This window comes from Acinetobacter sp. V104_13, from assembly GCF_031798995.1.
In the GTDB taxonomy this organism is placed as follows: Bacteria; Pseudomonadota; Gammaproteobacteria; order Pseudomonadales; family Moraxellaceae; genus Acinetobacter; species Acinetobacter pittii.
Genome location: NZ_JAVQNP010000010.1, coordinates 1 through 57,671, shown reverse-complemented (window position 1 = coordinate 57,671; position 57,671 = coordinate 1). Strand labels below are relative to the sequence as shown.

Genomic DNA, 57,671 nt, shown 5'->3' with positions numbered 1-57,671 from the left:
CACGAATTCTTTGAAGAGTTAGGTATTAAAGACAAGCTTGTTTACTACCCTACTGTTACTCGTGAACCTTTCCACACTCAAGGCCGTGTAACAACTGCAATTGAAACTGGCGCTTTATTTGAAAAAATCGGTTTACCACGCTTCAACCGTGAAACTGACCGTGCAATGCTTTGCGGTAGCCCTGCATTCTTAAAAGATGTGGCTGCATTACTTGACCAACACGGTTTAGTTGAATCACCTCGTATGGGTGAAATGGGCGACTACGTCATTGAACGTGCGTTCGTAGAAAAATAATTTTTTCTAGAAATAAAAAAACCGAGGCAAAGTCCTCGGTTTTTTATTTCTGTTTTTATAACTTAATTGTGCCATCGATACAGGTGACAGCGGTTCCACCCACCAAAATTTTATCTTGATACAATTCAAGTTGAAGTTGTCCGTCTCGACCTACCGCCCCACCTTGTGAAGAAAGTACGACATCATTTTGTGCAGGAAGAATCCCATAATAACGAATAAATGAAGCTACACTACCATTACCACTACCACAAACAGGATCTTCATTTATTCCACATGAAGGGGCAAATGAACGAACTTCTATGTGTTTTTGTTCATCATTATTTTCATGAAAACCAAAAACTGTCGCACCCGTAACTTTCATTTCTAAGTCATGTTCTTTTAAAGCGGCAAAGTCTGGTTGGCTATCTAAAACAGCGTCAGCATTAACAGCTTGTAATACAATCCAGCGCGCCCCTACATCTACCAATGCAGCGTTCCATTGAGTATTAATTTCACATTTTAAAATTTCTGCTAATTTCTCAGTATGCATAGCAACTAGTGGAGTAATTTTAGGCTTAGGTAGTTCAAATGAAATATGACTTGATTCACTCACAGTCAGATTCACCAAACCAGCACCACACTGCTGTACCAGCTTACCTCCTTTCGCTTTAATTAGACCCGCCTCAAGCAAAGCATAGGCAGTACCAATTGTAGGATGGCCTGCAAATGGCAATTCATTTTGCGGAGTAAAGATTCGAACCTGATAGTCAGCTTGTGAATCGGTCGCAGGGAGCACAAATGTGGTTTCAGAAAGATTGGTCCAGTTCGCAATGGCTTGCATCTGCTCAGACGTTAAGGTGCTGGCGTCCATAATGACCGCAACAGGATTTCCTTTAAATGCTTGTGAAGTAAAAACATCAACTTGTTTAAATGCAACAACAGACATAGACCTCTCCTACTGATTTTAATATTAAAAAATATGGCTTTAAATCCTCACCATTTCTTGATCTTACTGATTTATTTTTAATGGTCACAGTATCAGTTAATATTAAAAATAATAGACACAGTTGTTAAAAATAGATTCAGATTAAATGGATAAATCTATAAAACTAACAATATTTGAGATAATTAAGAGATCACTATAAAGTGTATCCATTGCTTTGGCTTTTTAATGAATTGACATGTACAAATATAAAAAAGTGAGTGATGACCTCACCCTGCAAATTCAAAATGGCAGGCAGCCTATTGGTTCTCGGTTGCCATCAATTCGAGATTGTGCCCAGCATTATCAGGTTAGTATTAATACCGTAAAAGAAGCTTATCGCCAGCTTGAAGACCAAGGTTTAATTTCAGTTCGTCCACAGTCTGGTTACTATGTTTGTCATGCACCTTCAAACTTACTAGAACTCGAAGAGCGTTATGTCAGTGAAGAAAAAGTATCTCTTTCAGGAATTAGCTGTTTTCTCGCACAAATTGTTAAAAAGCAAATGGACCCCGACTATGTCAATTTAGCCCTAGCTTGCCCTTCTGGTGAAAATTTCTATCCAATTGAACGTTTAAAACGCTTAACTGCTCAAGTTTTACGGACACAACCAGACATTTTTAAAAACTATACTTTACCGCCTGGTTCTATACGTTTACGCACTCAAATTGCGAGGCGAGGCTTACAGCTTGGTATGTTTCTTTCAGCAGATGATATTGTACTCACTCATGGCACGATGGAGGCTTTAAGTCTCGCGATTATGGCAACAACTCAAGCAGGTGACAGCATAGCGCTTGAGATTCCTACATTTCACAACCTGTACCCACTCCTTCATAATTTAGGTCGAAAAATTGTAGAAGTACCGACCTCGCCACATACAGGTATGTGCCTTGATGCACTTGAAGAACTCTTAAAATCTCAAAGTGTACAAGCCATTTTAACCATTCCGACAGGACACAATCCTCTCGGTTTTAGCATGCCTGAGAGCAGCCGCCGTCGCTTGGCAGAGTTAGCTAATCAGTTTCAGATTCCTGTTATTGAAGATGCGATGTATGCCGAATTGCAACTCACCGAGCCTCTCTTGCCCAACATCAAAGCGTTTGACCAAAATGGATGGGTTTTGGTGTGTGGCAGCTATACCAAAACTGTGGCGCCCGACTATCGAATTGGTTGGCTAGAAGCTGGACGTTTCCGTAATATTGTGCAGCAGCTTAAATTTACAACCACTGTTGCTGAGCCTGCTTTACTCACAGAAACTTTAGGACTTTTCTTAGAGAATGGCGGATATGATCTACATTTACGTCAACTCAAAAAACGCTATCAACAACAAATTGACACCATCAAATCTTATATTTGCCGCTATTTTCCAGTCGGTACTCGAGTCAGTCGTCCACAAGCGGGATTTATTTTATGGTTAGAACTACCCGAATCAATTGATACCCTAGAACTGTTTCATCAGGCCATGGATGAAAAAATCTTATGTATGCCCGGAATTTTGTGTTCGGCTGATAAACGTTTTAGTCATTGTTTACGTATAGCAGCTTGTTTTGAGTTAAATCCCAAAATGTTAAATGCTTTGATGCGCTTAGGAGAGCTAGCAAAAAATATGCTGCCCGTACAAAAGGGTAATGATCAAATCCCTACTAATTCAGTAGGTTGAATCCCAAATCTGGAGTTAATAAAATAAAACCATATATTTTTTATGCCTTTTATTTTATGAAAACTGAGCTTCTCTCTCCCGCAGGTTCACTTAAAAACATGCGCTATGCTTTTGCCTATGGTGCAGATGCCGTATATGCAGGCCAACCACGTTACAGTTTACGTGTGCGTAATAATGCTTTTGATCATGACAACCTAAAAATCGGAATTGATGAAGCCCACGCTTTGGGCAAAAAGTTTTATGTTGTGGTGAACATTCAACCGCATAACAGCAAATTAAAAAACTTTATTCGTGATCTTGAACCAATTGTAGCGATGCAACCAGATGCTCTGATTATGTCTGATCCTGGCTTAATCATGATGGTGAGAGAGCATTTTCCTGATGTGCAAATTCATCTATCTGTTCAAGCCAACGCTATTAATTGGGCCACTGTTAAGTTTTGGAAAGATTACGGTTTAAGCCGAGTCATTTTATCTCGTGAGTTATCATTAGAAGAAATAGAAGAAATCCAGCAACACGTCCCAGATATTGAACTCGAAGTTTTTGTACATGGTGCACTATGCATGGCCTATTCAGGCCGCTGCTTACTTTCCGGATATATGAACAAGCGTGATGCCAACCAAGGTGCTTGTACCAATGCTTGCCGTTGGGACTATAAGTTGCATGAAGCCCAAGAAGATGCAAACGGCGATGTAATTCCAGTTACTCAACTCAACGCGTCAGAAAAGTCTTGCTGCTCATCAGCACAATTAGAAACAACCTCGGCTCAAACGCTGCTGGTACAACGCAATGATGAAGAAATGTTTGCTGCCGAAGAAGATGAACACGGCACCTATTTTATGAACTCTAAAGATTTACGTGCGGTACAACATGTAGATCGTTTAACCAAAATGGGGATTGCCTCACTGAAAATTGAAGGCCGTACTAAATCCTATTTTTACTGTGCCCGTACCGCCCAAATTTATCGAAAAGCTATTGATGATGCTTTAGCAGGCAAACCCTTTGACCCAAGCTTAATGAACCAACTCGAAGGTTTGGCAAACCGTGGTTATACCGAAGGCTTTTTGAGACGTCATGTGCATAGCGAATATCAAAACTATGCTGATGGTTCATCGCATTTCGACTACCAACAATTTTGTGGAGAGGTTTTAGAACGTCACGGCGATTATATTCGCATTGAAGTTAAAAACCGTTTTGTGGTGGGCGACTCACTTGAGCTGATGACGCCTCAAGGTAATATCACCTTTACTTTAACCGAAATGCGCGATTTAAAAGGTAACCCAATTACCGATGCTAAAGGTTCGGGGCATTTTGTTGAGATTCCACTTTCACAAGATGTTGATGTTAGTTATGCCCTACTCATACGCAATTTGCCGCATGCTAAGGAAAACATTACTGCCTCTACCTTAGCTTATTCAGCGAGTTAAATATGGCGCTTTTGATTACAAGTGACTGCATCAATTGTGATATGTGCTTACCAGAATGCCCGAACATCGCCATTTTTGAAGGCAACAAAGTTTATGAAATTGATCCACACCGTTGTACCGAATGTGTAGGCTTTTATGATGCACCCACATGTAAGGCGGTTTGCCCTATCGATTGCATAAAACCAGACCCTGCACATATTGAAAATAAAGAGCAACTGCTAGAGAAATTTAAGGATTTAAATATACTCGGCGAATCTATCTCTTAAAAAGTCTATCGAGGATCAGGCTAAGGTGGCTGATCCTCTTAAATGACTATACAGATCAATGATTAAATAAATGAATAAATAGCTTAAGCCACTTTGCTAATGATAAAATCAAATGATCAGTTCAGTTTGTTTTACTGGTATTTTTGTACCCCAAAAATTGCACAATCGTTAAAACTGGTCTAACCATTTCAACATTTCATATAGATTGATTAAAACTCTTTCTGGCGTAGCTCCCCATGTCTTATCTTTATTTAGCAATTGCGATTGCTTGTGAAGTCGTTGCAACTTCAGCCTTAAAAGCATCTCAAGGTTTTACTGTTCCCATTCCGTCCATCGTTACTGTTGTGGGCTATGCAATTGCTTTTTATTTATTATCCCTGACGCTAAAAACAATTCCGATCGGGATTGCATATGCCATTTGGTCGGGCGCGGGTATTATTTTAATTTCTGCAATTGGCTGGATCTTTTACAAACAGCATTTAGACTTGGCGGCCTGTATTGGTCTTACTTTAATGATTGCAGGTATTGTGATTATTAATGTGTTTTCTAAAAATACCCATTTATAAAAATATAATTAAAAAGCAACCGAGTAAGATGCAAATCCTTGTTTAAAAAATTTCACCTTACTCGGTATAAACAGCTTATTTCAAACTGCCCGTCAAAAATTGCTTTAAACGCTCACTTTTCGGGTTATTGAGTACTTCATCAGGATGGCCCTGTTCCTCAATTTTCCCTTGATGCAAGAAAATCACTTGATTAGATACATGACGCGCGAAGCCCATTTCATGTGTCACCACAATCATAGTACGTCCTTCTTCAGCCAAGCCCTGCATTACTTTTAGTACTTCACCCACCAGCTCTGGATCAAGCGCGCTGGTTGGTTCGTCAAACAACATAACTTCTGGTTCCATAGCCAAAGCACGAGCAATCGCTACACGTTGCTGCTGACCACCAGATAAAAATGCCGGATATTTACTTTCAACACTTTCAGGTAATCCAACTTTGCGTAGATATTTCCTTGCACGCTCTTCAGCTTCAGCACGTTTTATCCCAAGTACGTGAATGGGCCCTTCAATGACATTTTCTAGCACTGTCATGTGAGACCACAAATTAAAATGCTGAAACACCATCATGAGCTGCGTACGCATTTTTTGTAGTTGCTTTGGTTCAACTACTTTTAAATTGCCTTTTTTATCAAAGACTGTGCGTAGTTTTTCACCATTGAGCTTAATCGTGCCATTGCTCGGTTGTTCCAAAAAGTTAATGCAGCGGAGTAAAGTACTTTTACCTGAACCCGATGAACCAATAATACTAATCACATCACCGGCATTTGCATCAAGTGATATTCCTTTAAGCACTTCATGATCGCCGAATTTCTTATGTAAATCGCGAATCACTAGTTTTGCAACTTGTTCCATTTATGTCTCCTAATGATTCGATGGCTTTAAAAATGCCAACCAACGTTTTTCAAGCTTACGAAATAACCCAATCAAAATAAAAGCCAACACTGCATATAACACCGCGGCAATTCCAAAAGCATTGAAGGTGTCATAGGTTGCCGCATTCACATCACGCGCAATTTTTAAAATGTCAGGAACAGTTGCTGTAAATGCAATGGTTGTCGCATGCAACATTAAAATGACTTCATTGCCGTAAAATGGTAAAGCACGGCGTAACATCGACGGAATGATAATGCGAGTGTATCGTTTCCATTTTGACATACCGAAAGCTTGTGCAGCTTCAATCTCGCCATGGGGAATAGAACGAATCGCCCCAGCGAAGATTTCAGTAGTATATGCACCAGTATTGAGCGAGAATGCCAAAATGGTGCAATTTATGCCCTCTCGAAAAAAAGCATCAAGAGTCTGATGTTCATGGATATAATCAAAGCTGTAAATACCTGAGTAAATAATCAGCAATTGAATATAAAGTGGTGTGCCACGGAAAACATAGGTATATAACCAAACTGGGCCACGCAACCAAAGATTTTCTGATACTCGTGCAAGTGATAAAGGCACAGCAAGCACAAAACCAATGCCAATAGAAAGCACCAACAACCAAGTCGTCATCGCGACACCGGTCATCTGTAGGCCATCCGTCCAAAGGTATGCCTGCCAATATTGTTGAAGGATTTCAATCATAATTGTCCCTTTTTCACACCGACGGAATAACGACGTTCAAGCCACATTAAAATCAGGTTCGACACGGTGGTAATCGCTAAATAAATGGCAGCAGCCACGATGCTGAAAAAGAACAACTGCATGGTACTTCTACCCGCATCTTGCGTAATTTTTACAATGTCAGTCAGGCCAATAATAGAAACTAGTGCGGTCGCCTTAATCAAAACTTGCCAGTTATTACCAATACCAGGCAGCGCAAAACGCATCATTTGAGGGAATAATACACGGTGAAAAACCTGCCACGGAGTCATTCCATAGGCCATTGCTGCTTCAATTTGGCCTTTTGGAACCGATTGAAATGCACCACGAAAGGTCTCGGTAAAATATGCACCATAAATGAACGCTAAAGTAATCACACCCGCCACAAATGGGTTGATATCAATTTGGTCCATTTGCAGTGCTTCAGTAATTTGGTTGAGACCCAACTGCAAGCTATAAAATAACAGCAGCATAATCACCAAGTCAGGCACACTTCGAATGAGCGTAGTATAAGCTGTTGCTATATAACGTAAAATTTTAATACTAGAGAGTTTTGAGCTCGCACCAATTAAGCCAATAATCACAGAAAGTAAAAGTGACAACAACGCAAGCTGTATGGTCATCCATGTCCCGCTGAGCAGGAGTGGCCCAAAGCCAGAAAAAAACATGACTCATCTTCTCCTTAAAAACAATATCTAATATTGATGAGATGAGAATAGATTTAAAAATGTCGGCACTAAGCCGACATTTTTCACATCATTAGTAAATGCTAAAGGAGAAATATTTTTTCTCGAGTTTTTTGTATGTACCATCTGCAATGATTGCAGCGAGTGCTTTATTAATATTGGCTTTTAAATCCGCATCTTCTTTGCGTAAACCAATAGCTGCACCTACACCTAGTGTTTTTGCATCAACCACATTGCCACCAGCAAAACTGAAGTTTTTGCCTTTTGCTTGTTTTAAGAAAGCACCGTCAACCATAATTGCATCTTGTAAAGTCGCATCTAAACGACCTGACATCATGTCTTGATAAATCAAATCTTGGACTGGATAAGGTACAACCGTTACACCTTTTGGCGCCCAATAGGTTTTAGCATAAGTTTCTTGAATTGTGCCCTGTTGTACACCGACACGTTTACCTTTCAAAGAGGCAGCGGTAGGCAATAACGGTGAGCCTTTTTTTGCAACCATACGGGTTGGTGTATTGTAGATTTTGCTACTAAATGCAATTTGTTTTGCACGCTCATCAGTAACGGTCATTGATGAAAGAATGCCATCAAATTTTTTCGCTTTAAGGGCTGGAATCATCCCATCAAAAGAGTTTTCAACCCAAACACATTTGGCTTTGAGTTTTGCACAAATTGCATTACCTAAATCCACATCAAAACCAGTTAACTTGCCATCTGGTGTTTTATATTCAAACGGCGCATAAGACGACTCAGTACCAAAACGAATCACCTTCCAATCCTTTGCTTGAACATTCGTTGCAACAGCAGCCAAAACCAAGGTTGTTGAAACGAACATTTTTTTCATAAAGCTTGCCATCTTGAAGCTTCTCCTTAAAATCCTAATAAGGTGATAAAAACTTGAGCAATTTCTAAATTACTCTTCTGCCGAAAGAATTGCAATTTCTATACCAGTAAATTAAGGATTTATGAAGGTGTCTGAACAATGGATTGTATTAACTGTTTAAATGTTGAAAAATCACTCAAATTTTAAGTTAGTTTTTGAGTGTATAAGCTTCCGCCATATTTTCATTTTCGACCAATGTCCGAATGGTATATTCATGGTTATGTTCTTTGGCACTGGCAAATTCACATTTTTGATCCAATGACATTGAACAACCACTCAACAATGGACAACCTGCAAATAATTCAGCCACCCAATCTACGAAGACTCGAACTTTAGGCGATAAATGACGATTTTGTAGATAAACGACTGATATTGGCATAGGTGCAGGTAACCATTCAGTCAATACTTCCCTAAGCGCTCCAGATTCTAAATGTTTTGCCACCATGTAATATGGGCATTGAATTAAGCCAAAACCTTGCACTGCCAAATCAATATATGAATCACCATCGTTGACAGAAACACGCCCTTTCACACCAACGCTATGAATCTCACCATCGACCATAAAATCCCAGTCGATATTGCGTCCTGTACGGCTGTTAAAGTAATGCACGACCTGATGTTTTTGTAAGTCTTCAATGGTTTTGGGTTCCCCATGCTCCATCAAATAACGTGGTGCAGCAACCGTCACACATTGAATTGTTCCGATACGGCGGGCAACTAAACTCGAATCTTTCAGTTGACCAATACGAATGACACAGTCCACCGCATCTTGAACCAAATCGACCGGACGATCACTCATTCCAATCACCAAATCAATATCAGGATACTTGGAATGAAAATCACAAAGCATCGGAATCAGAATCAGCCGCCCAATTGAAGCTTTAACATCAATACGCAGTCGCCCTCGTGGCCCACGTTCCGAATCATGAAAAGTTGATTCTACATCTTCCACATCAGCTAAAATTCGTGAAGTACGCTCATAATAAACCGCGCCATCCGGTGTCAAACTAAGTTTACGGGTTGTTCGATTAAGCAATCGAACTTGTAAATGTTTCTCTAAAGCCTGAATGGTTGTCGTCACTGAAGCACGCGGTAGGCCTAAACTGTCAGCCGCTAAACTGAAACTATTTGTTTCGACAACTTTGTTAAATACTTTCATGGCATGAAATAGATCCACACGCACACTCCTATCAATCAATGCATTTTTTAATCAAATGCACCAATTGTTATAAAAATACGAATAGTGTTATCGAATTTAATATATTTATTCGTGATTGACAAACTTTTATGCTCCGTCCATCCCATAAACCCTGTTTCTCCCATACGGACCAAAACTAAAAGTCTGAAAACAGGTATCCAAATAACTAGGAGCACCTCATGTCATTTTCCCGCAAACAGTTCGCACTGTCTGCCATCTTTGTTGCCCTTTTAGCAACAGGAGGCAGTTTTATGTTTTTACATGAAAATGCCGATGCAAAAGCTGCACCGACCTCTGCCCAACAAGCTGCAACTGTTGATATTTCTAATGTCATCAGCAAAACCATTACTGACTGGCAAGAATACTCCGGTCGTTTAGAAGCCATTGATCAAGTCGATATTCGACCCCAAGTTTCCGGCAAACTCATTGCCGTTCACTTCAAAGATGGCAGTCTCGTAAAAAAAGGCGACTTACTTTTTACCATTGATCCACGGCCTTTCGAGGCAGAACTGAATCGTGCCCAAGCTCAACTCGCTTCAGCTGAAGCACAAGTCACTTATACGGGTTCTAATCTTTCTCGTATTCAACGTTTAATTCAAAGTAATGCTGTCTCACGTCAAGAGCTAGATTTAGCTCAAAATGATGCACGCTCAGCCAGTGCCAACCTACAAGCCGCTAGAGCAGCAGTTCAATCTGCCCGCTTAAATCTAGAGTACACCCGTATTACTGCACCTGTCAGCGGTCGAATTTCCCGTGCCGAGGTGACCGTCGGCAATGTAGTTTCTGCGGGTAATGGAGCACAAGTCTTAACGAGTTTAGTATCTGTCTCTCGTCTCTATGCATCTTTCGATGTTGATGAACAAACTTATCTGAAATACATCAGTAATCAGCGTAATTCTGCACAAGTTCCTGTTTATATGGGACTTGCCAACGAAACTGGTTTCTCTCGCGAAGGGACCATCAACTCAATTGACAATAACCTAGATGCAACCTCAGGCACGATTCGTGTTCGTGCGACTTTTGATAATCCAAACGGAGTTTTATTACCGGGCCTATATGCACGAATCCGTTTAGGCGGTGGTCAACCTCGTTCAGCAATTCTGATTAGCCCAACCGCAGTTGGGGTCGATCAAGATAAACGCTTTGTCGTAGTAGTTGATGCTAAAAATCAGACAGCCTACCGTGAAGTAAAACTCGGTGCACAACAAGATGGTTTGCAAATCGTGAATAGCGGATTACAAGCGGGTGATCGTATTGTAGTGAACGGTTTACAACGGATTCGTCCGGGTGACCCTGTGACCCCGCACCTCGTTCCAATGCCAAATTCACAAATCACTGCTAGCAGTACTACCTCTCAACCTCAGCCAACAGATAAAACATCAACTCCGGCAAAAGGTTAATCACATATGAATATTTCTAAATTTTTTATTGATCGGCCGATCTTTGCTGGTGTGTTATCAGTACTGATTTTACTCGCCGGTCTGCTTTCGGTATTCCAGTTACCGATTTCTGAATATCCAGAAGTTGTTCCGCCATCTGTGGTGGTACGTGCTCAATATCCGGGTGCAAACCCGAAAGTAATTGCTGAAACTGTTGCTTCTCCGCTTGAAGAGTCGATCAACGGCGTCGAAGACATGCTGTACATGCAATCTCAGGCTAACAGCGACGGCAACTTAACCATTACGGTGAACTTTAAACTTGGTATTGATCCAGACAAAGCGCAACAACTGGTTCAAAACCGTGTGTCTCAGGCCATGCCTCGTTTACCGGAAGACGTACAGCGTTTAGGTGTCACTACTTTAAAAAGCTCACCAACTTTAACCATGGTAGTGCATCTGACCTCACCAGATAGTCGCTATGACATGACCTACTTACGTAACTATGCGGTACTCAACGTGAAAGACCGTTTAGCGCGTTTACAAGGAGTTGGTGAAGTCGGATTATTTGGTTCTGGTGACTACGCGATGCGCGTATGGCTCGACCCGCAAAAAGTAGCACAGCGTAACCTCACCGCGACCGAAATTGTGAATGCAATCCGTGAACAAAATATTCAGGTTGCAGCGGGTACAATCGGTGCATCACCAAGTAATTCACCTTTACAGCTTTCAGTCAATGCTCAAGGCCGCTTAACGACTGAACAAGAATTCGCAGATATCATTTTAAAAACTGCACCAGATGGTGCGGTCACCCGATTGGGTGATGTTGCTCGTGTTGAACTTGCAGCTTCACAATATGGCTTGCGTTCATTACTCGATAATAAACAAGCAGTCGCAATTCCAATTTTCCAAGCACCAGGTGCTAATGCTTTACAAGTTTCCGATCAAGTGCGCAGCACGATGAAGGAGCTTTCAAAAGATTTCCCATCTTCAATTAAATACGACATTGTGTACGACCCGACTCAATTCGTACGTGCCAGTATTAAAGCGGTCGTTCATACCTTACTTGAAGCAATTGCACTGGTTGTTGTGGTTGTTATTTTATTCTTACAAACATGGCGTGCCTCAATCATTCCATTGCTTGCTGTACCGGTTTCAATTATTGGTACATTTGCGCTCATGCTCGCTTTTGGTTACTCAATCAATGCGCTATCACTGTTCGGGATGGTACTTGCCATCGGCATTGTGGTCGATGATGCCATTGTGGTCGTTGAAAATGTCGAGAGGAATATTGAAGCAGGCTTAAGCCCAAGAGACGCAACTTATCGCGCCATGAGAGAAGTGAGCGGACCGATTATTGCGATTGCTTTAACGCTTGTTGCCGTGTTCGTACCACTTGCATTTATGACAGGCTTAACAGGGCAGTTTTATAAACAATTTGCCATGACCATCGCCATTTCAACAGTTATTTCGGCATTTAACTCCCTTACCCTATCTCCTGCTTTGGCTGCCATGTTACTTAAAGGACATGATGCTAAACCTGATGCATTAACACGTATTATGAATCGTGTATTCGGACGTTTCTTTGCATTGTTTAACCGCGTATTTACACGTGCGTCAGATAACTATGGTAAAGGCGTAAGTCGTGTCATCTCCCATAAAGCATCAGCAATGGGTGTCTATGCAGCACTTTTAGGCTTAACCGTTGGGATTTCTTATATTGTTCCGGGTGGCTTCGTTCCTGCTCAAGACAAACAATATTTGATTAGCTTTGCTCAATTACCAAACGGCGCGTCTTTAGATCGTACTGAAGCGGTCATCCGTAAAATGAGTGACACCGCACTTAAACAGCCTGGTGTAGAAAGTGCTGTTGCCTTCCCTGGCCTCTCAATTAACGGTTTTACCAACAGCTCAAGCGCCGGTATTGTCTTTGTGACCTTAAAGCCATTCGATGAACGTAAGGCTAAAGACTTATCTGCAAATGCAATTGCTGGTGCTCTTAATCAGAAATATTCAGCCATTCAAGATGCCTATATTGCGGTTTTCCCACCACCACCCGTGATGGGTTTAGGCACCATGGGCGGCTTTAAACTCCAACTCGAAGACCGAGGTGCCTTAGGCTATTCAGCCTTGAACGATGCTGCACAAAACTTTATGAAAGCAGCACAATCAGCCCCTGAACTGGGTCCTATGTTCTCAAGTTATCAAATTAACGTACCTCAACTAAATGTAGATCTGGACCGTGTAAAAGCCAAACAACAAGGTGTTGCTGTAACAGATGTTTTCAACACTATGCAGATTTATTTAGGCTCTCAGTACGTTAACGACTTTAACCGCTTTGGTCGTGTTTATCAGGTTCGAGCACAGGCAGATGCTCCTTTCCGTGCTAATCCTGAAGATATTTTACAGCTTAAAACACGAAACAGTGCCGGACAAATGGTACCGTTATCTTCATTGGTAAATGTAACTCAAACCTATGGTCCTGAAATGGTCGTTCGTTATAACGGCTATACCTCAGCAGATATTAACGGCGGACCTGCACCGGGTTATTCATCTAGCCAAGCAGAAGCTGCGGTTGAACGTATTGCTGCTCAAACTCTACCACGTGGTATCAAGTTTGAATGGACAGATTTAACTTACCAAAAAATCTTGGCTGGTAATGCAGGACTTTGGGTATTCCCAATTAGCGTATTACTGGTGTTCTTGGTTTTAGCCGCTCAATATGAAAGTCTAACTTTGCCTTTGGCTGTAATCTTAATTGTACCAATGGGAATTTTGGCAGCTCTGACAGGTGTTTGGCTAACAGGCGGAGATAACAACATCTTTACCCAAATTGGTCTGATGGTACTAGTCGGGCTGGCTTGTAAAAATGCCATCTTAATTGTTGAATTTGCACGAGAACTTGAAATGCAAGGTGCAACTGCATTTAAAGCGGCCGTTGAAGCAAGTCGTCTACGTTTACGCCCAATTTTAATGACTTCTATTGCATTCATTATGGGTGTCGTACCACTGGTTACCTCAACTGGTGCAGGCTCTGAAATGCGTCATGCCATGGGTATAGCGGTGTTCTTCGGCATGATTGGTGTAACGTTGTTTGGTTTGTTCCTGACCCCTGCCTTTTATGTCCTGATTCGTACACTGAACAGCAAACATAAATTACATTCGGCAGCAGTTCATGAAGCACTTTTATCTACCCCACATGATCATTAAGGAGGACATTTGATGGCTACAGCAAAACAAAGCTTATTATTGTCCTCACTCATGGGAAGCCTGCTGCTTGCAGGCTGCTCTTTGGCTCCTGAATATCAACCTGCAAAGGTCATAGTTCCCGTCAAATTTAAAGAGTCGGACGCTAAACTTGAGGATAATAACTGGAAAATTGCCCAACCCGCTGATCAGCAGCTTCGAGGTGAATGGTGGCGTGTTTTTAATGATGCTCAATTGAATGAGCTTGAACAACAGGCCATTTCTGGCAATCAAAGTCTAAAAGCCGCAGCGGCCAATATTCAGGCTTCACGTGCGTTACGTTCAGCAGCACAAGCTGAACGCTTGCCAAGTATTGGTGCTGGCTTTGGCCCAACTCGGCAAAAACCTTCTCCCGCTTCATTGGGTCTAGATGACAATGCTCATACGTCTGCACAGACCTTATGGCGTGCTCAAGCCAATGTTTCATATGAGCTCGATTTATTTGGCCGTATTGCCAGTAGTGTCAATGCAGCAACAGCTGATGTACAGCAACAGGAAGCTCTATATCAATCGGCGCTTCTAGCTTTACAAGCAGATGTTGCCCAAGGCTACTTTCTCATTCGTCAGCTTGATGCTGAACAAGCAATTTATAATCGCACCATTAAGTTACTTGGCGAGACGCGCGACTTGGTTCAAACACGTTTTAGAAATGGTTTAGTCAGTGAATTAGATGTTTCTCGCGCACAGACCGAACTTGCTACAGCACAAACGAGCGCATTAAATATTGCTCGCAACAGAGCCAATGCAGAGCATGCACTTGCAGTATTGTTAGGCAAAACACCAGCTGAGTTTAGCTTGGCAGTTCAACCTTTAACTGCAAACAGCATTCGTCTTCCAGCAGGTTTACCTTCGGCTTTACTTGAAAGACGACCTGACATTGCGGCTGCCGAGCGTGCTATGGCAGCAGATAATGCGCGTATTGGAATTGCGCGTGCTGCTTTCTTCCCAAAACTGGACCTAACTGGTGCCCTCGGTTATGAATCATCAAGTTTAGGTGAGTTGGGTAAATGGTCGAGCCGTACATTCTTGCTTGGTCCTGTGGCAGGTACTATTTTGTCTTTGCCATTATTTGACGGCGGGCAACGTAAGGCTGGAATTGCTCAAGCACGAGCTGCCTATGAAGAAAGCGTTGCAAACTATCGCCAAACTGTATTGAATGCATTTCGCGAAGTTGAAAATGGTTTATCAGATCAAAGAATACTTGATCAGCAAATTCAAGCTCAAAATCAAGCACTCTCCTCTTCTCGTCATGCAAATCAACTGTCTCATTTACGTTATCGAGAAGGTGCTATCAGTTATCTTGATGTGATTGACTCAGATCGGACTATTTTGCAACAAGAACAACTTTCTGCACAGCTTAACGGCACTAGAATGATGGCTAGTGTAAATTTAATCCGTGCATTAGGTGGTGGCTGGCATAATGCCGAGTCATCGGTAAAATCTAAAAGTTAATTCTTATCTAATTAACTTGATAAAAAAAAGCGCCATACGGCGCTTTTTTTATATTTACAACTTATTGTGCGTATACAGGGAATTTTGCACAAACAGTTTCAACTTTCGCTTTTACGTCAGCAATAACTTTTTCGTCACCTTTGCTGTCAATCACGTCAGCGATCCAACCAGCAAGTTCACGAACTTCAGCTTCACCGAAACCACGAGTTGTTACCGCTGGAGTACCGATACGGATACCAGAAGTCACGAATGGAGAACGTGGGTCATTTGGAACTGAGTTTTTGTTCACAGTAATGTGAGCAGCACCTAACCAAGCATCTGCATCTTTACCAGTTACATCTTGCTTGATTAAAGATAACAAGAACAAGTGGTTGTCTGTACCGCCAGAAACAACATCATAACCACGAGCGATGAATACTTCAGCCATAGCTTGAGCATTTTTCACAACTTGTTGTTGGTAAGCTTTGAAGTCATCAGACATAGCTTCTTTGAAGCAGATTGCTTTAGCAGCAATCGCATGCATTAATGGACCACCTTGGTTACCAGGGAATACAGCTGATTGAAGTTTTTTCTCGATTTCTTCATTCGCTTTCGCAAGGATTAAACCAGAACGTGGACCACGAAGTGTTTTGTGAGTCGTCGTCGTTGTTACGTCAGCAATTTGAACTGGGTTTGGATATACACCAGCAGCAACAAGACCTGCAACGTGAGCCATATCAACAAAAAGGTAAGCGCCAACTTTGTCCGCGATGTCGCGGAAACGTTGCCAATCTACAACACGGCTATAAGCAGAGAAACCAGCAACGATCATACGTGGCTTGTGCTCTAACGCTAAACGTTCAACTTCTTCGTAATCGATCTCGCCAGTTTCAGCGTTTAGACCGTATTGAACTGCATTATAAGTTTTACCAGAGAAGCTTACTTTTGCACCGTGAGTCAAGTGACCACCGTGAGCCAAGCTCATACCTAAAACTGTATCGCCCGGGTTCAAAAGCGCTAAATAAACAGCAGAGTTAGCTTGTGAACCAGCGTGTGGTTGAACGTTTGCGTAATCTGCACCAAAAAGTTCTTTAGCACGATCAATCGCCATTTGCTCGATGATATCCACATACTCGCAACCGCCATAATAGCGTTTGCCTGGATAACCTTCTGCATATTTGTTCGTAAGTTTTGATCCTTGCGCTTCCATCACAGCAGGAGAGCAATAGTTTTCAGATGCAATTAACTCGATATGTGCTTCTTGACGCTCACCTTCAGAAGCAATTGCTTGAGCTAATTCTGGATCAAATTCAGAAATGGAAATATTGGCAAACATTAGCGGGGGTCCTATAAATTAGGGCTTTTAAGCCGTGCTAAGATTGCGGCATATTGTAGCATGAACTTTATAATTAAACAGAATGAAGTTAGCTCAGTTTTAAATAAAAATGGCTCAAGTTTTATAAAAAATGAGCCATTGTTTATAAATCAATTAAAAAGCTCGTTTAAAGCTTATATTTTAAATTTCTCTATCATTAATTTTAGCTCTCGCTAATATTAAAAAAGTATTAAATATCAATGACTCTATTGAGCTGACAGTAAGGTCTGAACATTTCCAACAATATTATCTACATTACTGCTCATCACCGTGCCATGATCCCAGTTACCCGTCACATAGCTATTAATTTTAGTGCCTACGACAGTGGCATTAGATATCAAAATATCAGTAGCTACTTTTGGAACAGTTGTATCAGCTACCCCCTGATAAATAATAATCGGTGTCGTGACTTTTACTTGTAAGGGCTGCGAATCTTTATCTAAAAATGTTTTAACTAGCTGAACAGCCATAAAGTTAGGTTGTGTGCGTGTATACCCGTCCAGTGTTCCATTATGATCTGTAGCATACTTAGTCATACCTGCCCCAAAGGCTTGGCCCAACGGTCCAGAACAAATCGTTTCTGCTTGTGCGGCAATACTTGACACTTGCGAAGTAAAGACTTGTGAATAATTAAAGGCAGGTTGAGTGTTACGAATTCCCGCAGTAACTAAAGCCGTATAAGTATCAAGTTGAGCATACATTGATATCTTTTTATCTAGAGTAGCATTAGCAACAGATTGCTCTCCAGCCACTAGAATAAAGCCTAAATTAGAAGCAGGTGCTACCGCTACTGTACCTTTATAGTCTAGTTGTGCACGGCTCGCATATTGTGCAGCACCTAATGCAGCATGCCCACCCTGAGAATGTCCTACTGTTAACCATTTTTTTGAGGTTAATAAATTACGTTGTGATAAATAGTTACGTGCTGCAACCACGGCATCTGTAATTGAGAAAGCCTCACTTTTAACATTTAAAAATGGATGTATGCCTGGTGTACCTAAACCTTCATAGTCAGGTGCGACCACAACATAACCTGCGGTTAGTAATTTACTAATTAAATCTTTTGTACTTTCTGCTAAAGCTGCTTTACTTGGTGCGCAAGCATCTGCCACACCCGTAGTGCCATGGGCCCAAACCACAATTGGCCAACCGTCTACTGGCGGTGGATTATTTGGTGTAAATACCAAACTGGTTGCCTGTACCTCTTGGCCACTTTGACCTAACATTTTATAAGTCAAAATACTACTTTCTGCAGCAACTGTTCCTAAATTGGTGCTTGTGTAAGCCTCGACCTTAACCACTGGATTTTGAATATTATTGGTTGGTGTCTCTGATGGATTAGTAGGAGCTGGGCCATCATCACTACTCCCTCCTCCACAAGCGACTAAAAATAAACTCGTGCTAAGAACGCTCGTCATTAATAGGTTCATTTTCATTGGTATAGCTTCCCTTAAATTCCATTTTTGTTTTGCTTTAGTTTTTTAATCAACATTTCCTAATGTCTTAAAAATATTTACGCCTAATCTTTATTTTCCGCAAGTTCTATTGGATGAAATTAATCTCTGAAAACTCTATTTTTAATATAAATTAACGTTCTCGCTACTCTCAGGCCTCACTTCATGTTTTAAAGTGGGTAGCCAACTGTTAACATTCTTGATTACTCGTGATTGATTAAAGGGCCTTTTATGCAAACCATTATTTTAGATACAGAAACACATACACTAAATGGTTTGCCTATTGAAATTGCGTATGCCCCGATTGAAATTAATGAAGGCAAGCTCACCTTAGATAAAAGCAAATTATTTGATCAACTTTATCAGGTTGGTACACCTATCTCTTACGCGGCTATGGCAGTACACCATATATTAGAGTCAGATTTAGAAAACCAGCCCCACTATAAAACTTTTAAATTGCCAGAGACTACAACTTATATTATTGGTCACAATATTGATTACGATATTGCCGCGATTGCTCGTTGTGGCGTGGATGTATCGAATATCAAACCGATTTGTACTCTAGCTTTAGCGCGTAAAACTTGGCCTGAAGCAGAAGCGCATAATATTTCTGCACTCATCTATATGATTTCTCAAGGCAGCGGTAAAGCGCGAGAATTGCTCAAAGGCGCGCACCGAGCCGATGCGGATATTATTTTGACTGCTAATATTTTGATGCATATTGTCTATCATTTAAATATTCAAGACATTGAAGAGCTTTACCGAGTTTCTGAAGAAGCACGTATCCCTACGACTATTAATTTTGGTAAGCATAAAGGCACAGCAATTGCTGAACTTCCTAAAGACTATATTCAATGGTTATTACGTCAAGATGAACTTGACGTCTATTTACGTAAAGCGTTAGAAGGCGCATTTTAAAGACTTAAATAGATGATATTCATCAATTCTTCATCATATTGTCATTTTTGAGTTTTATCGTTAACCCCATTTATATTTTATTAAAAACAGTACTGTTCAACCAAGAAAATTGGACAGTCTGATTTATTTTTTATTTGGGGAAGAATGATGGCTGGTTTTTATCGAACCAATTTAGGAAGAGTCGCGCTTCAACAACGCAACATTACTTTAAATGCAAAACAAAGACGTTTACTACTATTAATAGATCACGAAGATTTTCAAAATTTAAATAGCGAATTTAAAAAACGTATTGCATCTCCAGAGCTTATTCAACAGCTTATCGACTTAAAACTCATTGCTCCTTCTGGCGAAAATTATTCAGAATTAAATGAACAAATATCTTTCTCACAATCATCCGTAACTACAATAGAAGCTCATCAAAAAAATAATATAGATGATAATAAAAGTGATGATACAGTTAGTGAAATTCAGGTTACTCAATCATCATCTTTTCAACTTTCACCTACTGAAATTACCCAGCCATCAATTCCAGTTCAACAGCTCTCTTTTGAAGAGATACAACAGTTGATGAAGCAAAGCTTGAGTCAATATTGTGGGCTTATGGCAAAACCACTTATTCAGAAAATAGAGCAAATAAAAACGCTTCAAGAGCTTAAAATGTGCCAAATGCAATGGATTACCAGCTTACAGGAGTCGCGTATTCCCCCTAATGAACTAGCACATACGCTTCATTCTATTAATTATTCAATTCAACTTATTCAACAACGCATCTAAAAAAAACAACAAGCTGCTGTTTAATTAAGCATTAAACTCACTTGTTACCTATTTCGTGCTTTACCTATGGGTGTTTTTTTCCTATGATGTGGCCCACACATGTGCGCTCGTAGCTCAGTTGGATAGAGTACAGGTTTCCGAAGCCTGGGGTCGTGGGTTCGATCCCCGCCGGGCGCACCAGTTTATATATAATAACTTCATAAATTTATCTCAATTTTATAAAATTCCGACTATTTTACTTGGTTTATTAATCATTATCGCTCAAAATATACCCCTCTTTCATAATGTGAGAATTTCATGACTGATGCTTTGGTTTTAAGAGATTTGTCCAAAACATATCGTAATGGTTTTCAGGCGTTAAAAGGTATTAACCTCACTGTGCCTGAAGGTGAATTTTATGCGTTGTTAGGCCCAAATGGTGCCGGCAAATCAACAACCATTGGTATTATCAGTTCCCTCACGAAAAAAACCGAAGGAACAGTTGAGATTTTTGGACACAATCTCGACACTCATCCATCCTTAGCAAAACAACAACTTGGCGTTGTCCCTCAAGAATTTAACTTTGGACAGTTTGAAAAAGCGTTCGATATTTTAGTCACCCAAGCTGGCTATTACGGCATTCATAAAAAGATTGCAGAAAAACGTGCCGAACATTATTTAGAAAAGCTAGGCCTCTGGGAAAAACGTAATATACAAGCACGCATGTTATCTGGTGGTATGAAACGCCGCCTTATGATTGCACGTGCCATGATGCATGAACCTAAACTTCTTATTTTAGATGAGCCTACTGCGGGTGTTGATATTGAATTACGCCGCTCTATGTGGGATTTTCTAACCGAAATGAACGAAAGCGGTACTTCTATTATTTTGACTACACATTATCTCGAAGAAGCAGAAATGTTGTGTCGTCAAATTGCTATCATTGACCGCGGTGTCATTAAAGAAGACACCAGCATGAAAAGTTTCTTAAACCAGCTGAGTGAAGAATCTTTTATTTTTGATTTGGCAGAACCTATTGCCCCACTCCAATTAAATATTATTGGTGTGAAGTTCAACTTAATTGATAGCAGCACTTTAGAAGTGACGATGGATAAGGCCCATACATTAAATGACTTATTCCAACTTTTAGAATCACAAGGTATTCGTGTTCGTAGTATGCGAAACAAATCGAACCGTCTAGAAGAACTATTCGTCAAAATGGTTGAGAAAAATCTTGAAGGAGAGGCAAAATGAATTTTAGCCAACTGCAAATTGCCCTCTGGACTCTAGTTCGTAAAGAAGTACGCCGATTTCTACGTATTTGGCCACAAACCTTATTACCACCTGCGATCACGATGAGTTTGTACTTTGTCATTTTTGGTAATTTGGTTGGTTCGCGCATTGGACAAATGGGCGGCGTGAGCTACATGCAGTTTATCGTACCCGGCCTCATCATGATGGCGGTTATTACCAATAGTTATGCTAACGTATCTTCAAGTTTCTTTAGTGTGAAATTCCAAAAGAGCATTGAAGAACTGATTATGAGTCCTGTGCCACTACATATTATTTTGTGGGGCTATGTCATTGGTGGTATTTGCCGTGGTGTATTGGTCGGAGCAATTGTGACAACAATGAGCATGTTCTTTACAGACCTTTTTATACATAACTGGTTTGTGACTATATATACAGTCTTAATTACATCTGTTTTATTTTCCTTAGGCGGCTTCATTAATGCAGTCTATGCAAAATCATTTGATGATATTTCTATTATTCCAACTTTTGTCCTTACACCTTTAACCTATTTAGGTGGTGTGTTCTATGCCATTAGTGCACTTGGCCCTTTTTGGCAAAAACTTTCTTTAATTAATCCTATTGTGTATATGGTTAACGCTTTCCGTTTCGGCATTTTAGGTCATAGTGACGTGAACGTTACGTTTTCTTTAATCATTGTGACATTGTGCTGTGCTGTACTTTACGGAATTGCTTACTATTTACTTGCTCGTGGTTCAGGAATGCGTGAATGAGTGTCGAACAGTCTTTATTGGGTAAAGAAACTCAATATCCAACTAACTATCAACCTGATGTTTTATTTCCAATTGCTCGTGCTCAGTCTCGTGAAGCCTACTCGCATATTGAAGGTATTACACAAGGTAAAGATTGGTGGCATGTTTTTGAAATTTCATGGTTAAACGCTCATGCTATCCCGCAAGTTGCTATTGGCAGAATTACACTGCCAGCTTCTTCACCAAATTTGATTGAATCAAAGTCATTAAAACTTTACTTTAATAGCCTTAACTTCACTCAGTTTGACTCTAAACAGTCATTTATTGAAACAGTTGAAAAAGATCTATCTGCTGCTGCAGGTGCAAAAGTTGAGTTAACGTTATTTCAAGTAGATGATTTAGAGATTTCTAAGCCTCAAGGCATTTGTATTGATGACTTAGATCCAGAGCGTTTAGAGCAACATCCTGATGCAACTCTTTTAAAACGAGATGTGTCTGATGAAGAAGTCGAAATTGAACTGTATTCTCATCTTTTAAGAAGTAACTGCCCAGTCACGGGACAACCGGATTGGGGTACAGTTTTTATCCGTTTTAAGGGCAAAAAACCTTGTTATCGTAGTGTTTTAGCTTATATTATCTCGTACCGTCAGCATAACGGCTTTCACGAACAGTGTGTCGAGCAGATTTTTGCTGATATTTGGCAAAATTTGCAGCCTGAAAAGCTGATGGTTTATGCAACTTATACTCGTCGCGGCGGACTTGATATTAACCCTTGCCGAGTATCGGATCTTTCATGGATGCCAAAACCGATTCGATTGGCACGACAATAAAACGAATAATTTGAGGATACACCATGCCGTTTTTTGGTTTTACCCCTTCTGAAGGCTTATTGAACGATATACAAACTGGAATTGCGAACAAAAATTCTAGTGAGCCTTTATATCCACTTCGCGATAAGATTGCTTTACAACTTAATGAAGAGATTATTGATAATGTCTTAATTCAGTTAGTTCAGCACTTCCCTGCAAGTGAAAAGCGCGATACTGCCGAAAAACTCGCAGGCTATGTCAAATCAACAGTCGCTGTTCTTTTAAAACAATTGTTAAGCAAAGCGCCAAACGATGTTGTTAAACAGTCAGTAGAGTTCTCTGAAAAAAGCTTATTTAAAGATCCACAAGGTCAATATAAAGTAGGTGTAACTCTAGATCCTAGCTTAGTCACTAATCTTCAGCATAACTTCACTGAGCTTAAGGCGGGTAACGATATCAATAAAGCTGCATTGGCTGAACTGTATAAACAGTTTGGAGATGCTATGGTTAAACATTTTATGTCTGATTTTAATAAGACATTAGACCTTGGCATGATCAAGCGTAAAGCAGCTGATATTGGTGCGGCAGCTGTAACAAAAGCAGTCCATATTGCAATCGACAAACTCATCCCTAGCTTAAATCGCACTGAACTAAAAGCGATGGCTGAATATCACGAAAGTCTATTCTTTAACTAATAAGAAATAGCCTATCGGAAACCTAGCGAGAGCTAGGTTTTTTTATTGCAAAATATTGATATACATTGCCATTAATCAGGTTTATGTTAGCATGCGCCAAGCACTGATTGACCTAGTTAACGCCGCATGTCTCCTAGCCCACAATATAAGTTTTTACGCCAAGCTCCTCGAGATGGTCTTAGCACCGCTATGCAACCATCAAGGTGGCAACAACTCCACATTGACCCGTGGTTATGTCTATTTTTGCTGTTAAATGCGCTATTAGGCTTAACGGTACTATATAGTGCTTCGGCACAGGATGTAGGTCTGGTTAGTAAGCAAGCCATGAGTTTTGGTATTGGCTTTTTAGTGATGTTTGGTCTAGCCCAAATTCCGCCTAAGGTCTATCAAGCGTTTTCCCCCTACTTTTATTTGTTTGGCCTATTTTCGCTTGTGGCAGTTATGGTATTCGGTGAAGTCCGAATGGGTGCTCAGCGCTGGATTGATATTCCGGGTTTCGGAAGTGTCCAACCCAGTGAGTTCATGAAAATTGGCATGCCGATGATGATTGCATGGTTTTTAGCACGAAAACCTCTTCCCCCTAGTTTTTCACAAGTTATTTTATCATTAATGTTAATTGGTATTCCCTTTTTACTAATTGCAGAACAACCTGATTTAGGGACATCACTTTTAGTATTAGCAAGCGGTATATTTGTCTTATTTTTAAGTGGACTATCATGGCGAATGATTGGTGCAGCTGCCGCATGTGCAGCAATCGTAATTCCAATTGCGTGGGAATTTCTTTTACACGACTATCAACGCCAAAGGGTTTTAACTTTACTTGACCCCGAGGCAGACGCACTCGGTACGGGTTGGAATATTATTCAATCTAAAACTGCAATTGGTTCTGGTGGTTTTTCAGGTAAAGGCTTCCTTGAAGGTACCCAATCACATTTACACTTTTTACCCGAAGGACATACTGACTTTATTATTGCTGCATATTCCGAAGAATTTGGACTCATCGGTGTACTTATTTTAGTAATTCTTTATTTTGCCATTATTTTTAGAACATTCCAGATCGGTTTACAAAGCTTCCATAACTATGGACGTTTAGTTGCTGGCGCCTTTGGTTTGTCTTTTTTTGTTTATGTATTTGTAAATGCGGGAATGGTCAGTGGTATTTTACCTGTAGTAGGTGTTCCTTTACCTTTTATGAGTTATGGCGGAACAGCTATTATTACTTTAATGGCCACCTTTGGTTTAGTCATGTCCATTCATACACATCGATAATCTGGAATTTTAAAACGATATGTTGTCTCAACACTTAAATAAAACTTTAAAAATGCTCGCTTTGTGTACTGGCTTAATCAGTACAAGTCATTTCGCTCAGGCCAACGATTTTGCAACACATCCTGATTATTTGAATTTTAAACAAAAAACGATGAATACTTATGGCTTAAGTAGCGATCAAGTCGATGCAGCCATGAGTGGCGCAAAAAATTTACCAAACATTCTAAATATTATGACTCGTCCGGGTGAAAGTAAGCCTTGGTATGATTATCGCTCTATGTTCTTGGTTGAAGGCACAATTCAACGTGGTGTCCGTTTTAAAAATCAATATGCAGATGCGTTAAATCGTGCAGAACAACAATATGGCGTATCTCAAGCTGTCATTTTAGGTATTTTGGGTGTTGAAACAGGTTATGGTGCAAATAAAGGTTCTTTTATTACACGTGATGCTTTAGCTACGCTTGCTTTTGGCTACCCTCGCCGTGCTGAATATTTTGGTGATGAGCTAGCTGCTCTTATTGCATGGACTTATAAAGAAGGCTACCCAACAAATAGTATTGTTGGTTCCTATGCAGGTGCGATTGGCTATCCACAATTTATGCCAAGCAATATTAGTAAATATGGAGTGGATTATGATGGTAATGGACATATCGACTTAAGAAACTCAGCAGAAGATGCCATTGGATCAATTGCAAACTACTTAGCAAAACAAGGTTGGCAACGCGATCAACCGATCGGGTTTATGGCTCGTTACACTGGGTCAAATCCAGAAAGTATTGTTGCTAAAGATTTAACGCAACCTTTCCCATATGGTGCATTAAAGACACTCGGTATTTCTCCATTGAATCCTGTAGTTAAAATTGATGATCTCGATATGGTGAATGTTATTCAATTACAAGACTATAATGGACCAATTTACTATTTAACTTACCCGAATTTTCAAGTGATTACGACTTATAATAAGAGCCGTATGTACGCTACTGCTGTATGGTTATTAGGCACCGAAGTAGCTAGCCGATAGGCTAGCTTTTTTATACTTTATGTAAAAGTCAATAAATATTTTTGTTAAATAGATCACAATATATACATTTTTAATAACTTGTTACATTGTTGATTATTTTTTAACCTAAAACTGTAAGTTTTTGCCCTTTTTGTAAAGATTTCTCGTTAAAGACTAGACACTCTCCGTAACCGATGAATATTATCCACCCCAATATAGCAATTGCAAAAGTGAATAATAAGGCATGTTCACTTTAAATTTCAGTCAATAGCTGAAAGAAAAAAGTACATGTTCTCAGGAGTTTATACAAATGCAGTTATCGCTGAAATACGTTCTTGCACTGACGGCTAGTTTAAGTATGGCCCCACTGCACGCTGAAATGGTGCAGTCATCATCATTAAACAGTGATGTAGATGGTCCCAATCTAGCAGCACGTGTATTGAGTAAAGATACTCAAAACTTTAATTCTCGTTTTTCTAACATTAACAGTCTTTCAATCACTGAACGTTCTGGCGATCAAATCCGTCGTCAAGCTATCGCAGCAAAAATTGAAATCCCTGAAGATGAGCCTTCAGTGATTGAAAAACTTAACACAGTAGCTTCAAACACTGTTCGTAAGTTTAGCCAAACTGGTATGGCGTCTTGGTATGGCCGCCAATTCCATGGTCGTAAAACTGCAAGTGGTGAAACATTCGACATGAATGCTTTAACTGCTGCTCACCGTAGCCTACCGTTGAACTGTTACATTCGAGTAACGAATAAAGACAATGGTAAAAGTGTGGTTGTAAAAGTAAATGACCGTGGTCCTTTCCATGGCAACCGTGTACTTGACCTATCATACGGTGCAGCTAAACGTCTTGGTATTACCAATGCTGGTACAGCTAAAGTAAATATTGAGCGTGTTGATGGCCCAACTTCATAAGTTATAGCCTCTCGAGTTCATGTAAAAAGCCGCAATTTTTTCTGCGGCTTTTTTATATTTTAAGTTATCAAAATAATTCCTAACGTAAAGTTAAAAAATCCTCTTTTTTTGACCCTTATCCAGCTCTGAATTTGAATATTTTTTAAACAAAAAACTATGTTTATTTAATACCAGTTAATTTTACGTCTAATTTGCGTTTAGAGCGTCTTTTTTAAATTTGCGCTACCCTAGTACCATTTCCCCAAAATAAAGGCTATTTATGGCGTTTTTAGAGTAGATGAGTAGAGCTTTTTCATACAATTTTCCCATCAATCTCAAAATTACGCTTTTTTAGATGATTTCATCATCTAGCAACACAGAAAAAATATTATGAAAAATCGCCCCATTCTTGTGGTCGAATTGTCCACCTTGTCAATTACACTCGCATTATTTTTTCATTTGCCCTTTCTTAGTTTTTTTAATACAACGCTCCCTATAGTTGAATAGTGTTAGTTTCTTGTCGAGATCCTCAAGAACAGGCTAAAATATACTCACAAAAAATAAATCAAAGTTAAAACAAGGAGTGTGCTACTAATGAAATCCATTACTGAATGGTTTGATGAATATAGCGAAAGTCATCAAAATCCAACCAATAAACAAATTCACTGGCTTTGCGTTCCCGCCATTTTATTTTCTATTATTGGAATCATTGCACATTTCAGCACATTGCTTACTGCTTTATTACTTGTGTTGACCTTAGTATTTTATGCACGTTTAGATCTTGTACTTGCTGTGGCAATGGCTGCTTTACTTGTTGTTATGGCATGGCTCATTTATACCCTACCTGTAGGAGTCGGGTTTTATATCGCTATTTTTGTGATTGCTTGGGTTGGACAATTTTATGGACATAAAGTGGAAGGCAAAAAGCCCTCGTTCTTTAAAGATTTACAATTTTTACTCATTGGACCAGTTTGGTGTATGGATGCTTATCTCTCAAAAATCTTACCAAAATGGAAAAGCAGACAAAAACAAGCTCTTGCTTAAAGATGAATTTAAAGCTGAATCCTTTCGATTCAGCTTTTGCATGTTAGTAATTTATTAGAAAATTTATAAAATAAAAAAATCCTAAACTTGCTATCACACTTAAAAGAACTTTTTTTAGGTACATAGCAATCACAATACAAAAAATTGCTGCATAAATATAAGGATTATTTATCACGCCTCTTAAATGATTACCATCGAAAAAAATAACTGGAATACAAATTGCAGTTAACAAACAAGGTGCAGAATAGTTAAGCATCTTATTCAGAATAAGCGGCAGTTTAATTTTTACGTGAGGTTCTAAAAAATAATAGCGATTAAAAAAGACGATTGCTGCCAAGCCTAAAATCATAAACCAAGACATATTATTGCTCCTTACCTATTTCTTCAGTTAAAACAGCAATCAACATTCCCATCAATCCTGAAAGTAAAATCGCACCCTCAATTTGATAAAATTTAAATAAAAACCCACTTAAACAAGTTGTTAGCACCCCAGCTATGACCGAAAATCCTTTACATAACGGCACAATCATAGCAATAAAAATAGCAACGATCGAAAAATCCAAATGGTAATTTAAAAGATCAGGTATCACTGTCGCCAGCAGTATTCCCACCAAACTAAAAGCAACCCAAAATAAATAAAAACATAGTCCAGCTCCCAACAGATATTCCGAACTTCTTTTTTCAAATGGAGCACTCACCGCAAACAATTCATCTGTTAATAAAAAACCTAAACTCAATCGTTTAGGTAGAGACAAGATAGAAATGTCATTTCTTAAAGTTAATGCATAAATAAAATGCTGAGCCGTTAAAAAGAAAATAGTCAAATAAATTGTAAAAACAGAAGCACCTTCCATAGCCATGCTTAAACTAACCAACTGAGCAGCTCCAGCAAAGACGAGCCCAGACATTGCTAGTGCTTTATAGAAAGATAATCCTGCATGAATTGCCATAGATCCCGCTAAGATTGCCCACGGAATAACAGAAATTGATAAGGGCAAAATATCCATTGCGCCACGTAAAAATAAATAGGATGGCTTATTTTTTGAAAACCCAACTGGCTGATTAAGCTGAATATTCATATATAAAATCCAATATAAGAAACATCTCTATACCATGCTTGATGAGTGCCGACTTATATTGGATAAAATTGCTTTAAAACTAATTTATTTATATATTCAAACTTGCTACATATTGAGTGGGTGTGACGCCCATTGCTTTTTTAAAGTGACGGTTAAAATGGCTTTGGTCAGAAAAGCCACATTGTTGTGCCACCATGGCAATTTGGTCCCCCTGTTTTAATAACTGTCTTGCTTTTTGTAAACGTGCTTGTACAAGCCAAGCGTGAGGTGGCAGACCTACATATTTTTTAAATTGTCTTAAGAAATGCCAAGCGCTCAAGCCGACCATGTCAGCCAAGTCTTGTAAAGAAAAGTTTGTTTCAGGCATTTCTACGAGCAATTCTTTAACTCTTAATATTTTTGAATATGCTTCTGGTAACTCACAAAAAGTATGATTTGATTTACCATGTCTCTTCATAAGACAAGCTAACGTTGTTAAATACATCGTTTCTTTGAGTAGGAAATTATCTTTTTGTTCTAATAAATCAAAAAGTAAGCAAAGCTGTTGAGCCAAACCTAGGTCGCGAATCACGGCTTGAGGAAACCATGGTGCTCCATGTGGATTTTCAAAAAAAACTTGGCTAACTTCTGCTAACATTTCAGGTGTTGGATAGATCGCTCGATAACGCCACCCTGATTCAACAGCTGATGAACCAGTATGGATCTCGTCAGCATTGACTAGAATAATATCGCCTTTAGGAGCTACATGTAGCTGTCCCGTCCTAAAAAAAGACTGTGCTCCCTCTTCAATCACACCAATACAGTACCCTTCATGAGTATGCTTTGAAAACTGTGTTTGGTGATAATGTGCTTTTAATAACTCTAAACCGCCCAACTCTCGCACATGCAGATAATCGGCTTGCTCCCGCTGCATAAATACGTCTCATCTATTCAATAAAAAAACCATAGCATGTTTTAATAAACTGAATAGAACAAAATTGCTCTATGAAAATAATCTGATTAAACGTTCACGTGAGCTTTATTGATAGATCTGTCCGTCATGTTTAAGCCAACCACTTTCATGACGACCTTGTGGATCGTGATGAGTCCAATGTAGTACACCACCTTTTGGGTTGTATTCATATTCGCCATAAAACTCAACGATGTCACCTTTATTTAGATTAGAAATTTTAGGTGCCAAATCGATATTATGTGCAACCAAAATTGAAAGACCATTTTTTAATACTAGAATGAATTTCTGGTGCCTTGACCCATCATTATCATCTCTTAAAATTGCTTTGACTCGACCACTTCCCTGCACTTGAACATTACTTTGTCTCTGCTCATAAGCAGCTTTTACAGTGTCCACCCCATTATTTGAAAGTGTAGTTTCATTACGCTGAGCTGCGGGTATAGTTGATGATGGTGATTGACTTTGCTTATGCCCAGATAAATCTAGACCAAAATACGCAGCAATCAATAAAATAATCACACCAGCAATACTGAGATTTTTTTTATTTGTCATTGTATACCCTTATTTTAACTGAGATAAAAAAAGCCCCAATGGGGCTTTTTTTATTGTGATACGAATTACTTCGCAGCAGCTTGAGCAGCAGCAACTTCTTCAGCGAAGCTAAGTTCTGCTTTCTTCTCAATACCTTCACCAACTTCGAAACGTACGAATTCAGCAACAGTAGTACCAGTTGCTTTTAATACATCAGCAACTTTCTTGTCGTTGTCGATTACATACATTTGACGATCAAGAGCAACTTCGTTCAAGTATTTATCAACTGAACCAGTTACCATTTTCTCAACGATGTTAGCTGGCTTACCAGATTCTAACGCTTTCGCTTCAGCAATTTCTTTTTCTTTAGCGATAAGGTCAGCAGGAACAGCTTCAGCATTTACAGCTACTGGGTTGAATGCAGCAACGTGCATTGCAATACCTTTACCAGTATCAGCATCACCAGTATAAGAAACTACAACACCGATTTTTAAACCGTGTTTGTAGATAGCCAAGTTTTCGCCTTCAACGATTTTCGCGCGACGAACTTGGATGTTTTCACCGATTTTTTGAACAAGTGCAATACGAGCTTCTTCAACTGATTGACCGTCTGCTAATTTTAATTCAGCGATTTTAGCAGCATCAGTTTCACCAGCAGCTAAAGCAGCAGTAGCAACAGCTTTAGAGAAGTTAGAGAAGTTTTCGTCTTTAGCAACGAAGTCAGTTTGACAGTTAACTTCAACTAAAATTGCTTTGTTGCCTTCTTGAACGATTGTGATTGCACCGTCAGCAGCAATGTTACCAGCTTTTTTAGCAGCTTTAGCTTGACCAGATTTACGAAGGTTATCAATAGCAAGCTCGATGTCACCGTTCGCTTCTGTTAATGCTTTTTTGCATTCCATCATTGCAAGACCAGTACGGTCACGTAATTCTTTTACCATGCTTGCAGTAATTGCAGTCATGTTGATCTCCTAAAATCGGTAGAAAATAAATCTTTTCAACAAAAACGGCCCAAAGAAACTCTGGGCCGTTTGCACTCTCGACGCTTAATTTGCCACCATTACATGTCGCAAAAATGACAAGCCTGCGTCAAAACGCATTAAGCCTCAGAAGCGTCTTTCGCAGCGTCATCGCCTTTTGCTTGAGCGTTCGCTTGAGATTGAGCGTATTCTTTACCAGCAAGAATTGCGTCAGCCATAGCTGAAGCATATAGAGTTACTGCACGGATCGCATCGTCGTTACCAGGAATAACGTAATCAACGTTGTCTGGGTTAGAGTTTGTATCAACGATACCGATAACAGGAATACCTAAGTTCTTCGCTTCTTTGATTGCAATCGCTTCGTGATCAACGTCGATTACAAATAATGCGTCAGGTAAACCACCCATGTTTTTAACGCCGCCTAAAGAGCGCTCAAGTTTTTCCATCTCACGAGCACGTTCTAAAGCTTCACGTTTAGTAAGCTTAGCAAAAGTACCATCTTGAGATTGAGTTTGAAGATCTTTTAAACGGTTGATAGATTGGCGAAGTGTTTTCCAGTTCGTCAACATACCACCTAACCAACGGTGATCTACATATGGTTGACCAGCGCGTTGAGCTTGTTCACGGATGATGTTAGAAGCAGCACGTTTTGTACCAACGAACAAAACTTTGTTCTTTTTGCTTGCTAATTGGTTAGCGAAGTTCAAAGCATCATTTAACGCAGGAACAGTGTGCTCAAGGTTGATGATGTGAATTTTGTTGCGCGCGCCAAAAATGTATTGACGCATTTTTGGGTTCCAGAAACGAGTTTGGTGACCAAAGTGCGCACCTGCTTGAAGAAGGTCGCGCATGCTTACGTTGTAATCTGCCATTTTCTTTACCTTAAAAGTTGGGTTAGGCCTCCATATATCCGCATTCTCCACCTTTTTACGGGCACCCAGAGTAATGTGACGATATATGTGCGGATTTTTTACTCCATCTATCAAAATTGTTCGTAAAAGATATTCACGAAAAGCATTTGATAAAATGGGCGGCTATTTATACCATAGACACTTGTAAATTACCAAAAGTTTTTAGAGATCATGAACAGTACTTATACAGCTCCACGTCGATTAATCAAAACTCCAGATGAAATTGAAAAAATGCGCATTGCAGGACGACTGGCGGCTGAAGTTCTAGAGATGATCAAGCCCCATATTAAGGCAGGTGTAAGTACACTTGAACTTGATACCATTTGTCGTAATCACATTGAAAATGTGCAGCATGCTATTCCTGCATGTGTAGGCTATGGTGGAGCTCCTGGGCGCCCTGCTTTTCAACACTCTATTTGTACTTCGGTTAACCATGTTGTCTGTCATGGTATTCCCTCTGAAAATAAAATTTTAAAAAATGGTGACATCCTTAATATTGACGTTACTGTCATTAAAGATGGTTATCACGGCGATACCAACATGATGTATGTTGTTGGTGGTGAAACTTCTATTTTAGCCAACCGTCTATGCAAAGTTGCTCAAGAAGCGATGTATCGTGGAATGGCAACTGTTAGAGATGGTTCATATTTAGGTGATATCGGCCACGCAATCCAAAAGTATGTCGAATCAGAACGTTTTAGTGTAGTACGTGAATATTGTGGTCACGGTATTGGAACTGTTTTCCATGATGAACCTCAAGTACTCCATTATGGTCAAGCTGGTACAGGTATGCGTCTAGAAGCAGGTATGACTTTTACAATTGAACCAATGGTAAATGCTGGCGTATGGCAAACTAAATTGTTAGGTGACAAATGGACTGTCGTAACCAAAGACCATAAACTTTCAGCTCAGTATGAACATACTATTTTAGTCACCCAAACAGGCATTGAAGTTTTAACTGCTCGTCCTGAAGAAGACTTATCCCGTTTCAACTAATAATTTAAAAATCTTAAATAAAAGGCTACTTTATGTAGCCTTTTATTATTTATTATGTATTTTTTATTAATAAATCTTTCTAAATATAAACAAATATTTCAAAAAAATTACAATTATTAATTTTTAATACACAATCTATTCAATAAAACAAGGTATGGTGGGCTCAATAAAAATCAGTAAACAAATGTCGGACATGGAGTCCTTTTATGATGAAAAAGTCATTATTTTGTATGACAGCTGCCTTTTTTGCTCTGCCAACATTCACTTATGCCGCTTCACCATATTTTAGTTTTAAAGATGGCGATGGCTTCAAACGTTTTTCTGTCTCTGCGGGTCCTTTATATGTCAAACCAACAGGAAAAGCTCAGCCTTTTAGGATTAATACTTCTGTTAAAGAAAATGAGCAATCTAAGGTCGGAGATATTAAAGTAAAAACTATTCAAGACAATATTTCTGATAGTAATAGTAATGTCGTTCTTGAAAAACTCATTGATGTTATTGGTTTAGGTACTGATACTATTCCCGCATGGTTAAGTGGAACAGCTGAAATTCGCGGTTTGAGTCAATGGGAAGCGGAGAATACAGGCTTAGAAGCTGATGATGTAACTACCCTCGGTCTTATGACAAATTACTTTTTTACAGATAATGTCTCATTAGAAGTAAAAGCAGGAATTCCACCTAAAGTCGATCTACAAGGTAAAGGTAAGATTTATGCACCTTTTTCTGCTACTGCAAAACCTGCCGGCGGAATTCTTGGATCAATGGAGCTTGAAAATAATATCTTTATTACCGATCTTGAAGCCCATGGAAGTGCGGCATCAGCTCGAGCTTGGACACCAGCATTTGAATTACAATATCACTTTGGCAAAACTGGCGTAAATAAATTTAGACCGTATGTTGGACTAGGTGTGATGTATGCTTATTTCAGTGAACTGGAAATGAATCCTGAAATTGAAAATGATTTAGTCAGTGCTGGCCATATGATTGTAAATATTAAAGATGGTAAATCGGGTGCTGCTTTAGAAAGAAAAACTAGTTCTGGTGATCCTAAAGTAGACCTTGAAGCATCTGACGCAATTGCGCCCGTAGCAACTTTGGGTTTCACCTATGACTTCAATGACAAATGGTATGCGGTTGGTTCTGTCTCTTACGCTCACTTAAAAACGGATACGACTATTACAGTCAATGATGCCAAATATGGTGAATTAATTAATGCAAAAGCAGATATCGAAATTAATCCCATTTTAGGTTATGCCGGTATTGGTTACCGCTTTTAATTTTTGTATCACCCAAAGCTATAAAAACTTATGCACGTTTTTATAGCTTTCTTTTTTCCAAATTTTGCTTCTTTTTAAATCAAAATGCTAAAAAAATGAGCACTTTTATAAAGCCGATTGAAAAAATCTACCGCCTTCCTCTCTTATGAGCATTTACTGATTTATTTCAATTTTTTAATTAATTTTATTTTTAATAAACTAACTCAATAGAATTAGAAAGTAATTTTTCCTTTTTAGTAAAATTAATTTTTTGGCACAAGCTTTGCTTTATTCATAGCAAGATGAGTCAACGATGATTCAATGAATAAACCAAGACGGCCAACGATGTCCGCTCTGATCGGTCTGCAGATAGGCAATAAATTGCCATGCAAATTAAAATTTCGTTCAGTTCAGAGGGACGGCGTATGTCTTCAAATATCAATCTAGATGCAAAAAAAGCAACTGAAATAAAATTATTTAGCTTTTCTACTCCTGCAATGCGCGCTTTCCACATGACATGGCTCGCATTCTTTGTGTGCTTCTTCGCATGGTTTGCTTGCGCACCATTAATGCCGGTTATTAAAGGTGAGTTCGGCTTAACCAAAGACCAAATTGCCAATATCAATATTGCCGCCGTTGCAATTACGATTTTAGTACGACTCGCTGTCGGCCCACTTTGTGATAAATATGGCCCGAGGATTACCTATACAGCTCTTCTCTTGCTTGGCAGTATTCCTGTATTTGGGGTTGCTGCTGCTAACAGTTATGAGTCTTTTTTATTCTTCCGCTTACTGATTGGTGCAATTGGCGCAAGCTTTGTTATTACGCAATATCATACAAGCGTTATGTTTGCACCTAATGTTGTAGGTACAGCAAATGCGGCAGCAGCTGGTTGGGGTAATGCTGGTGGCGGTGCAACCCAAGCTCTAATGCCTTTATTACTTGGTGCAATTGTCATGTTCGGTGTCGAACAAACTATGGGTTGGCGTGTTGCATTAATCGTACCAGGCGTAATGATGGTCATTGTTGGTATTCTTTATTGGAAACTCACCCAAGACTGTCCTCAAGGAAACTTCAAAGAAGTCCGCGCACAAGGTATTGAAGTTGGCAGTGGTAAAAAAGGTGGCATGGCAATTTTGATGCAAGCTGCTCGTAACTACCGTGTCTGGATTTTATTTGTGGCTTACGGTGCATGTTTCGGTATTGAAATTTTTATCCATAACGTTGCAGCAATGTACTATGTTGATCACTTCAAAATGGATTTAAAAACTGCTGGTTTAACCGCGGGGATATTTGGTCTTCTTGCACTCTTTGCTCGTGCACTTGGCGGTATTATTTCCGATAAAGTCGCACTCAAAAAAGGTTTAGATGGCCGCACTAAAGTACTAGTGCTCATGATTTTAGGTGAAGGCTTATTCTTAATTCTTTTCTCTCAAATGAATGTGGTTGCTCTTGCAATTATTTCCATGACCATTTTTGCCTTATTTACTCACATGGCTTGTGGCGCGACATATGCTCTTGTACCATTTATTGATCGTAATGCATTAGGTGGTGTTGCAGGCATTATTGGCGCGGGTGGTAATGTCGGTGCAGTTGCAGCGGGTTTCTTATTAAAAGGTTTGCTAGATGTTCAAACTTGTCTATTTATTTTAGGTGGTTTGGTTATGGTCGCAGGCTGTAGCGTAATTCTAATTCGCTTCACGACTGAACATAAAGAAAAAGAACAAGTCCTTTTTGAACAAGCATTACTTGAACGTAATTCCGCAGCATAATTTCTACAAGAAGCAGAGATCAAAATGATGTCTGCTTCTTTAATTTTCTTGTCATAAAATACGATCCTTAAGAACTTTTTAATTCTTCTTAAATATTCCCTCCAACTATATCGATATTTTTCGATATATCTTCTACAATAAATCATCATTATTATAATTTTCCATTAATCATGACTAAAACTGGCAACCAATTTTCTCAGCCCCTCATCTATATGCTGATTGGCAGTGCAATTATTTTGGCTCTTTCATTAGGTGTCCGTCATGGTTTCGGTCTCTACCTTGTACCCATGAGCCATGAATTTGGCTGGGGACAGCATGTTTTTAGTCTTGCGATAGCCATGCAGAACCTGATCTGGGGAGCTGTTCAGCCTTTTACCGGTGCAATTGCAGATAAATATGGCAGTAAAGTTGTAGTTGCTGTTGGTGGCTTACTTTATACCCTAGGCCTACTTTTAATGGCTTTTAGTTCAAGTGTACTCATTTTGAATTTAAGCTTAGGTCTTATTATTGGTTTAGCTTTATCAGCAACCTCTTTTACGGTTTTACTGAGTGCAGTAGGCCGAGCTGCCCCTCCAGAAAAAAGAAGTATGGCAATGGGTATTGCCAGTGCAGCAGGCTCTTTTGGTCAGTTTATTATGCTACCTTCCACCCTTCTCTTGCTTAAAACGGTAGGATGGTCGTCAGCTTTAATGGTGAGTGCGCTGTTAATTGCGTTTATCATTCCCCTAGCATGGATGCTAAAAGGACCAAGCAATCAAACGCCAAAAGCAATTGTTCAACCTCAACTCACATTTAAACAAGTACTGAATATTGCTAGAAAACATAAGCCGTTCTGGTGGTTAGCTTTAGGCTTTTTAGTGTGTGGATTTCAGGTGGTCTTTTTAGGTGTTCATCTGCCGGGCTATTTAATCGATCACGGCTTTGATGCAGCTACAGGCACTGTGTTTCTGGCACTAGTTGGACTATTTAATATTGTGGGGACTTATGGTGCTGGTTGGTTAGGAGATCGTTTCTCAAAACCTAAATTATTGATGGCACTTTACGGTAGCCGTGGCATCGCAATCATCGCCTTTTTATTATTACCTCTAAGCACTTATACGGTATATGCTTTTGGCGTCATTATGGGACTTTTATGGCTCTCTACAGTTCCACTTACCAACGGCATCGTGGCAAATATGTTTGGTGTTAAATACCTTTCAATGTTAAGTGGTATTGTGTTTTTCACCCATCAAGTCGGTTCTTTCTTTGGCGGTTGGCTTGGCGGTGTTAACCATGACTTAACAGGTAATTACAATGCGATTTGGCTATGTTCAATAGCTTTGAGTATATTAGGGGTAATCGTACATTTCTTTGTAAATGAGGAGGCTGTTATTCATGACGCATAATGCCTTACTTTTGAAAACAATTATGACTTTGCTCGTGATTACTCTGCTGGCCTGTTCAATCATTTTATGGAAACAAACTCCTGATTTATTTGTATATTTCAATCAAGCATTTTGTGCCCACTAGAGATATAGACAGCCAGACGCATACTGCAAATTGTCATAAAAATATAAAAAACCTATGGTCTAATGAAAATAAAAAAGCCCGCAAGTTTGCGGGCTTTTTTATGAAAAACTTATTTAAAATCAAAACAAACGATTCATACCATTAAGCGCAGCTACACGATATGCTTCTGCCATTGTTGGATAGTTAAACGTTGTTTCAACAAAATATTTCAAGGTATTGTTTGGGCTGTGCATAACTGCTTGCCCAATGTGGATAATTTCGGCAGCGTTATTACCAAAACAGTGAATACCTAAAATTTCCATAGTGTCACGGTGGAAAAGAATTTTTAACTCACCCACTGTATCACCAGTGATTTGTGCACGAGCCAAATGACGGAAAGAAGCTTGACCTACTTCATACGGAATTTTCTCTTCCGTTAGTTCCTGTTCATTTTTACCAATTGATGAGATTTCTGGAATAGTATAAATACCTGTTGGGATATCACGTACTGGCTTCGCATCTTCACCACTCATGTTTGCGCCAGCACAGCGCCCTTGGTCATAAGCAGCAGAAGCAAGTGATGGCCAACCAATCACGTCACCAGCAGCATATATATTTTCAACTTCAGTTTGATATTGATCATTTACTGAAAGTTGACCACGGTTATTTGGTACTAAGCCAACATTTTCAAGACCTAAACCTTCAGTGTTTCCTGAACGACCGTTACACCAAAGAATTGCATCGGCTTTAATCTTTTTACCACTTTGTAAATGTAGTACAACATGGTCATCAAACGTTTCAAGATGATCCATTTGCTCATTGTGACGAATCAATACACCTTGTTCACGTAAGTGATAAGACAATGCATCAGCAATCTCATCATCTAGATAACTTAATAATTTTTGCTGAGTATTGATCAAGTCAACTTTATGATCTAGACCAATAAAGATTGAGGCATATTCACAGCCAATAACACCTGCGCCGTAAATAATGATTTTTTGAATTGAATAATCAAGATCAAGGATTTTGTCCGAATCGAATACGCGAGGATGATCAAAGTCTAAACCTTGCGGATGATAAGGACGACTACCTGTAGCAATCACGATTTGCTTACAGATAATTGTTTCTTTAATGCCTTCATGGCTAAAAACTAAAACTGTATTTTTATCTTGAATATATGCACGGCCGTGGAATACACCGATTTTATTGCGATCGTAAAAACGTGTATGCGTATCAACCTGTTGTTGAATTACTTTGTGTGCATTACGCAAAACCTGTTTCATGGTGAACTGTTTCCATTCACCTACTTTTTGAAACATTGGATCACGCTGATAGCGAATAATACTAGAAACTGTTTGACGTAATGCTTTACTTGGAATGGTACCAACGTGTGCACAGTTACCACCCAGTTGATCACGCACATCTACAATTGCAACACGCTTACCCGCTTTTGCAAGCTTCATTGCCGCGCCTTCACCTGCAGGTCCAGAACCGAGAACTACCGCATCGTATTTAACGAAATTCCCACTAACGACCTCTTTTTTACGTGGCATTGAAAGCTCCTTCCTCACTTGAATGACCATATTTTATAATAAATTATGGCTAATATGCGGTGAATTTATGTATTTCTCAACCCTATATTTCTGAATAACCACATTTATTATATGAATAGTTATTTTCCGCTATTAACTGCAGAAGTTCGCTATAATACAATGTCAATGTCTCTATAAACGAGTGGAAAAGTTAAATATGTCAGAACACCGTAAACCTGAACAGGGTGTAAAACTTCGTGGCGCAGAAAAAGTCGCAAGAATTCCTGTAAAAGTTGTACCTACGGTTGAAGTGCCGCGTAAACCTGACTGGATTCGTGTCAAGATGACGGCACCAGAAGAAGTTCAGCGTATTAAAACCACTTTACGTGCTCAAAAACTCCATACCGTTTGTGAAGAAGCTGCTTGTCCAAACCTACCAGAATGTTTTGGTGGTGGTACAGCAACATTCATGATCATGGGTGATATTTGTACACGTCGTTGCCCTTTCTGTGATGTAGCACATGGTCGTCCAAATGCACTCGATGCAGATGAACCTCGTCACATGGCAGAGACAATTGCTAATCTTAAGCTCAAATATGCAGTAATTACTTCGGTTGACCGTGATGACTTACTTGACGGCGGTGCACAACACTTTGTGGACTGTATCAAAGAAGCTCGTACACTAAGCCCAAATACATTGCTTGAGATTTTAGTACCAGATTTCCGCGGACGTATGGATATTGCTTTACGCATTATGACTGAATGTCCGCCAGACGTATTTAACCACAACATCGAGACTGTGCCACGACTATATAAAGCGATGCGCCCAGGTTCAGACTATCAACATTCTTTAAACTTATTAAAAATGTTTAAAGAATATTGCCCTGACATCCCAACAAAATGCGGTTTGATGGTGGGTATCGGTGAAACTGAAGAAGAAGTTATTGCATTGCTTGATGACTTGCGTGCTCATGATGTTGACTATGTGACTATTGGTCAATACTTACAACCTTCTAAACAACACGCGTCAATTGACCGCTTTGTAACGCCAGAAGAGTTCGAACGTTATGCAGAGCATGGCCGTAAACTTGGTTTTAGAAATATTTGGTCTGCACCAATGGTTCGTTCAAGTTACTTTGCTGATCGTCAATACCACGGTGAACCAGTACCGGAAGTTCGTCGCAAAGTAGATCCAGCTAAAAAAATCGCTGTTCAAGTTGTCGAAGCTTAAAATTTAAATATCTATAAAAGCCCTCTACTTCAGAGGGCTTTTTATTTGTATAAGAAAATCAATAACATTTCTTGACAAATCGATAAAACAACCCATTACACTTTCACTTAAAAATATCTTATACCTAAAAGTACGATATATCCCTGCTCTAGCATATACATCAATTGCGACATAAAAAATTAAATTTAAACAGCATTAAAAATTAGCTAGTTAAGCCTTAAATCTCTCCTCGCTTTTTGTAACTTCTAACTTGAGGACTTATCTAGCAAGGAGCAAGTATGATTTTCCTACTCTTTGTTTTAAGCGTTGTCATTCAGCTTTTTGCAATATGGGCAATTTTCTTTTTTAATCTAAACAGAACCATTGGTAGTGTTATTACGATTGCTGTAGCCATACTTACTGCACTCCTATTAACGCCATGGGCTCTTCTTTTAGGTATTCCCCTTATTGCCCTTAGTATCATTATTTTATTTGCACCATTACGCTTTAATCTGATTACTCAACCTGCATATAAAACTTTAGCAAACTCAATGCCGAGTATCAGTACGACTGAACAAGAAGCTTTAGAGGCAGGTACCAGTTGGTGGGAAAAAGAATTATTTATGGGGGCACCCGATTGGTCACAATTTGAAAAGTACCCCTACCCAACTTTGTCAGCAGAAGAACAAAGTTTTATCGACAATGAAGTTGAGCTCCTTTGTAGCATGCTAGATGAATGGGAGATCCATCATCACTTAAAAGATCTACCACCAGAAGTTTGGCAATTTATTAAAGACAAAGGTTTTTTAGGCCTCATTATTCCAAAGTCATTTGGGGGTAAAGAATTTAGCTCATTTGCTCAAAGCCGTATTATGAGCAAAATTGCTTCCCGCTCACTCACCACAGCTGTGAGTTGTATGGTTCCAAACTCGTTAGGACCGGGTGAGCTACTCATGCATTACGGTACCGATGCACAAAAGCAGCAATATTTACCGGGCCTTGCTAAAGGTGAAGAGATCCCATGCTTTGGTTTAACTAGCCCAGAAGCAGGTTCAGATGCAGGCGCTATTCCAGATTCGGGCGTTGTTTGTTACGGTGAATATGAAGGTGCTCAAGTTCTTGGGCTAAGAATGAATTTCTCTAAACGCTGGATTACGCTTGCACCAATTGCCACCGTTGTTGGTCTAGCATTTAAACTTTATGACCCAGAAGGCCTACTCGGAGATAAAAATAAAACAGAATACGGTATTACTTGCGCCTTAATTCCTGCAAGTCATGCGGGTGTAAAAATAGGAGCACGTCATTATCCTGGCTCTCCATTCATGAATGGAACAGTAGAAGGAGAAGATGTTTTTATTCCTATTGACTGGATTATTGGTGGTCAAGAAAATGCCGGTAAAGGCTGGCGAATGCTCATGGAATGTTTAGGCGTGGGCCGTGGTATTTCCCTTCCAGCATTAGCCACAGCCGCAGGTGAAATGAGCTATTTAACCGTTGGTGCTTTTGCGAAAATTCGCCAGCAATTTAATATTTCTGTCGGTAAATTTGAAGGCGTACAAGAAGCAACCAGCGAAATTGCCAGCGATGCCTATATGCTTGAAGCATTCCGTTATTTAGTGACATGTGGCCTAAACCAAGGTGGAACACCTGCCGTAATGACTGCTATGGCAAAATATTATGCAACTGAAACGATGCGTAAAGTTGTCAATCACGGAATGGATATTGCTGGAGGACGTGCAATTCAACTTGGGCCACGTAATTTCCTTGCCCTTACCTATCAAGCAATTCCAATTGCTATTACGGTAGAAGGCGCAAATATTTTGACCCGTTCATTGATGATTTTTGGTCAAGGCTCAATGCGTTGTCATCCTTATCTATTTGAAGAGTTACAACTCCTTCAATCTGAAGATAAAAATAACTCAGTCAAAAAATTCGATGATTTGTTATTTAAACATTTAGCCTATACCTTTAACCGCGGTGCTAGATCATTTGCCTACGGTTGGACAGGTGGCTCAAGCGATGCGCCTCAGTCAGCAGATCAATTCACTGCAAGTTACTATAAAACGATTAATCGTTTTAGTGCCAACTTCGCACTTGTTTCAGATATGTCACTTGGCCTACTTGCAGGCGACTTAAAACGCAAAGAAATGTTATCAGGCCGCTTGGCAGATATTCACGCGCACCTCTTTATTTCTACTGCGATATTAAAATTTTATGAAGCTGGACAAAAAACTGAAGCTGAACAACTTCACGCTAAATTAGCGCTACAAAAAGCTTTCTTGAATATTCAGGAAGCATTTTGGGGATTATTTGAAAACTTCCCAGCCAAACTTCCAGCAGCATTTGTAAAATGGATTTGTTTCCCTTTTGGTCGTGTTATTTCAAAACCAGATGATGAGTTAAAACAACAAGTCGCTGAACTTATGATGCAAGAGCATCCTTTCAGAGAACAACTTAAGCATCACGTATTTTATTCAACCAAAGCCGATGATGTAACTGGTCGTTTAGAGCATGCTTTCCAAATTCTACGAACACTTGAACCACTTTGGGATAAGTTTAAAAAAGCTGAATCTAAAGGCAAATTTACAGGACTTACTTTCGAAGAGAATATTGCACAAGCGATAAAAGAAGGCTTTATTTCTGAAAGCGAAGCTCAACAATTATTACAATACAACGCAATTCGATTCGATAGCATGCTTACAGATGTGTTTGATGAAGATTTAAATAAAGATCTTCCTTTGTCGAACCCTCATCAAATTTAGTGACTGATGCCTCCACTAATTCACTATTGCAATCACACTTGATTCGCATTAATTAATAAACAGCCATAAAAGCGTCAATCGACGCTTTTATTTTTAGGAGAAATTAATGTCTAAGCAAGATTACGAAAATGGATTAAAAGTACGCACAGAAGTGATGGGAGAAGCTTTTGTAAAGCGTGCCCAAGAAAATACTGTACCCTTTACCCAGCCTTTACAAGACTGGATTAATGAACATGCATGGGGATCGACTTGGCAACGTGAAGGTGTGCTACCTCGTAAATATCGTTCATTAATAACTTTAGCTATGCTAACCGCACTTAAATCACCAACCGAACTCAAAGGCCATGTTCGTGGTGCACTCAACAATGGTTGTACAGTTGAAGAGATTCAAGAAACTTTATTGCACAGCCTGCCATATTGCGGCGCCCCTGCTACACAAGAAGCTTTTCGTGCTGCTTTAGAAGTCATTCAAGAATATCAACAAAAATAACTTCAATATGAGCCAGCACTCTACTGGCTCTTTTTATCTAATTCAATTTTGATGAATACATCTGAAAATTACGATCATCAATCACAATAGCCTGACGACAAATCCCTTCTACTTGACGCTGCTTTTCAAAAACTGCCGCTGACATCGGTTCAAAACTATCAAAAAAGCAGATTTCATTTTGATCTATAGAATAAATGAGCGACTGATTTCCAATACCTTCTAAAGTATCGTAGTACACAATCACCATTTTTCCGTTTTGAATTGCAGCTTGAATATCTTGATAGCTCAGTGCTGGTCCAGTTTGAATTTTTAATACCTTTGCTTCTTTATAGCTCATACGTTCGCTTTGGCTAATGCTAGGATCCTCATCTGAATGAAATGACACCTCAAATCCTAGTTTCTTTAAAGCAACAGCTAAGGCAATAGTATAAGTGCCTCCTTCATCGTGTCGGCAAACATTAATCAGCTCAACCACATCAATTTGTATTCCATGATGCTGAAGCAACATCCAAACTGCAAAAACGCCACAGTTTGACTCTAGGCTTGCCAACGACTCGGGAATATTTAATGCCATAATTAGAATCTAAAGTGATAATTACGCAGATAATAAACAAAACTGGATTGGCACTAAAAGCTTTTCCAAGTACAATGTTTCGCTAGTCGAGGGATGCTGCGACAATTGATCGGCACTAAAGATCAATTTGCCAGGCTCGACGATCGGTTAAACACTCGTTTTAACCAACAACGGCATCCGCGAACAGAATGATCAATACTATTTTTTCCTAGGAGATCCTGATGAACGCGGTTAATGCTTCATTTACAGATTACAAAGTTGCTGACATCTCTCTTGCTGATTACGGCCGTAAAGAAATCAAACTTGCTGAAGCAGAAATGCCAGCTTTGATCGGCTTACGTAAACGCTATGCAGCTTCTAAACCACTTGCTGGCGCAAAAATTCTTGGTTGTATTCACATGACCATTCAAACAGCTGTTCTTATTGAAACGCTTGTTGAATTAGGTGCTGAAGTACGCTGGACATCATGTAACATTTTCTCTACTCAAGACCATGCTGCTGCTGCAATTGCTGCTCGCGGTATTCCAGTTTTTGCTTGGAAAGGTGAAACTGAAGAAGAATACGTATGGTGTTTAGAGCAACAGATCAATGTAAATGGCCAACCTTGGGATGCCAACATGATCTTGGACGATGGCGGTGATTTAACTGCTCTTGTTCATGAAAAATACCCTGCTCTTTTAGAACGTATTCACGGTATTACCGAAGAAACTACAACAGGTGTTCAACGTCTTATCGAAATGTGGAAAGACGGTTCTTTGAAAGTTCCTGCAATTAACGTAAATGACTCAGTCACTAAATCTAAAAACGACAACAAATATGGTTGCCGTCACTCATTAAATGACGCAATCAAACGTGCAACTGACATGCTTTTGTCTGGCCGTCGTGCACTTGTAGTTGGTTATGGTGACGTGGGTAAAGGTTCTGCTCAATCTTTACGTCAAGAAGGCATGATCGTTCGTGTAACTGAAGTTGACCCGATTTGTGCAATGCAAGCATGTATGGATGGCTATGAAGTTGTATCTCCATACAAAAACGGCGTACAAACAGGTAAAAAAGAAGATATTAACCATGATCTTCTTGGCAACACTGACCTTGTTGTAACAACAACTGGTAACTACCACGTGTGTGATGCAGCGATGTTAGATAGCTTAAAAGCTGGTGCAGTTGTATGTAACATCGGTCACTTTGACACAGAAATCGATACAGCTTATTTACGTGGTTACAAGTGGGTTGAAGTTAAACCACAAGTTCACCAAGTTTATCGTTCAGAAGATGAAAATAACTACCTTATCCTTCTTTCTGAAGGTCGCCTTGTAAATCTAGGTAATGCAACTGGTCACCCATCACGTGTAATGGACGGTTCTTTTGCTAACCAAGTTTTAGGTCAAATTCACTTATTCCAAGAGAAATTTGCTGATCTTCCTGCAAATGAAAAAGCTGCAAAAATTCGTGTAGAAGTTCTTCCTAAGAAACTTGACGAAGAAGTTGCTGCTGCAATGGTTGCAGGTTTCGGTGGTGTACTTACCCAGTTAACTCAAGAGCAAGCCGATTATTTAGGCGTAGCTGTTGAGGGGCCATTCAAGTCTGACGCTTACAAGTACTAAGAACTTAAGGGCAGACGGTGAACCGACTGCCCTTTTTTCTAAAATGTTTCGCTGTTTACAAGGATTTGACATGACTAAACGTACACCTATTTCTTTTGAGTTTTTTCCACCAAAAACTGATGCTGGTGCTGAAAAACTTCGTATTGTTCACCAAGAATTACAACTTCTGAACCCTGAGTTTTTCTCAATTACTTATGGGGCTGGTGGTTCTACTCGCGAACGTACTCTAGCTGCTATTGATGATTTCAATGGTAAAGGTACACCAGTTGCACCTCACCTTTCTTGTATTGGTGATGATAAAGCTCGTATTGCTGAGTTACTGGATTTATATAAAGCTCAAGGTATTAACCGTATTGTTGCTTTACGCGGTGATTTACCTTCTGGTCAGGTTGGACTTGGGGAACTTCCGTACGCACAGGATTTAGTACGTTTTATTCGTGAGCACTCAGGTGACCATTTTCATATTGAAGTTGCAGCTTATCCAGAAATGCATCCTCAAGCTGAAAACCTTGATTCAGATATTCAACGTTTTATTGAAAAAGTACAAGCTGGTGCCAATGCAGGAATTACTCAATTCTTCTTTAATCCAGATTCGTACTTTTATTTTATAGAGCGTTTAGAGCAAGCTGGAATTAACATTCCGGTGGCTCCAGGAATCATGCCAATTACCAACGCAAGTAACTTAATTCGCTTTGCAGACGGTACGGGTGCTGAAATTCCTCGCTGGATCCGTAAGCAATTACAAGCCTATGGTGATGACAGTGAAAGTATTAAAGCTTTCGGTCATGAAGTTGTTGTTAAGTTGTGTGAACGCCTTATTGCAGGTGGTGCACCAAGCTTACACTTCTATTCAATGAATCAAATCGAACCAACTCGTCAACTTGTTGTTGATCTTGGTTTAAATTAATTTTGTAAGGCGTACCCAATGAACCGTTTTTTTATCGAAACTGAACTTACAGTTGGCTCAACAATTCAACTGACAGAATCAGTATTCCATCATTGGGTGCGTGTTTTACGTGCACAACTACAAGAACAAGCGACTCTATTTAATGGACAAGGTGGGGAATATCTCGCGACTTTGACAGAAATTAATAAAAAAAATGCGTTTGTCACAATTGAGGATTTTAACCCTGCAAACCGTGATGCCCCTTTTAAAGCTGTTTTAGGTCAAGTCATGAGTAAAGGCGATCGAATGGATTATGCCATTCAGAAAGCCACTGAATTAGGTGTAAGCCAGATTCAATTGCTAACAAGTGAGCGTTGTGAAATGCGCTTAAAATACGATCGAGATCAAAAAAAATTAGATCACTGGCAAGCTGTTGCAATTGCAGCATGTGAACAATGTGGCTTGAACTTGGTTCCAGAAGTATTAGCGCCTATTTCTCTTCATGAATGGTTAAGTTCTTCTGAGCTTCCTCAATCTAAATTTGTTTTAGCACCAGAAAAAGGACAAAAAGATGTATTGGCGGGAATACAGCCTGAACTTGCCTTATTGATTGGACCAGAAGGTGGGCTAAGTGAAAATGAAATTACCCAAGCCAATCAAGCTGGATTTATGAACTGGTGCATTGGTGACCGAGTTTTGCGTACAGAAACTGCCCCTGTTGTTGCCTTGTCTATTTTAAATTATCGATTTTTATCCACCTAAGTTCTCTGCACATTGATTAAATCATTATTTAAAGTTAACTTACTTTTATTGTATGAATAAAATTTCAAATTCTTTTTCACTGATAAATCAGATTCTTTCTGTATATATGTAAAAAAAATAGGATAGAAAAATCTTATGTCTGGGCTTCAGGAAGAATATCTACAGCATCAAACAAAAATTGAACAGCTGAAACTTTCAACTCAATATATCCGCTGGTATTTAATTAGCCTGATATTACTATGCCTCATTTCATATGGTATTTTTTCTTACTATTTTTCATCTACAATAACAATATTTAGCTGGTCTATTGGCCTTACCATCGTCGCTCTTGTCTGCTTATTATTTATTCCAAATATTTTAACTCACTATCGCACGATTGATTTTACAAAAAAAGCTGATCGTGTCTTACAAAGTATTTGTTTATTCTCAGGAATTTTAATTGGAATAAATGTCACAATTATTCATTTTTATCTACCTCCTGACTTAATTGCACTACCAGATGCTCATATTTTAATTGCTTTATTTATTACTTCGGCTCATATCATTGGCCTTACTTTTTTAACCCAACAACCCCGATATTTTTATGTCTTATTTATCCCTAGCACCGTCCCTCTACTAATTGCTCAATTCACACATAATCCAATTACTCAGCTACCTTTTTATTTCGCCTATAACCTCACCTTTGTCGCAACTGTGCTTTGTGCATATGCAACTCAACGCAATTACCAAAAGATCTCTCAATTATTATTAAAAAATAAACAGCTTGTTCAAATTTCAGACCAGCATACCCAATGGGCTGAAGAATTATGTGTACAACTCCAACAAGAAGTGAATAAGTCCAAAGATATTGAAGCCCAGCTTCAATTTAATAATCATTTACTTGAGCAAAAAGTACGTGAACGTACCTATGACCTCACCAAAATGAATGAGCAACTCGAAAGCCATCACTATAATTTAGCTTTTGCACATGAAACTGCGGGTATTCGACCTTGGGATTGGGATATTGAAAGTCAAAGATTGGAAATTACATTTTTCGATCAACAAAAACAAACTCAAACCGCCGTTATTCATCTCAATACCATATTAGATCGTATACACCCAAGCGATAAAAAACTTTTTGACGAACGTTTAAAACAACATTTGGAAGGCGTTACAGATCATTTTAATATCACCTTTCGAATTTTACGTCGAGATGGTTCTTGGAGATGGATTCATGATGTAGGCCGTGTCATCACTAGAGATCCAAAGACACAAAAAGCGCTTCGTATGGTAGGAATGACCCGCGATATACATCAAGAGAAAAAGGACCAAGAACATCTAAGACTATCTGCAATTGTGCTCGAGCAAGCTGCGGAAGGAATATTTATTTTAGATGAGCACCTAAACTATATTGATAGTAATCCCTACTACGAAAAATTAACCGGATTTTCTAAGGCAGAACTTCTGAATAAAGAACTATTTAGCATTACAATTAATCAAAAAGAATTGCAACAACAGTTTCATACATCAATAATGCAGCAACTCCTGGAGACAGGAGAATATATGGGTCAGTTTGATGAAAAGTTTAGTTCTGGTAAAAGCGTATATTTATGGTTGCATATCAATGTGGTCAAAGATGAATTCAATCAAATTACCAATTATATTGGATTTGCACGCGACCTCACTGAGCAAAAGCGCCAAGAGCAACACCTATCTTACTTAAAAAATTATGATAGTCTCACTCACCTACCTAATCGCCTTTACTACTACAATCAATTACATCAATATCTTGTAAACCCTTCATATAACATTAAAAATTTAGCATTAATACGGGTAAATATTGACCGCTTCCGAGCTTTCAATGAATTTTTAAATAATGATAGTGGTGATGAATTACTTAAACAGTTCGCACAAAGATTACGCTTAATCAATATCAATGCAATTTTAGTCGCCTATTTAAATAGTGATGATTTTGCAATCATTTATGAAATTTCGCCAATTCATCCAAATGTTGAGCAATATTGCCAAAACATTTTACAAGCACTCAATGCACCTTTTTACATTGATAATCACGAATATTTTATTACTGCATCTATCGGTGTTGCATGTTTTCCTGAACATGGCAGACAAATTGATCATCTCAACAATCATGCAGAGCAAGCTCTTTCCGAGGCAAAACGTTTAGGTGGTAATACAATTTGCTATTACTGCAATAAAACAAATCACTCATATAAAACTGCCGATTTAGAGCAAGAATTACGTAAAGCCATTCAAAATGATGAATTTGTCATTTATTACCAGCCCAAAATTAATCTACACGATCAATCAATTATTGGTTTTGAAGCACTCATTCGTTGGCAGCATCCTGAAAAAGGATTAATCCTGCCAAATATGTTTATACCTTTTGCTGAGCGTAGTAGCCTGATCTCAGATATTGGGAAAGTTGTTTTAGATAAAGTTGGAAAGCAACTCCAAGAGTGGAAAAATGCTGGTTATATCAATATTCAAGTCTCTGTAAATATTGTCGCTCAACAAATACATCGAGGCTTATTACTCAATGACTTAGATGAGGTTTTGCAAAAATATAATATTCAAGGTTCAGATCTCGAACTTGAAATTACAGAGTCAGCCCTTTTAGACAATACTGCCAATGTAAAAACACTATTACATGCGATAAAACAACGAGATATCTCAATTGCTTTAGATGACTTTGGTACGGGTTATTCCTCTTTAGCCTATTTGACAGAGTACCCAATTGACGTATTAAAAATTGATCGTGCTTTTATTTCTAAAATTGGTGACCATAAACAAGAAGCAATTGTAAATGCAATGATCGCGATGGGTAAAAGTATGGGACTTAAACTGGTTGCTGAAGGTGTAGAAACAAAAGAACAAGTCACCTATCTACAAAAACAACAATGTGATTTTTTACAAGGCTATTTCTTTAGTCGTCCTATTCCTGCCGAGCAGATTATTCCTTATCTACAAACAAATCCGCATATTTCTTAATTGTTCCAATCATCTATTTTACCTATGCTGCTTTTTCCAAAAATGAGCGTTTTTGACTGTGAGAAATAAAGAAGTAGTGTTATATTCTTTAGCATTTAGCTCACCACGGGGCTATTGGCAATTCGTCTACTATTCTCTTAATTGGTAAAAATTAAAGCGTAGTTAAAGAAGTGAGTTGCCTCTCCCTAAATGAGCAATTTGACTAGTTTGCTTTTTTGTATCAAATAGAGACTCAGATGGACGATCAATCTTTAAAACAGGCCGCTTTAAATTACCATGAATATCCAAACCCAGGGAAAATCAGCGTCACCCCAAGTAAGCAACTTGTCAACCAACGAGATTTGGCTCTAGCCTACTCACCAGGAGTTGCTGCGCCATGTTTAGAGATTGAACGTGATCCATCTGCTGCTGCTAAATATACAGCTCGCGGAAACTTGGTTGCCGTAGTCAGTAACGGTACAGCTGTTCTTGGTTTAGGTAATATTGGACCATTAGCATCTAAACCTGTAATGGAAGGTAAAGGCGTACTTTTCAAGAAGTTTGCTGGTGTTGACGTATTTGACATCGAAATTGCAGAAAACGATCCAGATAAAATTGTAGATATTGTTGCCTCTCTTGAGCCAACTTTCGGTGGTATCAACCTCGAAGATATTAAAGCGCCAGAATGTTTCTATATCGAAAAGAAACTTCGCGAACGCATGAAAATTCCTGTCTTCCATGACGATCAACACGGTACAAGTATCATTGTAGGTTCAGCTTTGCTTAATGCATTGCAACTTGTAAATAAGAAAATTGATGAAATCAAAATTGTAGCTTCAGGTGCAGGCGCTGCTGCTCTTTCTTGTTTAGATTTACTTTGTGCTTTAGGCGTAAATAAAGAAAATATCATTGTTGCCGATTCTCGCGGTCTACTCACTACTTCACGTGAAGGCTTAGATGAATCAAAAAAACGTTATGTTCAAGATATCAAAGCAACTCAGTTACATGAAGTAATGGCTGGTGCTGATATGTTCTTGGGTCTTTCTGCTGCTGGTATTCTCACCAAAGAAATGGTGAAACAGATGGCTGAGAACCCTATTATTTTTGCTTTAGCAAACCCAGATCCAGAAATTTTACCTGAACATGCACATGAAGTACGTCCTGATGTAATCATGGCAACTGGTCGTTCTGACTATCCAAACCAAGTAAACAACGCATTATGTTTCCCTTACATTTTCCGTGGTGCGCTTGACGTTGGTGCAACAACAATTAATGAAGACATGAAAATTGCATGTGTACATGCAATTGCACGTATGGCACACGTAGAAGCAGATGCAGCTACTTATGGTGAGAAATCTGCTTCATTTGGTCGTGACTATTTAATTCCACGTCCACTTGATCAACGTTTAATTTTAGAAATTGCCCCTGCTGTTGCTAAAGCTGCAATGGACTCAGGTGTTGCAACTCGTCCAATCGAAGATTTCTCTGCATACCGTCAAAAATTATCTGAGTTTGTTTATAACTCTGCATTCTTGATGAAACCGATTTTTGCTCAAGCAAAAACTGATCCTAAACGCATCGCATACGCTGAAGGTGAAGATGAGCGCGTATTACGTGCAGTGCAAATCGCAGTTGATGAAGATTTAGCTAAACCAATTTTAGTAGGTCGTACTGCTGTAATTGAAGCTAATATCAAAAAATTAGGCTTACGTTTACAACATGGCGTAAACATTGAGATTGTAGATCAAGAACAAAACCCGATGTATGAAGAGTTTTGGAAAGACTACTATCAAACAATGCAACGCAAAGGCATTACTGTTGAATATGCTCAACGTGAAGCTCGTCGCCGTTCAACTTTAATTGCATCTTTACTGGTTAAATTTGGTAAAGCAGACGGTATGTTATGTGGTACTTACAGTAGCTATAACATTCACCTTGATTTTGTACGCAATGTCATCGGTCTAAAAGAAGGTATGAATAACTTCTTCACCTTAAATGCATTAATGCTTGAAGATCGTAACTTGTTTATTGCTGATACATACGTAAATACAAACCCGACTGCTGAACAACTTGCTGAAATGACTATTTTAGCAGCTGAAGAAGTACGTCGTTTTGGTATTACTCCGCGTGTAGCGCTGCTTTCTCATTCAAGTTTTGGTAGTGACCAGACTGACTCAAGTGCTCAAAAAATGCGTGAAGTTTATCGTATTTTATCTGAGCAAGCTCCTGAGCTTGAAGTTGAAGGTGAAATGCATGGTGATGCAGCATTAGACGAAAACATTCGTCAATTTGCATTCCCTGGCTCACGTTTCAAAGGTTCTGCAAACTTGCTCATTATGCCAAACCTAGATGCTGCAAATATTTCATTTAACTTGTTGAAAGCAACTTCTGGTAACAACGTTACTATTGGTCCAATTTTACTTGGTGCAGCAAAACCTGTTCATATTTTGACACCGACAGCAACAACTCGTCGTCTTATCAATATGACTGCTTTAACTGTTGCTGAAATCCAACAACAAGAAAAGTAATTTAGAAACTGCTTTTTACGAAAAGCATCTCTAATGACTTGAGAAAACCTCTATTCTGTAGCATGATTGCTTGAAGAATAGAGGTTTTTTCATGCAAGTGTATTTAGTAGGCGGTGCCGTCCGTGATTTTTTACTTGGGCATCCCTATCAAGAAAAAGATTATGTTGTTGTCGGTGCAACGCCGGAACACATGCTCGCCCAAGGTTTTCAACCTGTAGGCAAAGATTTTCCTGTGTTTCTTCATCCTGAAACGAAAGAAGAATATGCACTTGCACGTACTGAAAGAAAATCTGGTAAAGGCTACCACGGCTTTCAATTTTTTACCGATACCACAGTAAGTTTAGAAGAAGATTTAATCCGCCGTGATTTAACCATCAATGCCATAGCAATGGATCAAGATGGCAAATTATACGATCCATATGGCGGTCAAACAGATTTAGAAAATAAAACTTTGCGTCATGTTTCAGAAGCTTTTGCTGAAGATCCTTTACGTGTTTTACGTGTTGCACGTTTTGCGGCTCGCTATTCTTCATATGGTTTTCAGATTGCGCCAGAGACAATGCAGCTTATGCAAACTATGGCCGAATCGGGTGAGCTTGATGCCTTAACACCAGAACGTGTATGGAAAGAGACTTCTCGCGCACTTTTAGAAGATCATGCAGACGTTTATTTTCAGACATTGCGTGACTGTGGGGCGTTGAAACATCTTTTCCCTGAAATTGACGCATTATTTGGTGTACCACAGCGCCCTGAATATCATCCAGAAGTGGACTGCGGTATACATACCTTAATGTCGTTACAGCAAGCTTGTAAATCAAACTATTCGCTTGATGTTCGATTTGCTGTTTTAGTACATGATTTGGGTAAAGCATTAACTCCAGCTAACGAACTCCCTCGTCATATCATGCATGAAGAACGTGGAGTGAAACCCGTTACCGAATTATGTGAACGTTTAAAAGTTCCAACTCAAACTCGACAGTTGGCATTATCAGTGTGTAAAGAACATCTAAAATGTCATCAAATTATGTCGTTAAAACCGGGAACAGTATGGCGCCTATTACAGCGCCTAGATGTATTACGTCGTCCTGAAAGAGTAGAAGCTTTTGTACAAGCATGTGAATGTGATGCTAAAGGAAGACTAGGTTTAGAAGACCGTCCGTATCCTCAAGCTCAGTACATGTTGGATGCGATGCAAATCGTTCGCTCTATTAAAGTTCAGGATTTACCTGAAAACATTAAAGGTGCTGAGATTGGTGAAATGCTCATTCAGTACCGTATTGCTGCTTTAACTGAGTTCAAACATCAGCATCAAGCACCATCTCATACTTAATTGACATCAAGAAAAAAGCCTCATTACGAGGCTTTTTTATCTTTACTGTTTAGGCAGCGGTATAAATTGTGATTGAGTATTTTGGTTTTTTCTTTCCCCTACTGTCACCACAAAGTTTTGTTGCTTCCCATCTCGCTCGACCATTACATTAATTTCGCTGTTAGGCGCTTGTAATGCAACATAATTAATCAAATGAGATGCTGAAGTGATTTGTTGATTATTCACCTGAATAATTTTATCACCAATCTTAATACCTGCTGATGCAGCTGGACCATTTTTCAAGACATCTGCAACCACAACACCAATTTGCTGTTTTGGTGCTAATACATCTTCTTGTGTAGGCGGTACTAAACTAATACCTAACCATCCACGGACTACACGGCCATCTTTCAAAATTGAGTTTAAAACTTGTTGGCAAACTTTAGCGGGAATTGCAAAACCAATTCCTAAAGAACCACCTGACTGAGAGAAAATAGCCGTATTTACACCAATTAAATTCCCAGCTACATCAATTAATGCTCCACCAGAGTTACCTGGATTAATTGCGGCATCCGTTTGAATAAAGTCTTCATAGGTATTAATGCCTAAATCAGAGCGTTCAGTCGCAGAAATAATACCTTGAGTTACCGTTTGGCCTACACCAAATGGATTACCAATTGCTAAGACCACGTCACCTACTTCATTACCACTGAGTTTAAATGGCAATACAGGTAATTTATCTAAATCGATTTTAATTACAGCTAAATCAGTATCAGGGTCTGTTCCAACAATGGTTGCTTCTGCACGACGGCCGTCATGTAATGCAACTACAATCTGATCAGCTTGAGCAATCACATGATTATTCGTCAAAATATAACCATCAGCTCGTACAATAACCCCAGAGCCTAAGCTATTTTCATTTTGCTGTTGTTGTTCTGGAACCTGATTTCCAAAAAATTCGCGGAAGACCGGATCACTTAATAATGGATGATTTTGTTTAACTTTCTGGGTCGTAAAAATATTAACAACTGCTGGCGCTGCAACTTTTACTGCAGCGCTATAAGATACAACCCCGCCCGCTCTCGAAGTATCAACGAGTGGTTCAACTTTCTCAGCAGGCATTTGCACCCCATCAACTGCAACAGTTGGTTTCGGCTGATGGTATTTTTGCCATGCAATAAAACTGGCAATTACAATAATAAGTAACACCCAAGGTAACCATGTAAAGGTGCGGCGCACGTTCATATCCTCTACGCAAAGAAGTTTTTAATTAAATTAATATATTGAACAAAAAGAGTTTTCAGTTAAGCATTTTAAATTAAATATGTCGATATATATAAAAAAGTCAAAAAAGATTTGTCTAGCTTTAGTTACACAACAAAATATGTTTCTATAGCTTTAGCAATTATTTACTACTCAATTCAGGAAATATCATGGCAAATTTGCATGAAATTATTCAGTGGTGCGACCAAACCTTAAAAGCGGCAGAATTTAAAGATTACGCACCAAATGGCCTGCAAATTGAAGGTTCAACTGAAGTAAAACGTATCGTTTGTGCGGTTACTGCTTCCGAAGATGCGATTGATGCAGCAATTGCTCAAAATGCAGATTTATTACTCGTACATCATGGTTATTTTTGGAAGGGTGAACCGTATCCAATTACTGGAATGCGAGGCAACCGCATTAAAAAACTCATTCAAAATAATATTTCATTAGTCGCTTATCATCTACCTTTAGATGCCCACCCAACTTTGGGCAACAATGTAGCGATTGCAGAAAAACTGGGTTTACAAAAGTTAGAACCACTCGATTTAACCGAAAAACATCCGATTGGTAATATTGGTTATTTAGAGCAAGCAGTTTCTGTGGATGAGTTTAAAGCACAGCTTCAAAACAGTTTTGATTTTAAAGTGATTCATTTGCCAGCAGAAAAGCAAAGCATTCAAAAAGTAGGCTTCTGTACAGGTGGCGCTCAAGATTTTATTGCTAAAGCTGCTTTGCAAAATTGTGATGCTTATATTTCAGGTGAAGTCAGTGAACGAACTTTTTATGAAGCAAAAGAATTAGGGGTTCACTATTTCGCCTGTGGTCACCATGCTACTGAGCGTTATGGAGTTCAGCGTTTGGCACAAGCGATCTCAAAACAGTTTTCAATTGAAGCTGAATATTTTGAATTGAATAATCCGATTTAATTAAGTCTTTTTTTCAATCTGTGTTATGCGTATTAATTAGATCTTTATTGTGTATAGTTCTTTAAAACGATGCCCTATTGTGACCAGAATCATTTACAATAGAGCCACTTAATTGTATAACCCAGCAAATGCAAGGAATAGGAACATGACAACCATTACTTTACCTGCACTTCCATATGGCTATGATGATTTAGCGCCACATATTAGTAAAGAAACTTTAGAATACCATCACGATAAACACCACAATACCTATGTTGTTAACTTAAACAACTTAATCAAAGGAACTGACCTTGAAGGTAAAACTTTAGAAGAAATCATTAAAGCGACTGCTGGTGATGCATCTAAAGCTGGTATTTTCAACAATGCTGCTCAAGTTTGGAATCACACTTTCTACTGGAACAGCATGAAGCCAAATGGTGGTGGTAAGCCTACTGGCGCAATCGCTGCTAAAATTGACGAAGCTTTTGGTAGCTACGAAAAGTTTGCAGAAGAATTTACTGCTGCTGCAACAACTCAATTTGGTTCAGGTTGGGCTTGGTTAGTTGCTGATGAAGTAAATGGTAAATTATCTATTACTAAAACTTCTAATGCAGACACTCCACTTGCACATGGTCAAATTGCTGTTTTAACAATTGACGTATGGGAACATGCTTACTACATCGATTTCCGTAACTTACGTCCTAAATACATCGCAACTTTCTTAGAAAGCCTTGTGAACTGGGACTATGCAAATGCAAAACTTGCAGGTCAACCAGCTGGCGTAGAGAAATAATTTTATTTCTTTATAAAAAACCACCCTATTTTGGGTGGTTTTTTTATTTTTAATACAACAAAAGCATATTAATCAAGCAAACGATTCATTTTCTTTAATATTCTTATTGACGCTTTTAGATTTCATCCATAAAATGCGCATCAGATTCTCCAATAGCTCAGTCGGTAGAGCGACGGACTGTTAATCCGCAGGTCCCTGGTTCGAGCCCAGGTTGGAGAGCCATCTACTAATCTCCCATAGCTCAGTCGGTAGAGCGACGGACTGTTAATCCGCAGGTCCCTGGTTCGAGCCCAGGTGGGAGAGCCAA

At 39.2% G+C, this 57,671-nt stretch carries 51 protein-coding genes and 3 tRNA genes (1 of these 54 running past the window's edge); 37 read left to right on the top strand and 17 right to left on the bottom strand.

Features of this window, described 5'->3' with window-relative positions; genetic code table 11:
* Nucleotides 1-294, top strand: partial view of a ferredoxin--NADP reductase gene (locus RMB06_RS02025; protein WP_002118187.1) — the 3' portion only. It extends 486 nt beyond the left edge of the window; the window shows 294 of its 780 coding nt (coding positions 487-780); its start codon lies beyond the left edge, outside the window; it ends in the stop codon at nucleotides 292-294.
* Between the two features lie 55 nt (nucleotides 295-349).
* On the opposite strand, the gene RMB06_RS02020 is transcribed toward RMB06_RS02025, so the two are convergent.
* Nucleotides 350-1,219 (bottom strand): PhzF family phenazine biosynthesis protein, encoded by an 870-nt coding sequence (locus RMB06_RS02020; RefSeq protein WP_311078037.1) that lies wholly within the window; start codon nucleotides 1,217-1,219, stop codon nucleotides 350-352.
* Between the two features lie 229 nt (nucleotides 1,220-1,448).
* Here RMB06_RS02020 and RMB06_RS02015 point away from each other — a divergent pair, with 229 nt between their 5' ends.
* From RMB06_RS02015 to abeS, 4 genes are all read left to right on the top strand, one after another.
* Entirely contained in the window at nucleotides 1,449-2,915 is a 1,467-nt protein-coding gene (locus RMB06_RS02015) for a PLP-dependent aminotransferase family protein (RefSeq protein WP_311078072.1), read from the top strand.
* 56 nt (nucleotides 2,916-2,971) lie between these two features.
* Complete coding sequence (yegQ, locus tag RMB06_RS02010; RefSeq protein WP_262762521.1) at nucleotides 2,972-4,342, top strand: tRNA 5-hydroxyuridine modification protein YegQ; 1,371 nt, start codon at nucleotides 2,972-2,974, stop codon at nucleotides 4,340-4,342.
* 2 nt (nucleotides 4,343-4,344) lie between these two features.
* A complete protein-coding gene (locus tag RMB06_RS02005) occupies nucleotides 4,345-4,608 on the top strand; it encodes a YfhL family 4Fe-4S dicluster ferredoxin (RefSeq protein ID WP_057062033.1) in 264 nt (87 codons plus the stop codon).
* A 236-nt stretch (nucleotides 4,609-4,844) separates the two neighbouring features.
* Nucleotides 4,845-5,174: a multidrug efflux SMR transporter AbeS gene (gene abeS, locus RMB06_RS02000; protein WP_017402972.1), complete on the top strand. Its 330-nt coding sequence runs from the start codon at nucleotides 4,845-4,847 to the stop codon at nucleotides 5,172-5,174.
* Between the two features lie 75 nt (nucleotides 5,175-5,249).
* Here the strand turns inward: abeS and RMB06_RS01995 are convergent, their stop codons facing one another.
* The 5 genes from RMB06_RS01995 to RMB06_RS01975 form a co-directional block, all read right to left on the bottom strand.
* On the bottom strand, nucleotides 5,250-6,026 hold the full coding sequence (locus tag RMB06_RS01995) for an ABC transporter ATP-binding protein (RefSeq protein WP_064785280.1): 777 nt from the start codon (nucleotides 6,024-6,026) through the stop codon (nucleotides 5,250-5,252).
* A 9-nt stretch (nucleotides 6,027-6,035) separates the two neighbouring features.
* Nucleotides 6,036-6,749 carry an ABC transporter permease gene (locus RMB06_RS01990; RefSeq protein WP_311078031.1) on the bottom strand — a complete coding sequence of 238 codons (714 nt, stop codon included), beginning with the start codon at nucleotides 6,747-6,749 and terminating at the stop codon, nucleotides 6,036-6,038.
* Entirely contained in the window at nucleotides 6,746-7,435 is a 690-nt protein-coding gene (locus RMB06_RS01985) for an ABC transporter permease (RefSeq protein ID WP_068613586.1), read from the bottom strand. The genes RMB06_RS01990 and RMB06_RS01985 overlap by 4 nt, the downstream gene beginning before the upstream one ends.
* Before the next feature lie 91 nt (nucleotides 7,436-7,526).
* A complete protein-coding gene (locus RMB06_RS01980) occupies nucleotides 7,527-8,312 on the bottom strand; it encodes an ABC transporter substrate-binding protein (protein ID WP_005068246.1) in 786 nt (261 codons plus the stop codon).
* 175 nt (nucleotides 8,313-8,487) lie between these two features.
* On the bottom strand, nucleotides 8,488-9,516 hold the full coding sequence (locus RMB06_RS01975; protein WP_032035680.1) for a LysR family transcriptional regulator: 1,029 nt from the start codon (nucleotides 9,514-9,516) through the stop codon (nucleotides 8,488-8,490).
* Between the two features lie 200 nt (nucleotides 9,517-9,716).
* On the opposite strand from RMB06_RS01975, the gene adeF reads away from it, so the two are divergent.
* Genes adeF through RMB06_RS01960 form a run of 3 tightly spaced genes read left to right on the top strand, consistent with a single transcriptional unit; the run spans nucleotide 9,717 to nucleotide 15,611 of the window.
* A complete protein-coding gene (gene adeF / locus RMB06_RS01970) occupies nucleotides 9,717-10,937 on the top strand; it encodes a multidrug efflux RND transporter periplasmic adaptor subunit AdeF (protein ID WP_202744568.1) in 1,221 nt (406 codons plus the stop codon).
* 6 nt (nucleotides 10,938-10,943) lie between these two features.
* Nucleotides 10,944-14,123 (top strand): multidrug efflux RND transporter permease subunit AdeG, encoded by a 3,180-nt coding sequence (gene adeG, locus RMB06_RS01965; RefSeq protein ID WP_311078027.1) that lies wholly within the window; start codon nucleotides 10,944-10,946, stop codon nucleotides 14,121-14,123.
* A gap of 12 nt (nucleotides 14,124-14,135) precedes the next feature.
* Nucleotides 14,136-15,611: an efflux transporter outer membrane subunit gene (locus RMB06_RS01960; protein ID WP_311078025.1), complete on the top strand. Its 1,476-nt coding sequence runs from the start codon at nucleotides 14,136-14,138 to the stop codon at nucleotides 15,609-15,611.
* Between the two features lie 61 nt (nucleotides 15,612-15,672).
* On the opposite strand, the gene glyA is transcribed toward RMB06_RS01960, so the two are convergent.
* Complete coding sequence (gene glyA, locus RMB06_RS01955; protein WP_002118126.1) at nucleotides 15,673-16,926, bottom strand: serine hydroxymethyltransferase; 1,254 nt, start codon at nucleotides 16,924-16,926, stop codon at nucleotides 15,673-15,675.
* 60 nt (nucleotides 16,927-16,986) lie between these two features.
* On the opposite strand from glyA, the gene RMB06_RS01950 reads away from it, so the two are divergent.
* Entirely contained in the window at nucleotides 16,987-17,142 is a 156-nt protein-coding gene (locus RMB06_RS01950) for a hypothetical protein (protein ID WP_078225145.1), read from the top strand.
* Between the two features lie 29 nt (nucleotides 17,143-17,171).
* Here RMB06_RS01950 and RMB06_RS01945 read toward each other — a convergent pair whose 3' ends face one another.
* A complete protein-coding gene (locus tag RMB06_RS01945) occupies nucleotides 17,172-18,401 on the bottom strand; it encodes an alpha/beta fold hydrolase (RefSeq protein ID WP_311078022.1) in 1,230 nt (409 codons plus the stop codon).
* Between the two features lie 249 nt (nucleotides 18,402-18,650).
* On the opposite strand from RMB06_RS01945, the gene RMB06_RS01940 reads away from it, so the two are divergent.
* The 11 genes from RMB06_RS01940 to RMB06_RS01890 all read left to right on the top strand — a co-directional run bounded on the left by RMB06_RS01940 (nucleotide 18,651) and on the right by RMB06_RS01890 (nucleotide 27,811).
* Nucleotides 18,651-19,337 (top strand): putative quorum-sensing-regulated virulence factor, encoded by a 687-nt coding sequence (locus RMB06_RS01940; protein WP_174723805.1) that lies wholly within the window; start codon nucleotides 18,651-18,653, stop codon nucleotides 19,335-19,337.
* Nucleotides 19,338-19,481: 144 nt separating this feature from the next.
* On the top strand, nucleotides 19,482-20,111 hold the full coding sequence (locus RMB06_RS01935) for a hypothetical protein (RefSeq protein ID WP_311078019.1): 630 nt from the start codon (nucleotides 19,482-19,484) through the stop codon (nucleotides 20,109-20,111).
* Nucleotides 20,112-20,214: 103 nt separating this feature from the next.
* Nucleotides 20,215-20,291: transfer RNA gene (locus tag RMB06_RS01930), tRNA-Arg, on the top strand.
* A gap of 117 nt (nucleotides 20,292-20,408) precedes the next feature.
* Nucleotides 20,409-21,344 carry an ABC transporter ATP-binding protein gene (locus tag RMB06_RS01925; protein WP_002118101.1) on the top strand — a complete coding sequence of 312 codons (936 nt, stop codon included), beginning with the start codon at nucleotides 20,409-20,411 and terminating at the stop codon, nucleotides 21,342-21,344.
* A complete protein-coding gene (locus tag RMB06_RS01920; protein ID WP_002118099.1) occupies nucleotides 21,341-22,114 on the top strand; it encodes an ABC transporter permease in 774 nt (257 codons plus the stop codon). Before RMB06_RS01925 ends, RMB06_RS01920 begins: the two co-directional genes overlap by 4 nt.
* Entirely contained in the window at nucleotides 22,111-22,923 is an 813-nt protein-coding gene (gene queF / locus RMB06_RS01915; protein ID WP_068563352.1) for an NADPH-dependent 7-cyano-7-deazaguanine reductase QueF, read from the top strand. The genes RMB06_RS01920 and queF overlap by 4 nt, the downstream gene beginning before the upstream one ends.
* Nucleotides 22,924-22,946: 23 nt before the next feature.
* Nucleotides 22,947-23,597: a hypothetical protein gene (locus RMB06_RS01910; RefSeq protein ID WP_002118229.1), complete on the top strand. Its 651-nt coding sequence runs from the start codon at nucleotides 22,947-22,949 to the stop codon at nucleotides 23,595-23,597.
* Nucleotides 23,598-23,723: 126 nt separating this feature from the next.
* The gene (rodA, locus tag RMB06_RS01905; protein ID WP_017386541.1) at nucleotides 23,724-24,866 is read left to right on the top strand and encodes a rod shape-determining protein RodA; all 1,143 of its coding nucleotides are present in this window, start codon (nucleotides 23,724-23,726) and stop codon (nucleotides 24,864-24,866) included.
* Between the two features lie 19 nt (nucleotides 24,867-24,885).
* Entirely contained in the window at nucleotides 24,886-25,887 is a 1,002-nt protein-coding gene (gene mltB, locus RMB06_RS01900; protein WP_311078014.1) for a lytic murein transglycosylase B, read from the top strand.
* 289 nt (nucleotides 25,888-26,176) lie between these two features.
* Complete coding sequence (locus RMB06_RS01895; RefSeq protein ID WP_002118141.1) at nucleotides 26,177-26,788, top strand: septal ring lytic transglycosylase RlpA family protein; 612 nt, start codon at nucleotides 26,177-26,179, stop codon at nucleotides 26,786-26,788.
* 573 nt (nucleotides 26,789-27,361) lie between these two features.
* The gene (locus tag RMB06_RS01890) at nucleotides 27,362-27,811 is read left to right on the top strand and encodes a DUF962 domain-containing protein (protein WP_002118194.1); all 450 of its coding nucleotides are present in this window, start codon (nucleotides 27,362-27,364) and stop codon (nucleotides 27,809-27,811) included.
* A gap of 43 nt (nucleotides 27,812-27,854) precedes the next feature.
* Here the strand turns inward: RMB06_RS01890 and RMB06_RS01885 are convergent, their stop codons facing one another.
* The 6 genes from RMB06_RS01885 to rpsB all read right to left on the bottom strand — a co-directional run bounded on the left by RMB06_RS01885 (nucleotide 27,855) and on the right by rpsB (nucleotide 32,225).
* A complete protein-coding gene (locus RMB06_RS01885) occupies nucleotides 27,855-28,172 on the bottom strand; it encodes an AzlD domain-containing protein (RefSeq protein ID WP_017386543.1) in 318 nt (105 codons plus the stop codon).
* 1 nt (nucleotide 28,173) lies between these two features.
* A complete protein-coding gene (locus tag RMB06_RS01880; RefSeq protein WP_032055420.1) occupies nucleotides 28,174-28,890 on the bottom strand; it encodes an AzlC family ABC transporter permease in 717 nt (238 codons plus the stop codon).
* An 88-nt stretch (nucleotides 28,891-28,978) separates the two neighbouring features.
* Nucleotides 28,979-29,803 (bottom strand): AraC family transcriptional regulator, encoded by an 825-nt coding sequence (locus RMB06_RS01875; protein WP_311078010.1) that lies wholly within the window; start codon nucleotides 29,801-29,803, stop codon nucleotides 28,979-28,981.
* A gap of 105 nt (nucleotides 29,804-29,908) precedes the next feature.
* On the bottom strand, nucleotides 29,909-30,394 hold the full coding sequence (locus tag RMB06_RS01870) for a DUF3465 domain-containing protein (protein ID WP_206218118.1): 486 nt from the start codon (nucleotides 30,392-30,394) through the stop codon (nucleotides 29,909-29,911).
* A 65-nt stretch (nucleotides 30,395-30,459) separates the two neighbouring features.
* On the bottom strand, nucleotides 30,460-31,335 hold the full coding sequence (gene tsf, locus RMB06_RS01865; RefSeq protein ID WP_002118238.1) for a translation elongation factor Ts: 876 nt from the start codon (nucleotides 31,333-31,335) through the stop codon (nucleotides 30,460-30,462).
* Nucleotides 31,336-31,472: 137 nt separating this feature from the next.
* Nucleotides 31,473-32,225, bottom strand: a complete 753-nt coding sequence (gene rpsB, locus RMB06_RS01860) for a 30S ribosomal protein S2 (RefSeq protein WP_002118204.1) — start codon at nucleotides 32,223-32,225, stop codon at nucleotides 31,473-31,475.
* 210 nt (nucleotides 32,226-32,435) lie between these two features.
* On the opposite strand from rpsB, the gene map reads away from it, so the two are divergent.
* The 4 genes from map (at nucleotide 32,436) to RMB06_RS01840 (ending at nucleotide 37,673) form a co-directional block, all read left to right on the top strand.
* Entirely contained in the window at nucleotides 32,436-33,260 is an 825-nt protein-coding gene (gene map, locus RMB06_RS01855) for a type I methionyl aminopeptidase (protein WP_046811653.1), read from the top strand.
* A gap of 206 nt (nucleotides 33,261-33,466) precedes the next feature.
* Nucleotides 33,467-34,537: an OmpW family protein gene (locus RMB06_RS01850; protein WP_068613553.1), complete on the top strand. Its 1,071-nt coding sequence runs from the start codon at nucleotides 33,467-33,469 to the stop codon at nucleotides 34,535-34,537.
* Nucleotides 34,538-34,941: 404 nt separating this feature from the next.
* The gene (locus tag RMB06_RS01845; protein WP_005068199.1) at nucleotides 34,942-36,288 is read left to right on the top strand and encodes an MFS transporter; all 1,347 of its coding nucleotides are present in this window, start codon (nucleotides 34,942-34,944) and stop codon (nucleotides 36,286-36,288) included.
* A 170-nt stretch (nucleotides 36,289-36,458) separates the two neighbouring features.
* Nucleotides 36,459-37,673, top strand: coding sequence for an MFS transporter (locus tag RMB06_RS01840; RefSeq protein WP_311078005.1), 1,215 nt, complete (start codon nucleotides 36,459-36,461; stop codon nucleotides 37,671-37,673).
* A 243-nt stretch (nucleotides 37,674-37,916) separates the two neighbouring features.
* Here the strand turns inward: RMB06_RS01840 and sthA are convergent, their stop codons facing one another.
* Nucleotides 37,917-39,329, bottom strand: a complete 1,413-nt coding sequence (sthA, locus tag RMB06_RS01835; RefSeq protein ID WP_002118117.1) for a Si-specific NAD(P)(+) transhydrogenase — start codon at nucleotides 39,327-39,329, stop codon at nucleotides 37,917-37,919.
* Between the two features lie 196 nt (nucleotides 39,330-39,525).
* Between sthA and lipA the strand changes: the two genes are divergently transcribed.
* From lipA to RMB06_RS01820, 3 genes are all read left to right on the top strand, one after another.
* Complete coding sequence (gene lipA, locus RMB06_RS01830; protein WP_311078003.1) at nucleotides 39,526-40,539, top strand: lipoyl synthase; 1,014 nt, start codon at nucleotides 39,526-39,528, stop codon at nucleotides 40,537-40,539.
* A 278-nt stretch (nucleotides 40,540-40,817) separates the two neighbouring features.
* Entirely contained in the window at nucleotides 40,818-43,280 is a 2,463-nt protein-coding gene (locus RMB06_RS01825; protein ID WP_311078002.1) for an acyl-CoA dehydrogenase, read from the top strand.
* Between the two features lie 106 nt (nucleotides 43,281-43,386).
* On the top strand, nucleotides 43,387-43,770 hold the full coding sequence (locus tag RMB06_RS01820; RefSeq protein ID WP_000043120.1) for a carboxymuconolactone decarboxylase family protein: 384 nt from the start codon (nucleotides 43,387-43,389) through the stop codon (nucleotides 43,768-43,770).
* A 37-nt stretch (nucleotides 43,771-43,807) separates the two neighbouring features.
* On the opposite strand, the gene RMB06_RS01815 is transcribed toward RMB06_RS01820, so the two are convergent.
* The gene (locus tag RMB06_RS01815) at nucleotides 43,808-44,344 is read right to left on the bottom strand and encodes a cysteine peptidase family C39 domain-containing protein (RefSeq protein ID WP_311078001.1); all 537 of its coding nucleotides are present in this window, start codon (nucleotides 44,342-44,344) and stop codon (nucleotides 43,808-43,810) included.
* A gap of 221 nt (nucleotides 44,345-44,565) precedes the next feature.
* Between RMB06_RS01815 and ahcY the strand changes: the two genes are divergently transcribed.
* The 6 genes from ahcY (at nucleotide 44,566) to RMB06_RS01785 (ending at nucleotide 54,421) form a co-directional block, all read left to right on the top strand.
* Complete coding sequence (gene ahcY, locus RMB06_RS01810; protein WP_016145934.1) at nucleotides 44,566-45,948, top strand: adenosylhomocysteinase; 1,383 nt, start codon at nucleotides 44,566-44,568, stop codon at nucleotides 45,946-45,948.
* Between the two features lie 70 nt (nucleotides 45,949-46,018).
* Entirely contained in the window at nucleotides 46,019-46,855 is an 837-nt protein-coding gene (metF, locus tag RMB06_RS01805) for a methylenetetrahydrofolate reductase [NAD(P)H] (RefSeq protein ID WP_032004580.1), read from the top strand.
* 18 nt (nucleotides 46,856-46,873) lie between these two features.
* Nucleotides 46,874-47,596, top strand: a complete 723-nt coding sequence (locus RMB06_RS01800; protein WP_262727798.1) for a 16S rRNA (uracil(1498)-N(3))-methyltransferase — start codon at nucleotides 46,874-46,876, stop codon at nucleotides 47,594-47,596.
* A gap of 135 nt (nucleotides 47,597-47,731) precedes the next feature.
* Nucleotides 47,732-50,584: an EAL domain-containing protein gene (locus RMB06_RS01795; RefSeq protein WP_311077997.1), complete on the top strand. Its 2,853-nt coding sequence runs from the start codon at nucleotides 47,732-47,734 to the stop codon at nucleotides 50,582-50,584.
* A gap of 236 nt (nucleotides 50,585-50,820) precedes the next feature.
* On the top strand, nucleotides 50,821-53,091 hold the full coding sequence (locus RMB06_RS01790; RefSeq protein WP_002118176.1) for an NADP-dependent malic enzyme: 2,271 nt from the start codon (nucleotides 50,821-50,823) through the stop codon (nucleotides 53,089-53,091).
* Between the two features lie 91 nt (nucleotides 53,092-53,182).
* Complete coding sequence (locus tag RMB06_RS01785; RefSeq protein ID WP_311077995.1) at nucleotides 53,183-54,421, top strand: multifunctional CCA addition/repair protein; 1,239 nt, start codon at nucleotides 53,183-53,185, stop codon at nucleotides 54,419-54,421.
* A gap of 42 nt (nucleotides 54,422-54,463) precedes the next feature.
* On the opposite strand, the gene RMB06_RS01780 is transcribed toward RMB06_RS01785, so the two are convergent.
* Nucleotides 54,464-55,639, bottom strand: a complete 1,176-nt coding sequence (locus RMB06_RS01780; RefSeq protein WP_005068179.1) for a S1C family serine protease — start codon at nucleotides 55,637-55,639, stop codon at nucleotides 54,464-54,466.
* 194 nt (nucleotides 55,640-55,833) lie between these two features.
* Here RMB06_RS01780 and RMB06_RS01775 point away from each other — a divergent pair, with 194 nt between their 5' ends.
* The 4 genes from RMB06_RS01775 (at nucleotide 55,834) to RMB06_RS01760 (ending at nucleotide 57,670) form a co-directional block, all read left to right on the top strand.
* Entirely contained in the window at nucleotides 55,834-56,592 is a 759-nt protein-coding gene (locus RMB06_RS01775; RefSeq protein ID WP_119685351.1) for a Nif3-like dinuclear metal center hexameric protein, read from the top strand.
* A 145-nt stretch (nucleotides 56,593-56,737) separates the two neighbouring features.
* Nucleotides 56,738-57,364 (top strand): superoxide dismutase, encoded by a 627-nt coding sequence (locus RMB06_RS01770; protein WP_000208083.1) that lies wholly within the window; start codon nucleotides 56,738-56,740, stop codon nucleotides 57,362-57,364.
* Nucleotides 57,365-57,510: 146 nt separating this feature from the next.
* A tRNA-Asn gene (locus RMB06_RS01765) sits at nucleotides 57,511-57,586 on the top strand.
* Nucleotides 57,587-57,594: 8 nt separating this feature from the next.
* Nucleotides 57,595-57,670 (top strand) — tRNA-Asn (locus tag RMB06_RS01760).
* Nucleotide 57,671 lies beyond the last annotated feature (1 nt).

What these genes read in the sequence shown, in the direction of transcription:
- RMB06_RS01790 (WP_002118176.1), top strand. Translation starts at nt 50,821, where the DNA reads ATGGACGATCAATCTTTAAAACAGGCCGCTTTAAATTACCATGAATAT.
- metF (WP_032004580.1), top strand. Translation starts at nt 46,019, where the DNA reads ATGACTAAACGTACACCTATTTCTTTTGAGTTTTTTCCACCAAAAACT.
- RMB06_RS01770 (WP_000208083.1), top strand. Translation starts at nt 56,738, where the DNA reads ATGACAACCATTACTTTACCTGCACTTCCATATGGCTATGATGATTTA.
- RMB06_RS01870 (WP_206218118.1), bottom strand. Translation starts at nt 30,394, where the DNA reads ATGACAAATAAAAAAAATCTCAGTATTGCTGGTGTGATTATTTTATTG.
- RMB06_RS01950 (WP_078225145.1), top strand. Translation starts at nt 16,987, where the DNA reads ATGAACTTTATAATTAAACAGAATGAAGTTAGCTCAGTTTTAAATAAA.
- RMB06_RS01925 (WP_002118101.1), top strand. Translation starts at nt 20,409, where the DNA reads ATGACTGATGCTTTGGTTTTAAGAGATTTGTCCAAAACATATCGTAAT.
- RMB06_RS01815 (WP_311078001.1), bottom strand. Translation starts at nt 44,344, where the DNA reads ATGGCATTAAATATTCCCGAGTCGTTGGCAAGCCTAGAGTCAAACTGT.
- RMB06_RS01820 (WP_000043120.1), top strand. Translation starts at nt 43,387, where the DNA reads ATGTCTAAGCAAGATTACGAAAATGGATTAAAAGTACGCACAGAAGTG.
- queF (WP_068563352.1), top strand. Translation starts at nt 22,111, where the DNA reads ATGAGTGTCGAACAGTCTTTATTGGGTAAAGAAACTCAATATCCAACT.
- RMB06_RS01825 (WP_311078002.1), top strand. Translation starts at nt 40,818, where the DNA reads ATGATTTTCCTACTCTTTGTTTTAAGCGTTGTCATTCAGCTTTTTGCA.
- RMB06_RS01890 (WP_002118194.1), top strand. Translation starts at nt 27,362, where the DNA reads ATGAAATCCATTACTGAATGGTTTGATGAATATAGCGAAAGTCATCAA.
- RMB06_RS01980 (WP_005068246.1), bottom strand. Translation starts at nt 8,312, where the DNA reads ATGGCAAGCTTTATGAAAAAAATGTTCGTTTCAACAACCTTGGTTTTG.
- RMB06_RS01775 (WP_119685351.1), top strand. Translation starts at nt 55,834, where the DNA reads ATGGCAAATTTGCATGAAATTATTCAGTGGTGCGACCAAACCTTAAAA.
- RMB06_RS01880 (WP_032055420.1), bottom strand. Translation starts at nt 28,890, where the DNA reads ATGAATATTCAGCTTAATCAGCCAGTTGGGTTTTCAAAAAATAAGCCA.
- RMB06_RS01940 (WP_174723805.1), top strand. Translation starts at nt 18,651, where the DNA reads ATGCAAACCATTATTTTAGATACAGAAACACATACACTAAATGGTTTG.
- RMB06_RS01785 (WP_311077995.1), top strand. Translation starts at nt 53,183, where the DNA reads ATGCAAGTGTATTTAGTAGGCGGTGCCGTCCGTGATTTTTTACTTGGG.
- RMB06_RS01795 (WP_311077997.1), top strand. Translation starts at nt 47,732, where the DNA reads ATGTCTGGGCTTCAGGAAGAATATCTACAGCATCAAACAAAAATTGAA.
- RMB06_RS01845 (WP_005068199.1), top strand. Translation starts at nt 34,942, where the DNA reads ATGTCTTCAAATATCAATCTAGATGCAAAAAAAGCAACTGAAATAAAA.
- abeS (WP_017402972.1), top strand. Translation starts at nt 4,845, where the DNA reads ATGTCTTATCTTTATTTAGCAATTGCGATTGCTTGTGAAGTCGTTGCA.
- RMB06_RS01895 (WP_002118141.1), top strand. Translation starts at nt 26,177, where the DNA reads ATGCAGTTATCGCTGAAATACGTTCTTGCACTGACGGCTAGTTTAAGT.
- RMB06_RS01935 (WP_311078019.1), top strand. Translation starts at nt 19,482, where the DNA reads ATGATGGCTGGTTTTTATCGAACCAATTTAGGAAGAGTCGCGCTTCAA.
- tsf (WP_002118238.1), bottom strand. Translation starts at nt 31,335, where the DNA reads ATGACTGCAATTACTGCAAGCATGGTAAAAGAATTACGTGACCGTACT.
- rodA (WP_017386541.1), top strand. Translation starts at nt 23,724, where the DNA reads ATGTCTCCTAGCCCACAATATAAGTTTTTACGCCAAGCTCCTCGAGAT.
- lipA (WP_311078003.1), top strand. Translation starts at nt 39,526, where the DNA reads ATGTCAGAACACCGTAAACCTGAACAGGGTGTAAAACTTCGTGGCGCA.
- RMB06_RS01995 (WP_064785280.1), bottom strand. Translation starts at nt 6,026, where the DNA reads ATGGAACAAGTTGCAAAACTAGTGATTCGCGATTTACATAAGAAATTC.
- ahcY (WP_016145934.1), top strand. Translation starts at nt 44,566, where the DNA reads ATGAACGCGGTTAATGCTTCATTTACAGATTACAAAGTTGCTGACATC.
- yegQ (WP_262762521.1), top strand. Translation starts at nt 2,972, where the DNA reads ATGAAAACTGAGCTTCTCTCTCCCGCAGGTTCACTTAAAAACATGCGC.
- RMB06_RS01840 (WP_311078005.1), top strand. Translation starts at nt 36,459, where the DNA reads ATGACTAAAACTGGCAACCAATTTTCTCAGCCCCTCATCTATATGCTG.
- RMB06_RS02005 (WP_057062033.1), top strand. Translation starts at nt 4,345, where the DNA reads ATGGCGCTTTTGATTACAAGTGACTGCATCAATTGTGATATGTGCTTA.
- adeF (WP_202744568.1), top strand. Translation starts at nt 9,717, where the DNA reads ATGTCATTTTCCCGCAAACAGTTCGCACTGTCTGCCATCTTTGTTGCC.
- adeG (WP_311078027.1), top strand. Translation starts at nt 10,944, where the DNA reads ATGAATATTTCTAAATTTTTTATTGATCGGCCGATCTTTGCTGGTGTG.
- map (WP_046811653.1), top strand. Translation starts at nt 32,436, where the DNA reads ATGAACAGTACTTATACAGCTCCACGTCGATTAATCAAAACTCCAGAT.
- RMB06_RS01885 (WP_017386543.1), bottom strand. Translation starts at nt 28,172, where the DNA reads ATGTCTTGGTTTATGATTTTAGGCTTGGCAGCAATCGTCTTTTTTAAT.
- RMB06_RS01850 (WP_068613553.1), top strand. Translation starts at nt 33,467, where the DNA reads ATGATGAAAAAGTCATTATTTTGTATGACAGCTGCCTTTTTTGCTCTG.
- rpsB (WP_002118204.1), bottom strand. Translation starts at nt 32,225, where the DNA reads ATGGCAGATTACAACGTAAGCATGCGCGACCTTCTTCAAGCAGGTGCG.
- RMB06_RS01910 (WP_002118229.1), top strand. Translation starts at nt 22,947, where the DNA reads ATGCCGTTTTTTGGTTTTACCCCTTCTGAAGGCTTATTGAACGATATA.
- RMB06_RS01985 (WP_068613586.1), bottom strand. Translation starts at nt 7,435, where the DNA reads ATGTTTTTTTCTGGCTTTGGGCCACTCCTGCTCAGCGGGACATGGATG.
- RMB06_RS01960 (WP_311078025.1), top strand. Translation starts at nt 14,136, where the DNA reads ATGGCTACAGCAAAACAAAGCTTATTATTGTCCTCACTCATGGGAAGC.
- RMB06_RS01920 (WP_002118099.1), top strand. Translation starts at nt 21,341, where the DNA reads ATGAATTTTAGCCAACTGCAAATTGCCCTCTGGACTCTAGTTCGTAAA.
- mltB (WP_311078014.1), top strand. Translation starts at nt 24,886, where the DNA reads ATGTTGTCTCAACACTTAAATAAAACTTTAAAAATGCTCGCTTTGTGT.
- glyA (WP_002118126.1), bottom strand. Translation starts at nt 16,926, where the DNA reads ATGTTTGCCAATATTTCCATTTCTGAATTTGATCCAGAATTAGCTCAA.
- RMB06_RS01875 (WP_311078010.1), bottom strand. Translation starts at nt 29,803, where the DNA reads ATGCAGCGGGAGCAAGCCGATTATCTGCATGTGCGAGAGTTGGGCGGT.
- RMB06_RS01990 (WP_311078031.1), bottom strand. Translation starts at nt 6,749, where the DNA reads ATGATTGAAATCCTTCAACAATATTGGCAGGCATACCTTTGGACGGAT.
- RMB06_RS01945 (WP_311078022.1), bottom strand. Translation starts at nt 18,401, where the DNA reads ATGAAAATGAACCTATTAATGACGAGCGTTCTTAGCACGAGTTTATTT.
- RMB06_RS01800 (WP_262727798.1), top strand. Translation starts at nt 46,874, where the DNA reads ATGAACCGTTTTTTTATCGAAACTGAACTTACAGTTGGCTCAACAATT.
- sthA (WP_002118117.1), bottom strand. Translation starts at nt 39,329, where the DNA reads ATGCCACGTAAAAAAGAGGTCGTTAGTGGGAATTTCGTTAAATACGAT.
- RMB06_RS02020 (WP_311078037.1), bottom strand. Translation starts at nt 1,219, where the DNA reads ATGTCTGTTGTTGCATTTAAACAAGTTGATGTTTTTACTTCACAAGCA.